Here is a 55114-nt window from a genome sequence, read left to right on the forward strand (position 1 = left end):
CCAGTCGCGCCCCGTCAGCTGGGATCCAACTGCCGATCTGAGCCATCAGCTGCAGAAGTCCGGTCTGGCGCAAGTAACAGCTCTTGCCGCTGGCGTTGGGCCCGGTCAGCACCACCAGGTCGCAGCCCTCCCCAAGGCTGACGTCGTTGGGCGTGAACGGTTCCTCCACCAGCAGTTGTTCCACCACGGGGTGGCGTCCCCCCTGGATCTCCAGGCAGCGGCTGTCGGGGACCAGTTGCGGTTTGCAGTACCTGGAGGTAGCGGCCACCTCCGCCAGCGACGCCAGGGCATCCAGTTCGGCCACCAGCCGGGCGGCGAAGCGAATTGGCCCGGCCTGCTCGCCTACGCGCTGACGCAGCTGGCAGAACAGCTCGTACTCCCGCTGGGCCGCCCGCGCTTTCAGCTGGAAGATCCGTCCCTCGCGGTTTTTCAGCTCGGGGGTGACAAAGCGTTCCTCGTTGGCCAGGGTCTGCCGGCGAATCCAGTGGTCCGGCACGTCCTTGGCTTTGGACTTACTGACGGAGAGGAAGTAGCCAAAGGTGCGGTGGTACTGGAGCTTGATGGTGCTGATCCCGCTGTTCAGCCGCTCCGACTGCTCCTGCTCGGCCAGCCAGGCGTCCTGGTCATCCAGTTGGTTGCGCAGGCCATCGAGTTGGCGGTCCACGCCGTCATGGATCAGTCCTCCCTCCGTAAGGGTCAACGGTGGGGTCTCCAGTAACTGGTGGCGCAGGTCAGCGGCGAGTGCGTCGAGCTCGTCCCACGGTCTCGCCAGGGCCACCAGCGGTGCACTTGTGACCGCGCTCAGCAAGCCAGCCAGGGCCGGCAGTCGCTCTAGACCATCCGCCAAGGCCACGAGATCACGCGCCGAAGCCGTTCCAGCTCCTGCCCGTCCGGCGAGCCGCTCGAGATCCCCCATGGGTCTGAGCAGCCGGCGCACCCCCAAGCGCAAGCTGCGGGCCTGGCTGCCGCTCACCAGTTCCCCAATGGCCTCTTGGCGGGAGCGGATCAGTTCCAGATCCACCAGGGGAGCCTCGATCCAGCGCCGCAGGCAACGGCCTCCCATGGCCGTCATCGTCCGGTCCAGGGCCCAGAGCAGGGACCCCTGCAGTCCACCGCCCAATTGGGTCTTGGTCAGCTCGAGGTTGCGGCGGGTGGCTGCATCGAGCACCAGCTGGTCGCCGGCAGTCCATGTCGTGGGCAGCTCGAGGGGAATCTCGCAGCCCGGTTGGGTATCGCTGAGGTAGCGCAACAGACCACCGGCAGCGCGCAGGGCCAAGGGTTGTTCCCCTAAGCCCAAGCCATCGACGCTGGCCAGCGCGAAGCGCCCCAGCACGGTGGCTTTCGACTCGTTCAGGGCGAAGGGGGTGCGGCTGAGGGGCGTCAGCTGCAGGGATGCAGGACACCAAGCAGGGCGTTCACTTCCGTCTTCAGGTGCTGGCCAGAGCACTTCAGCGGCGTCCACCTGCAGGAGTTCCTGGTGCAGTTGGTCACTCCCTTCCCGTTCAGTCACCCGGAATTCGCCCGTGCTCACATCGGCGATGGCCAGGCCCCAGCGCTGTTGCTCAGAGACCACCGCGCAGAGCCAGTTGTTGCGGCGGGCCGTGAGCATCCCCTCCTCCAGCACCGTGCCTGGGGTCAGCACCCGTGTGATTTCCCGTTTGAGCAGCGCTGGCTTTCCACCCGTTTTGCTGCGCTCTGCGGCCTCTTCCACCTGGTCGCAGAGGGCAACGCTGAAGCCGCGCCCGACGAGGTCGGCGCAGTAGCGCTCGGCGGCGTGATGGGGAATGCCGGCCATCGGCACCCGTCCGATTGCTTTGCCGCCCTCTTTTCCGGTCAGGGTTAGCTCCAGCAGGCGGGAGAGGGCAATGGCGTCTTCGAAAAAGCACTCGAAGAAGTCCCCGAGCCGGTAGAGCAGCACCCGCTCGGGATGCTCTGCCTTGAGTTCGACGTAGTGGCGCAGCATCGGTGTGAGCTGCTCGAGGTCCACCAGGCTGTGGTGGTGCCAGGCCGGCAGGTCGTCGTTGCTGCTCTCCTTCTGCTCGCACTCCTCAGTGACGGTGTCTTGTTCCTGAGCGGCGCTTTGCCGAACCCGCGGTCTGGACTGGGCATCCCGCTCGAGGGCCTCGTGATCCAGCTCGGAGTCGGCTTCTTTGGTTTGAATCGTTGCTGGCTCTGGCTCAAGCCCGAACAGCGAGCCCTGCAGCGCCAACTCGGTTTGGTCGGCCACAGGCAGGCTGTCTTCAACGCGGCCAGATCGTAGGCGCGCCACAACTTGTGAAGGAACCCTGGGGGCCTCCAACCTGCGTGGGAGGATTTGCCAACTGACAGGACGCCACCCCCAGTTCCATGACGATCCTCAACACCCTTTCAGTGCTGGCCCTGGTGGTGATGTCCTTCGCTCTGATCGTGGCGGTTCCCGTGCTGTACGCGAGCGATGACACCAGCGGCCGCTCCAACCGCCTGATCCTGCTCGGCAGCATCGCGTGGGTTGCTCTGGTTCTGGTCAACTGGGGCATGAGCTTCTTCGTCGCTTGATATCCGTCTGCTTAGGCTGAGCAGATCGCGAGCTCAGCTGACGTGACCGTTTTTGAAGGCCAGTTTTCCGGCGCGTCTGGATTGCGGGTTGCCGTTGTTGTTGCCCGCTTTAACGATTTAGTGACGGCCAAGCTGCTAAGCGGCTGCCTCGATTGCCTCTCCCGTCATGGGATTGATACCTCCGATAGCAGCGCCCAGTTGGATGTGGCCTGGGTTCCAGGCAGCTTTGAGATTCCTTTGGTGGCTCAGCGCCTGGCCCAATCCGGTCGCTACCAAGTGGTGATCACCCTGGGAGCTGTGATCCGCGGCGACACCCCCCACTTCGATGTGGTGGTCTCAGAGGTCAGCAAAGGTGTTGCGGCAGTTAGCCGCGACTCCGGCGTGCCGGTGATCTTTGGCGTCCTCACCACCGACACGATGCAGCAGGCCTTGGAGCGGGCGGGCATCAAGAGCAATTTGGGCTGGAGCTATGGCCTGCAAGCCATTGAGATGGGCAGCCTGATGGCCGCTTTGCCCAAGGCTTAGTTGTCCCGCCGCATCAGCCGTTGTCCCGCGACCTCTTCAAAGCCCAGCTGCCTGTAGAAGCCGGCGCTGTTGGTGGTCATCAGATAGACCCGCTCCACTCCCTTGAGCTGCGGAGAATTGGCCAGGGCCTCCACCAGTAGCCGGCCTAGACCCTTGCCTTGCAGGTCTTCAGGGATGACGACATCCCACAGAACGGCGCGATAGATCCCATCGCTTGTGGCGCGCCCAAAGCCCACAAGGCGTTTGCCTTGCCAGAGGCTGGCGACGGCTGCACTGCCCTGGAGCATGCGCTGCAGCTCATCAATGGAGCGGTTCTCTGCCCAGAAGGCGTGTTGGTTGAACAGCCGCTGCAGCTTGAACAGGCCGCGGGTCGGCCTCCAGCCCGGTCCCATGCCGAGCCAGCGCAGTCCTGGAGCACCCGGGGCATGCAGGATCAGCCTGGTCCCTTCCATGCCAACATCCTCCCAGCGGGCGGACAACCTTGGCTCAGGAGCGCAAGGGCATCATTCTCGCCGGTGGTTCGGGGACGCGGCTTCACCCGATTACCCAGGCGGTGAGCAAGCAGCTGCTGCCCGTCTACGACAAGCCGATGATCTATTACCCCCTCAGCACCTTGATGCTGGCGGGGATTCGTGAGGTCTTGGTGATCACCACCCCCCACGATCAAGCCGCATTCCAGCGCTTGCTTGGGGATGGCTCCGCCTGGGGCATGGAGATCTGTTATGCGGTGCAGCCCAGGCCCGACGGCTTAGCCCAGGCGTTTTTGATTGGTGAGGCGTTCCTGGCTGGTGCTCCGGCGGCCCTTGTTCTTGGGGACAACCTGTTCCACGGCCATGACCTGCTGTTTCAGCTGCGCAGCACCAACGCAACCGCCCAGGGAGCCACCGTCTTTGCCTATCCGGTCCGGGATCCAGAGCGCTACGGCGTCGTTGAGTTTTCCACCGGTGGCCAGGTCCTGAGCATTGAGGAGAAACCCGCCAAGCCCAAGTCCCGTTACGCGGTGACGGGCCTCTACTTCTATGACGACACCGTGGTGGAGCGCGCGAAGCAGGTGGTCCCCTCAGCGCGGGGTGAGCTTGAGATCACGGATCTCAACGGTCAGTACCTGCGGGATGGCCAGCTTCAGGTGGAACTCATGGGCCGTGGCATGGCATGGCTCGACACCGGCACCTGCGATTCACTCCACGAGGCCGGCAGCTACATCCGCACCCTGGAGCATCGCCAGGGGTTGAAGGTGGGCTGCCCCGAGGAGGTGGCCTGGCGCATGGGCTGGATCAGCGGCGATCAGCTCGCGGCCTTGGCTCAGCCCCTGTGCAAGAGCGGCTACGGCGAGTATCTACTGCAGCTGCTGGAGTTTGCCAATGCAGGCTGAGCGCCTAGCGACGGCGGCCGGAGTGCAGCTGTCCGGCCCTCTGTTGATCACCCCCCGGGTGTTCGGCGATGCCCGTGGCTTCTTCTACGAAAGCTGGAACCAGCTCAGCTTCAACGCTGTTCTGGAGGCGGATGGGCAGTCACCCGCTGACTTTGTTCAAGACAACCACTCCCGCTCCAGTCAGGGGGTTCTTCGCGGGCTGCACTTTCAAAAGGACCCCCATGGCCAAGGGAAGTTGGTGCGCTGCATCCAGGGCGAGATCTTCGATGTGGCCGTGGATTGCCGCCAGTCTTCCCCCACGTTTGGCCAGTGGGTTAGCGCTCGCCTGAGCAGCGAGAACCAACAGCAGCTCTGGGTGCCGGTGGGCTTTGCCCATGGCTTTTTGACCATGAGCTCCCAGGTGGAGGTGCTCTACAAGACAACCGATTTCTGGGATCGAGAGAGCGAGCGCTCCCTGCTCTGGAGTGACCCTGATCTCGCCATTGCCTGGCCCCAATCCACCGCGCCACTTTTGGCGGAGAAAGACGCGGCAGCACCCTCATGGCAGGTGCTGATCGCCGCAGGGGATGGCTTCCAGTGAAGGTTCTGTTGACGGGCGCAGCGGGCCAGTTGGGTCAGGCCTTGATGGCTGCGTGCCCAGAGGGGATTGAGCTGATCGCGTGTGGACGCCAGGAGCTGGATCTGGCGGACCAGGCCGCTTGCCGCCGCATCGCTCAAGCGCATCAACCCAACTGGGTGATCAACGCCGGTGCCTACACAGCCGTGGATCGGGCTGAGTCGGAACCAGAGCTTGCCCAGGCCGTCAATGCGCTGGCCCCAGCTGCCTTGGCTCAAGCCCAGGCGGATCACGGAGGCCGGTTGCTTCAGTTGAGCACCGACTTTGTCTTTAACGGTCAGCAGGGTTCCCCTTATTGCCCTGAGCAACCTGCAGAGCCCCTTGGGGTTTACGGCAGCACCAAGGCGGCGGGTGAGGCCGCTGTTCTGCAGCACTCCTGTGCCCGGGTGCTGCGCACCAGCTGGGTCTACGGCCCGGTGGGCAGCAACTTCTGCCGAACGATGCTGCGCCTGCTGGCCGAACGGGAGCAGTTGGGTGTGGTGGCCGATCAGGTGGGATGTCCGACGTCCACCCTGGGACTCGCCCAAGCCTGCTGGCGGGTTCTCGCCCTCGAAGACGGTGCTCCGCAGATCTTGCATTGGAGCGATGCCGGCGCGGCCAGTTGGTATGACTTCGCCGTTGCCATTGCTGAGCTCGGCGCGACACACGGCTTGCTCCCCCGGGTGGCCGAGGTGAAGCCGATACCGACCGCTGATTACTCCACCCCTGCCCGGCGCCCTGCCTATTCGTTGCTCGACTGCACGGCGACGCGCCAGGCCTTGTCCCTGCAGCCCCAGCACTGGCGAGCGGCCCTGGAGCAGGTGCTGCTGCGCATAGCCTCCAATCCAGCCCGCACATCAGCGTGATGACGGTTTCGCTTCCCAGCTCGATCCAGCGCGTGCTGGTGACCGGTGGGGCTGGGTTCATCGGTGGGGCGGTGGTGCGGCGCCTGTTGGCCGAGACCACCGTTCAGGTCTTCAATCTCGATAAGTGCGGCTACGCCAGCGATCTCACGGGTATTGAGCAGTTTGGCGAGACAGCAGCGCAGCGCCATCAGCTTTTGCAGGTGGACCTCAGTGACCCTGAGGCCACCGCCGCTGCCGTGCGTCAGGCCGATCCCGATCTGGTGATGCACCTGGCTGCTGAGAGCCACGTGGATCGCTCCATCGATGGCCCTGGCGTCTTTGTCAGCAGCAACGTGCTCGGCACCTTCAACCTGCTCCAGGCGGCCCGGGCCCACTTCGAGCAGTTGCCGGCGGATCGGGCGCAGGCTTTTCGCTTTCACCACATCAGCACCGATGAGGTGTTTGGTTCCCTGGGCGAACAGGGTCGTTTTTCAGAGACCACGCCCTATGACCCCCGTTCGCCCTACTCCGCCAGCAAGGCGGCCAGCGATCACCTGGTGAGCGCCTGGCACCACACCTATGGCTTGCCGGTGGTGCTGACCAACTGCTCCAACAACTTCGGCCCCTGGCAGTTCCCGGAGAAGTTGATCCCGGTGGTGATCCTCAAGGCCGTGGCCGGTGAGCCCATTCCCCTCTATGGCGACGGCGGGAATGTGCGCGATTGGTTGTACGTGGAGGACCACGTCGATGCGCTGTTGCTGGCGGCCACCCAGGGCCAGCCCGGCCGCAGCTACTGCGTGGGCGGTTATGGGGAGCGCACCAATAAGCAGGTGGTTGAGGCCATCTGCACCCTGCTGGATCAGCGCTTGCCCCAGGGGGCTCCCCACGCCCGTTTGATCACCCCTGTGACGGATCGCCCCGGCCATGACCGCCGTTATGCGATTGATCCCGGCCGCATTGAGCAGGAACTGGGCTGGACGCCTCGCCATCCCTTTGAACAGGGACTGGCTGCCACAGTGGATTGGTACCTCGATCACCTGGGCTGGTGCCAGGCGATGCGGCAGCGCTCCGGTTGGACGGGTGAGCGTCAGGGCCTCTCAGCGGGGCAGGGCCGTCACTCTCAGTAGGCTGCCCGGAGCTCAAATCGGCTCTCTCCATGCTCAAGCTGCTGCTGGGTGACCCCAATGCCCGCAAGCTGAAGCGCTACCAGCCGATTGTTTCCGACATCAATCTGCTCGAGGAGGAGGTCGCCCCCCTCTCCGACGACGAGCTGCGTGGCTTGACTTCTGAATTCCGGCAGAAGCTCAGCAGCCTCCAGGACGATTGCCTTCAGCGTGGCCTCAGCCGCGAAGCCACCCTCGAGCGTGAGCGAAAGCTGCTGGATGAGTTGTTGCCCCAGGCCTTCGCTGTGGTCCGCGAAGCCGGCAAACGCGTGCTCGGCATGCGCCACTTCGACGTGCAGCTCCTCGGCGGGATGATCCTGCACGACGGCCAGATCGCCGAGATGAAAACCGGCGAGGGCAAAACCCTCGTCTCTACGCTGCCCAGCTACCTCAACGCCTTAACGGGCCGCGGCGTTCATGTGGTGACCGTGAACGACTACCTGGCACGCCGAGACGCGGAGTGGATGGGCCAAGTCCACCGCTTCCTGGGTCTGTCGGTGGGTCTGATCCAACAGGATATGGATCCCTCCAGCCGGCGCCTGAACTACGGCTGTGACATCACCTACGCCACGAACTCTGAGCTGGGGTTCGACTACCTGCGCGACAACATGGCGAATGACATCGCCGAGGTGGTGCAGCGGGACTTCCACTACTGCGTCATCGACGAGGTGGATTCGATCCTGATCGATGAGGCGCGGACACCCTTGATCATTTCCGGTCAGGTGGAGCGTCCCCAGGAGAAGTACCAGAAGGCGTCTGAGGTGGCGGCCCAGTTGGTGCGCGCTGCAGAGATGGGTAAGGACGGCATCGACCCTGAGGGTGACTACGAGGTCGATGAGAAGCAGCGCAGCTGCACCTTGACCGATGAGGGCTACGCCAAAGCGGAGCAACTCCTGGGCGTGGCTGATCTGTTCGATCCCCAGGATCCTTGGGCGCATTACATCAACAACGCCCTCAAGGCCAAGGAGATGTTCATCAAGGACGTGAACTACATCGTTCGAGGTGATGACGCCGTGATTGTTGATGAGTTCACCGGCCGGGTGATGCCTGGGCGTCGTTGGAGCGATGGTCAGCATCAAGCGATTGAAGCCAAGGAAGGTCTGCCGATTCAGCCGGAGACCCAGACCCTCGCCTCGATCACCTACCAGAACTTCTTCCTGCTCTATCCCCGCTTGGCTGGCATGACCGGCACCGCCAAAACGGAAGAGGTGGAATTCGAGAAGACCTACAAACTCGAGGTCACGATCGTTCCTACCAACCGCACTCGGGCGCGTCAGGACTGGACCGACCAGGTCTACAAAAACGAAACGGCGAAGTGGCGGGCCGTGGCGCTCGAGACCGCCGAAGTGCACAAGCAGGGTCGGCCGGTGCTGGTGGGCACCACCAGCGTTGAGAAGTCGGAGCTGCTCAGCACCCTGCTCGCGGAGCAACAGATTCCCCACAACCTGCTGAACGCCAAGCCGGAGAACGTCGAGCGCGAGGCCGAAATCGTGGCCCAGGCCGGCCGCACTGGCGCTGTGACCATCGCCACGAACATGGCCGGCCGCGGCACCGACATCATCCTCGGCGGCAACGCCGACTACATGGCGCGCCTGAAGCTGCGCGAGGTCCTCCTGCCTCGATTGGTGCGCCCGGAAGACGGCCACAAGCCTCCGGTTCCCCTGCAGCGTGCAACGGAGGCCGCCCCTGGCTTTGGTGCTGCGTCAGCGACTGAATCAGCCAAGGCTCCCTCTGAAGCCAAGGCGATCGGCACCCTTTATCCCTGCACGCTCACGGATGGCACCGATCAGGCTCTCTCGGGTTTGGCCCACGATCTGGTCAAGGCCTGGGGAGATCGCCAGCTCAGCGTTCTGGAGCTTGAGGACCGCATCGCCCAAGCGGCAGAGAAGGCCCCGACGGAGGACGCCCAGATCCTGCAGCTGCGGGATTTGATCAAGCGTGTTCGCACTGAATTTGAGGTGGTGACTAAGTCGGAAGACTCGGTCGTGCGGGACGCCGGCGGTTTACATGTCATCGGCACCGAGCGCCATGAGTCCCGACGGGTTGATAACCAGCTGCGGGGCCGGGCCGGTCGTCAGGGCGACCCGGGGAGCACCCGCTTCTTCCTGTCCCTGGAGGACAACCTCCTGCGCATCTTTGGCGGCGACCGGGTCGCAGGGCTGATGAATGCCTTCCGCGTCGAGGAGGACATGCCAATCGAATCCGGCATGCTCACGCGTTCGCTTGAAGGGGCTCAGAAAAAGGTCGAGACCTACTACTACGACATCCGTAAGCAGGTCTTTGAGTACGACGAGGTGATGAACAACCAGCGCAAGGCCGTCTATGCCGAGCGCCGTCGTGTGCTCGAGGGACGGGAGCTCAAGGCGCAGGTGGTTGGTTACGGCGAGCGCACGATGCAGGACATCGTTGATGCTTACGTCAACCCTGATCTTCCGCCCGAGGAGTGGGATCTGGGCCGCTTGGTGGCCAAGGTCCAGGAGTTCGTCTATTTGCTGGAGGACCTCAAGCCTGAACAGCTCAGTGGACTCTCCGTTGATGAGCTCAAGGCCTTCCTGCAGGAGCAGCTACGCAACGCCTACGACATCAAAGAAGGTCAGGTGGAGCAGCAGCGTCCAGGATTGATGCGTGAGGCCGAGCGCTTCTTCATCCTTCAGCAGATTGATACCCTCTGGCGCGAACATCTCCAGGCGATGGATGCCCTGCGGGAGTCCGTTGGTCTGCGAGCCATCGGTCAAAAGGATCCGCTGATTGAGTACAAGAACGAGGGCTATGACATGTTCCTCGAGATGATGACTGGCATGCGCCGCAACGTCATCTATTCGATGTTCATGTTCCAGCCGGCGCCCTCGGGAGCAGAAGCCTCGGCTTAATTAATTGGTGGTTTCTGGGTTATCCCCCAGGAACTCCAGAATTTCGCGGTCCATGAGGTTCTGCGCGGCGGCAGCCCTGCAGGGCTCATCCAGGGGTTTGCCCTCTGCCAGGTTGCGGAGGCAGTCCTGCGTGCGGGTCAGCTCCGTCTCGAGCGCGTCGATGCGCTCCATCAGGTTGCGAATCACCCGAGCCTCGGCGTCGGGAAGGGCGGAGTGGGCCAGGGGGTTCACGCGAACCCCGCTCTGGTGGACGACCCGTCCAGGAACGCCGACCACGGTGCTGTCCGGGGCGACATCACGCAGCACCACTGAACCAGCGCCGATGCGCGTGTTGGCACCGACTTCAATGGCGCCGAGGACCTTGGCCCCCGCGCCGATGACGACGTTCTCCGCCAGGGTCGGGTGGCGTTTCCCATGGGCCTTACCGGTGCCTCCGAGGGTCACCCCCTGATAGAGCAGGCAGTTGTTGCCGACGACTGCCGTTTCGCCGATCACAACCCCCATGCCGTGGTCGATGAAGACCCCACGGCCAATCCGGGCACCGGGGTGAATTTCGATCCCGGTGAGCCAGCGTCCGACCTGGCTCAGCAGCCGAGCAGGCAGGGGTGCGACCCGCCAGAGCCGGTGACTGATCCGGTGCAAGGTCAGGGCATGCAGCCCCGGATAGCAGAACAGGATCTCGAACGTGCCACGCGCCGCTGGATCCCGTTCCTTGATGATCGCCAGGTCGGCTCGCAGCGCGTTCAGCATCGTTCCATCTTGCTGAGCAAGAGTTTGACCGAGGGGCCCTCGGTCATGCATGATCTCTAAGCCGGCGGTTGAGCCGCGGCGATTGCGGATGTAGCTCAGTGGTAGAGCATCTCCTTGCCAAGGAGAGGGTCGAGAGTTCGAATCTCTTCATCCGCTTGTGAAACAACAAAGCTGATTGTTCAGCTCATTGTTGCGAAATCAATTTCATTGCCTCTCCAGCCGAGTTCAGCTTGAGAGCAGCCCGATCTCTTTGCGTAGCTGGTCAATCGTTGCCGTCCCGAGGTAGCTCTGGGCGCAGTGCACCTGTGGCATACGCATCAGCTGAGAGCGGTTCTGGCGCAGGCTCTGCTCGACCAGCGGGAGGCTTGGGCGGTCGCAGAGCACATGGCTGGAGGCCCGCAGCAGGGCCAGCAGGCGACTGCTGACATCGGGGGTCGCGGTCATCAACAACAGTTCGTTGCCGCGCATGCTGTGCAGGATCACTTCTGCGGCCCGCAGGATGCCAGGGCTGATGCTGACCAGTCCCACGCAGCTGCCGGCTCGGAGGTCCTTCAGCAGGTCCAGCTCGTGGCGGAAGTCATTGAGATCCACGGGTACGGCCCGCACACCATGTCGTTTGGCGATCTCCTCCACGGGCTGGAGGAAGTAGCGGCTGGTGACCACCGTGCCGTTGCTGGAGTTCTCGAGCACCGCCTCCAGTTCCTCCATCGGAACGACCTCGACCGGGGCATCGAGGTGGGGGGTGAGCTCCTCGGAGATCAGCATTGAGGCGCCGATGTCCTCCCGCGGGGTGCTCACCAGCACCCGGGCGCCGCAGCGCAGCCGCCAGTCGATCTCACGGGTCAAGAGCTCCCGGGCCTGTTGCAGGGTGCAACCGGCGTTCAGCAGGCCATCCACGCTCTGCCTGACCTCGCGGTCGATGTCTGGGAGATGCCGTCCACGGGGACCCGGCGGTGGCTTGATTTCCCGTGGGTTCTGTTGATCCCGGACGTAGATACCCGAGCCGGCCATGGCCTCCACCACGCCGTCGTTTTCCAGCTGCCGGTAGACCTTGCTGATGGTGTTGCGATGCAGGCCGGTCTGCATCGCCAGTTGGCGCGTACTGGGTAGTCGATGGCCTGGCGGGAAGTGCCGCGCCGCAATCGCAAAGCAAATCTGGTTGTACAGCTGGCTCGAGGCCGGGATATCGCTGTCCTGCTGAATGTGGAACCGCACGCCCGAGTGGCACAAGCTGTTCGGGCCACCTTACGGACCTTTGTTCCCGGTGACAATTGCATTGTTGGCATAAAAGCCTGTGCCGGTTTCCAAGAGCGCGAATGCGATGACCACTGAGGCCAGCTGGGTTCAGATCCCTGTTCCAGCAGCAGCGGGTGTGACAGCCACGGTCATGCCGTGCTGGTGGGTGCTGCCTGAGCAGCCTCGCGGGGCGGTCTTGGTGCTGCCAGAGGTGTTTGGAGTGAACAGCTGGGTGCGCAGCGTGGCGGAGCGCTTGGCCCAGGAGGGTTACGCAGCCCTCGCCCTGAGCACCTTCTCGCGTTCTGCTCCCGATTTGGATGTGGGCTACGACGAGGCAGGTTTGGCCGCTGGCCGTGAGCATCGTGACCGTGTGACGGCCGAGCAGCTCCTGGCGGACGTCCAAGCCGCTGTCGATTGGATCCAGCAATCCCATCCCTCTTTAAGCCTGGGCTGCGTGGGCTTTTGCTTTGGCGGTCACCTGGCGATGCTGGCTGCGACGAACCCGGCGATCGCAGCCACCTGTGATTTCTATGGAGCTCGGGTTTCGTCCTTCAAGCCTGGCGCGATTGAGGACTCAACCCTGTCGGTCGTGCCTGAGGTTGCAGGGCGACTCTGGTGCTTCTGCGGTGATCAAGATCCCTTGATGCCCGCTGAGGAGTTGCAGGCCATTGATCAAGCCCTGCGCTCAGCGGATACCGAAGGGAGTCGCCACCGACTGGTTGTGGCAGCTGGGGCCGGTCACGGATACATGTGCCAGGCCAGAGCCGATTTCCATCCTGAGGCGGCTGCCTCGGGATGGAGTCAGATGTTGGAGCTCTTCGCTGAGGCGATCTAGCCTTCGGCCTTGGCTGCCGCCTGACGAGGGGTCTCGATTGTGCGCACCGCTTTGCTGGCAGCAGCCTCGGCCTCTTTCTCTTTGGCCAGGGGTGTTTTGCGCGGGCTGAGGAACATGATCATGTTCCGGCCCTCACGCTTGGGCTCCTGCTGAATCTCGGCTTTTTCTTCGAGATCCTTGGCCATGCGGCGCAGGAGCTGTTCGGCCAGGGCGGTGTGCTGGATCTCCCGTCCGCGGAAGATCACGGTGCACTTGACCTTGTCACCTGCTTTGAGGAAGCGAGAGGCCTGACCGAGCCGCACATCGTAGTCGTGCTGGTCAATCTTGTAGCGCATCTTGACCTCTTTAACTTCGGTCTGGTGCGACTTTTTCTTGGCTTCTTTGGCTTTCTTTTCTTGCTCGAATTTGAACTTGCCGTAGTCCATGATCCGGCAGACCGGTGGGTCAGCCTTCTCACTCACCAGGACCAGGTCCAGCTCACGGTCCTTCGCGACGTCGAGCGCTTCTTCCCTTGTGATCACTCCTAGCTGACTGCCGTCGGCATCGACCACCCGGAGCTGGGGGTAATTGATGCGGTCGTTGATGTTGGGGAGCTCCCGAACAGGAGCACGGCGGTCAAAACGAGGACGGGGTGGCATTCAGACGGGCGAGAGGACGGAAAAACAGTTGCTGTTCACCGTTCACCCTAGGACGTGCTCGATCGCCGACAAGGCCCGCTTCAAGGGATTGTCCTCTTGGCCTGGTGCATCCAGCCATAGGGGTTGATGCTGCCGGCGAAACCAGGTCTTTTGGCGCTTGGCGAACTGATGGGTGCGCTTGGTGGTCTGCTCAATGGCTTGCTCTTCAGTCAGCTCCCCCCGCAGTAGGGCTCCAGCTTCCGCATAGCCAATGGTGTCCAGTAGGGCGCAGCCCTGCCCATAACGCTCCAGAAGCCCTCGGGTCTCTGCCACCAAGCCATCGGTGTACAGCGCCCGACTGCGCTGGGCAATGCGTTGCCTGAGGTTGCTGGGGTTGAGACCCAGTTCCAGGACCCGCCAGGGGGGCGGATTGGAGCCCTGCTGTTGGCTCAGGGGGCGACCGGTGGCATAGAGCACCTCAAGGGCGCGCTGTGTGCGCACGGCGTCATTGGCCATGATCCGCCCAGCGGCGTCTGGATCGGCTTGGCGCAGAAGGGCGTAGCACTGGCTTTGGCCCAGTGCCTCTAGGTCCGCCCGCAATTGAGGTTGCGGAGGGACCGCTGGCGGAGTCATCCCTTGGGTGATGGCCTTGATGTACAGGCCGCTCCCGCCCACAAGGAAAGCAATTCCCCGCCGCTTGTGTTCCGCTTCGATCGCTTGATCGGCTTCCTGGCGGAACTCCTGAAGGTTGATCGGTTCGTCAGGCGCCCGCAGGTCCAGCAGCTCATGGCGAACGGTGGCCCGCTGCTCGGCAGTCGGTTTTGCGGTGCCGATCGTCATCTCTTTGTACAGCTGCCTGGAATCGACAGACAGGACTGCGAGATCCAGGGCCTGGGCGATCTCGATGGCCAGGGCGGTTTTGCCGCTGGCCGTTGGCCCCATCAAGGCGATGACGAGGGGCTGACTGGAGGGACTCATCAGCGCACTTTGCCGGTTGACAGCAAATGGAGGGGTGCCCCCCTTGCTGAAATCGCCCCTTAGCGAGCGCCACAAGCGTCTCTATTGCAACGGTGGTAGATTGCCCCTCAAAGGCTGGTCTTTGCTCGGCTTTTCGCCCTTGTCGAGCCTCCTGCGGGAGAGGTTCAGCTCCTGCAGGATTCCATGAGCGAAGCCACGAAAGTTCAGGCTGCCTACGGCGCCGAGCAGATCCAGGTCCTGGAGGGCTTGGAGCCGGTCCGTAAGCGCCCTGGCATGTACATCGGCTCGACTGGGCCGAGGGGCTTGCACCACCTGGTTTATGAGGTGGTCGACAACTCCGTCGACGAGGCCCTAGCGGGGCATTGCAACGAGATCCGGGTTGCGATCGAAGAGGACGGCAGCTGTTCCGTCAGTGATAACGGTCGGGGCATTCCGACTGATGTCCACCCGAAAACTGGCAAGAGTGCTCTCGAAACCGTTCTGACGGTGCTGCATGCCGGTGGCAAGTTTGGAGCTGGCGGCTACAAGGTTTCGGGTGGTCTCCACGGCGTTGGTGTGTCCGTGGTTAACGCTCTCTCTGAGTGGGTTGAGGTTGTTGTTTATCGCCAAGGCAAGGAACACCGGCAACGCTTTGAGCGGGGTGCGCCGATTGGCACCTTGGCGATTGAGCCCGCAGCGGATGCCAGCCGGACAGGCACCACGGTGCGTTTCAAGCCGGATCTTGAGATCTTCACTGTTGGGATCGAGTTTGACTACAACACCCTCTCAGCCCGCTTGAGGGAGCTGGCCTACCTCAATGGTGGGGTCAAGATTGTCTTTCGCGATGAGCGTCCTGCTGCGCGCAATGCAGAGGGTGAGGCTCACGAGGAGATTTATCACTACGAAGGTGGCATCAAGGAATACGTCGCCTACATGAATGCGGAGAAGGATGCTCTTCATCCCGACATTATCTACGTCAATTCAGAAAAAGACGGAGTACAAATCGAGGCTGCACTGCAATGGTGCGTCGATGCCTACTCCGACAACATCTTTGGCTTCGCCAACAACATCCGTACCGTTGATGGTGGCACTCACATTGAGGGTCTTAAGACGGTCCTGACGCGGACACTCAATACCTTCGCCAAAAAGCGCGGCAAGCGCAAGGAATCGGACTCCAACCTCGCCGGTGAAAACATCCGGGAGGGTTTGACCGCTGTGTTGTCGGTCAAGGTTCCCGAGCCGGAGTTTGAGGGCCAGACCAAGACCAAGCTTGGCAACACCGAGGTGCGCGGAATCGTCGACTCTCTGGTCGGTGAAGCCCTGGGCGAATACCTCGAGTTCAATCCTTCCGTGATTGACCTGATCCTCGAGAAGGCGATCCAGGCGTTCAATGCTGCTGAAGCGGCTCGACGCGCCCGTGAGCTGGTGCGCCGGAAGAGCGTCCTTGAAAGCTCAACCCTGCCGGGCAAGTTGGCCGATTGCTCGTCCCGCGACCCGGGTGAGTCCGAGATTTACATCGTTGAGGGTGACTCCGCAGGTGGCTCCGCCAAGCAAGGGCGGGATCGTCGTTTCCAGGCCATTCTTCCGCTGCGGGGAAAGATCCTCAACATCGAAAAAACCGACGACGCCAAGATCTACAAGAACACGGAGATTCAGGCGCTCATCACAGCCCTTGGTTTAGGTATCAAAGGCGAGGAATTTGATGACAAGAATCTCCGCTACCACCGCATCGTGATCATGACCGATGCCGACGTGGATGGCGCTCACATCCGCACCCTGCTGCTCACCTTCTTCTATCGCTACCAGAAGTCGCTGGTGGAAGGCGGCTACATCTATATCGCTTGTCCGCCGCTCTACAAGGTGGAGCGCGGCAAGAACCACACCTATTGCTACAACGAAGCTGACCTCAAAACCACGATCGAAGGCTTCGGCGAGAAGGCGAACTTCACGATCCAACGTTTCAAGGGTCTGGGCGAAATGATGCCCAAGCAGCTGTGGGAGACCACCATGGATCCCTCCACCCGCATGATGAAGCGCGTTGAGATCGCAGACGCCGCCGAAGCGGATCGCATCTTCACGATCCTGATGGGCGACAAGGTGGCGCCCCGCCGCGAGTTCATCGAAACCCACAGCGCCGAATTGGATCTGGCCCAGCTGGATATCTGATGGCGGCTCAGCCTTACGCCAGTTTGCGTTGGGGCGCCATCTTGGCTTTTGCCCTGTTTGCACCGGTGGCTCTTCCGGCCGGTGGTGGTGAGCGCCGGCAGGCGGAGATTCGGCGCCGCTGCGCCAGTGATCCCTTCTGGAGCACGACCAAGGGATGCCTGCAGGCCTCCCCAGAGCACCAGGCTCCTGTCTTGGCCCAGGTCCCTGTTGATTCTCCGATTGAGGTGTTGAGGACCTGGCGCAATCAGCGTGGGGAACGCTGGTTGCAGGTCAAGGTCGCGTCGCGGCGTGGCTGGATGGCGGCGGCCTAGGTCCGATGCGCGACGCCCTGTTGGTTGCGATCGGAGCCGTACCCGGAGCCTGGCTGCGCTTTCGCGTGGTCAATCACCTTGAGCCGATGCTTCCCCGAAAGCACTGGGGGACATTCACGGTGAATGTCATCGCTTGCTTTGCCTTAGGCCTGGTGGCTGCGTTGGTGAGCCGTTGCGGGCCGGATCAACGTCTTGGCTTGCTGCTCGCGACCGGGTTTTTGGGCAGCCTCAGCACCTTCTCCACCTTCAGCGTTGAATTGCTCCAGGGCCTCAGGGCCGGTCTGCCCAAGGAGGTGGCGCTGTTGGCCCTGGGTTCTGTCGTGGCTGGAGTCCTGGCGGTCTTGGCGGGGGTGGCGATTGGTGGCTGATCGTCAACTCCGCTTTGCTTTAAAGGAGCTGGCCTTGGTGGGCTGCGGTGCTGTGCCGGGGGCTTGGCTGCGCTGGCAGAGCGGCGTCCACCTGGGCCCTGTCCTTGGCGGCAGCGCTGTTTCCGATCTGCTGGTGAACCTGATCGGTTCGTTGATCCTTGGCTTCTTAGCGGGTCCGATGCCCCGGCGCCCCAGCGTGTTGCTGCTCTTCGGGATTGGTTTCTGTGGCTGCCTGACCACCTTCAGCAGCTGGATGCTGGATGTGGTCAAGCTGCTGCAAGCCGGTCAGCCCGTGCTTGGCCTCCTGCTGATCCTTTTGAGCCTGGTTTTGGGGGTGGCGTGTGCGGCGGCTGGTTTTCAGCTCAGCCGCCGCGTCTTCAACGCCTAGGCGAGGGCGGCTTCGATGGCGCCCTTGAGCTCAGCGGAGTCGGGCTCGACATTGCTCTTGAAGCGCTTGAGCACCGTGCCGTCCTTGCCGATCAGGAACTTCTCAAAGTTCCAGGCCACGGCACCGGCGGGCTCAGCTTGCGTGAGGGTGCTGAAGGGGGCCTCGCCGATGGCCACCTTGGCGTAGACGGGGAAGGTCACGCCGTAGGTGGTCGAGCAGAACTGCTTGATCTCATCCAGGCTCCCAGGCTCTTGGGCCCCGAAGTCGTTGCAGGGGAAAGCGATCACGCTGAAACCCTGGCTGCCATAGCTCTCTTGCAGGGCCTGCAGACCGGCGTACTGGCGGGTGAAACCGCAACGGCTGGCGACGTTGACGGCCAGCAGGACCTGACCATTGAGGTCGCCGAGGCGTTGCTGCTCGCCACTGCCGTTGGTCACCACAACATCGTTGACGCTGATGGCCATGGAATTGATCTGGGGGAGGCCGGACCCTAGCGGCCCTGCCCCATAAAATCGGCGTGTCGCAGCTGTGGGGCCATGGGTGAGGCGTCTACTGCAGCGATGAATCCAGAGGTGTTTATCCAGGAGCTGCGCGGGCTTCTTGAGGCAGGGAATTACGACGCGGTGAAGCTGCTGCTGCAGCCCGTGCAAGAGGTGGATATCGCCGAAGCGATTGGCGGGCTTCCCCGCACGCTTCAGGCTCTGGCCTTTCGGCTCCTGCCCAAGGACGAGGCGATCGCGGTTTACGAGTACCTCGAGCCCACGGTTCAGCAGACCCTGCTGGAGCGGTTGCGCTCCAGTGAGGTCCTGGAGCTGGTGGAAGAGATGTCCCCTGATGACCGGGTGGATCTGTTCGACGAGTTGCCGGCGAAGGTGGTCCGTCGCCTATTGGCGGAGCTCAGTCCTGCGGAGCGTCGGGTGACGGCCCAGCTCCTGGGTTACGAACCGGAGACGGCTGGTCGTCTGATGACGACTGAGTTCATCGACCTCAAGGAGTTCCACAGCGTTGCCCAGGCGCTCACGATCGTGCGCCGCCGGGCCCGGGACACCGAGACGATCTATGCCCTCTACGTGACGGATGCTTCACGCCATCTGACGGGGATCCTCTCGCTTAGAGACCTGGTGGTGGCGGATCCAGAGCAGCGGGTGGGCGACGTGATGACCCGTGAGGTGGTGAGCGTCGGAACCGACACCGATCAAGAGGAGGTGGCGCGGGTGATTCAGCGCTACGACTTCCTCGCGGTCCCGGTTGTTGACCGCGAGGAGCGGCTGGTGGGAATCGTCACCGTCGATGACGTGATCGACGTGATCCAGCAGGAGGCCACCCGGGACCTCTACGCCGCCGGTGCAGTGCAGGCCGGCGATGAGGACGACTATTTCCAGAGCAACCTGTTCAGCGTGGCCCGGCGCCGGGTGGTCTGGCTGTTGGTTCTGCTGATCGCCAACAGCGGCACCGCTGCAGTGATCGCTTCGATGGATGGAGTGCTCAAGCAGGTGGTGGTCCTGGCGGCCTTCATTCCCCTCTTGATTGGCACCGGGGGCAATGTCGGTGCGCAGAGCTCCACGGTGGTGATTCGCGGCCTGAGCACCCAGCGCATCCAAAGCCTGGGCCCTGCCTTGGCCATTGGCCGAGAAGCGATTGCTGGGGCCCTGCTGGGATTGTTGATGGTTCTGGTGGTGGTGCCCTGGACGGCCTATGTGAGCGGTGGCAACTGGCTCGTGGCCTCGGCGGCTGGGATCAGCCTGGTGGCGATCACCACCTTGGCCGCGACCGCTGGAGCGGCGTTGCCCCTGTTGTTCAACAGCCTCGGCTTGGATCCGGCTCTCATGTCGGCGCCGTTTATCGCCACAGCCACCGACGTGGCTGGGGTCTTCATCTACCTGCAGACCGCCAGTTGTTTGCTGACTCGGGCCTCTGGCTAAGGGATTTGGCTTCCTGAGAGTCGCTTTACACTTCTTCAGGGTAGGCTTTACATCAGTTCACGTTTCGAGCCGTGGTCGTCGCAATCGCTTCGAGCCGACCCGCTGCAGCGGACCGAGAAACCGCCTTGGCCGGTGGAACGGATCTGGTGCGCTCGTATCTGCGGGATATCGGCCGGGTGCCGCTGCTGACCCACGAGCAGGAGATCACCCTGGGCCGCCAGGTGCAGGAGCTGGTGGCGCTTGAGGAGTTGGAGCAGGAATTAGCGAGTCGTGAGGGTGTGGAGAAGCCCTCGCCTGCGGTGCTGGCCAAGGAAGCGGGTTTGACGCAGGTTCAGCTCAAGAAGCGACTGAGGAGCGGTCAGCGGGCCAAGGAGCGGATGGTGGCCGCCAACCTGCGGTTGGTGGTGAGCGTGGCCAAGAAGTACACCAAGCGGAACATGGAGCTCCTGGATCTGATCCAGGAGGGAACAATCGGCTTGGTGCGGGGCGTGGAGAAGTTCGACCCGACCCGGGGCTACAAGTTCAGTACCTATGCGTATTGGTGGATCCGCCAGGGGATCACGCGGGCGATCGCCGAGAAGAGCCGCACCATTCGGCTGCCGATCCACATCACTGAGACGCTGAACAAGCTCAAGAAGGGCCAGCGTGAGCTGAGCCAGGAGCTGGGCCGCACGCCGACGGTGACCGAGCTAGCGGAGTTTGTGGACCTGCCGGAGGATGAGGTGAAGGACCTTCTCTGCCGCGCCCGCCAGCCCGTGAGCTTGGAGACGAAGGTGGGCGACGGCGATGACACGGAGCTGTTGGATCTGTTGGCAGCCGATGGCACCCAGCCGTCAGAGCTGGTGGATGGGGAGTGCCTGCGGATGGACATGCGGGGTCTTTTGGACCAACTGCCGGACCTGCAGGGCCGCGTGCTGAAGATGCGCTACGCGATTCCATGCCGCGACGTCCCCGATCCTGATGAGCCGATGAGCCTCACCGGCATCGGCCGGGTCCTCGGCATCAGCCGTGACCGTGTTCGCAATCTTGAGCGTGATGGGTTGGCTGGTCTGCGTCGTTTGAGCCAGAACGTTCAGGCCTACGTTGCCGTTTGATCAAGAGCTCAGTACTTCGCTTCTGGATTGGTGGCTGGCCCATGGCCGTCACGCGATTCCTTGGAAGCTGACTGCTCAAGGACGGGTGCCAGCATTTACGGAGGTGCTGAACCCATACCCGATCTGGGTTGCGGAGGTGATGCTCCAGCAGACCCAGCTGCAGGTTGTTCTGCCCTATTGGACTCGCTGGATGGGGCGCTTCTCGACGGTTCAGGCCCTCGCGCAAGCCGATGAGCAGGAGGTCCTGTTGCTCTGGCAAGGCCTTGGCTACTACTCCCGTGCTCGCCGGCTGCATCAAGGGGCTCAGCAGTTCCTGAGGATCTACGGGCAAGGCCTTTCGGACGATGCGTTCGACCGATGGCCCCGTGACCTCGAGAGCTGGTTGACCTTGCCGGGAATTGGTCCGAGCACCGCTGGAAGCATCCTGTCGTCGGCCTTTGATCGGCCCTTTCCGATCCTTGATGGCAACGTCAAACGGGTGTTCTCGCGTTTAATCGCTAGCCCCATGCCGCCGGCCCGCAACAGCAAAGAGCTCTGGGCCCTAAGCGAGCAGCTGCTTTCAACAGAGCAGCCACGCAACTTCAACCAGGCCCTGATGGATCTAGGGGCCACGGTCTGCACCCCCAAGAACCCCAGCTGCCAGCAATGCCCCTGGAGCGAGCAGTGCGCTGCCTACGCTTCCGGCGATCCAGTGGCCTATCCCGTGAAAGAAGCCCCCCGCGAACTGCCCTTTCAGGTCATTGGCGTTGGCGTGGTCCTCAACGACGCGGGCGAGGTTCTGATTGATCAGCGCCTGAATGAAGGGTTGTTGGGTGGTCTCTGGGAATTCCCCGGCGGGAAGCAGGAACCGGGGGAGGCCATCGAGGTCACCATATGCCGCGAGCTGCAGGAAGAGCTGGCGATTGAGGTTCAGGTGGGAGAGGAGTTGATCAGCCTGGATCACGCCTACAGCCATAAGCGCCTGCGGTTTGTCGTTCACCTTTGCCATTGGCGCTCCGGTGAGCCCCAGCCCTTGGCCTCGCAGCAGGTGCGTTGGGTGAAGCCCCAGCAGCTCAATGAGTTCCCGTTCCCCGCTGCCAACGCGCGGATCATTGCCGCCTTGCTGGCGCGTCTGCACCCTGAGGAGGGAACCGCCGCGGCCTGATCGATGCAACCAGCCTCCAAGGTGATTTGTCTGGGCGAGGCCCTGGTCGATCGCCTGGGGCCCTTGGGGGGAGATCCAGCGACGGCAACAGCTGATCAATGTGACGACCGCTTGGGCGGGGCCCCGGCCAATGTCGCCTGCGCCCTGGCCCGTCTTGGCACCCCCTCGGCCTTTGTTGGACGGCTGGGGCGCGATTCGATCGGAGAGTCCTTTCAACAGTTAATGGCCAACCGTGGCGTGGAGCTGGCGGGTCTGCAGCGGGATGTCACGCGCCCCAGTCGTGTTGTCTTGGTGCGCCGCCACGCCGATGGCGAGCGGGTCTTCCAGGGATTTGCCGGCGACCAGGGCCAGGGGTTTTCGGATCAGGCCCTCGATCAAGCCGAGTTGGAGCAGGCCTGGCCGGCCTTGGCTGCCCAAGCCCAGTGGCTGCTGGTGGGCACCATTCCGATGGCCACAGCAGCGTCGGCGGCCAGTTTGCGTTGGGCCGTAAGTCAGGCCAAGGCAGCGGGGGTGCGGATTGCCTTGGACGTCAATTGGCGCCCCACGTTTTGGGATGTCAGCTCCGATCCAGCCTCCGGTCCGGATGCGGCAGCCCTCAACGTGATGCAACCCCTCATCGCTGCGGCGTCGCTGTTGAAGTTGGCCAAGGAAGAGGCGCTCTGGCTTTTTGGAAGCGCTGATCCGAGCGCCATCTCCGCGGGCTTGCCCCAAGCCCCTGATGTGGTGGTGACCGATGGCGGCAACCCTGTCCAGTGGTCTTTGGGCGGTGCGTCCGGGGTGCTCGAGGCCTTGGCGCCACCCCAGGTGGTGGACACCACCGGTGCCGGTGATGCCTTCAGTTCTGGTCTCTTGCATCAACTGGTGCAGGGGGCGATGCCCCCTGAGCAGATGCTTCGTTTTGCTGCGGCCTGTGGTGCTTTGGTCTGCGGCGGGGCGGGGGCGATTGACCCTCAACCCGATGCGGCTGCGGTGCAGCGGTTTCTGCAGCGTTAGCGCTGCAGCCTGGCCACCCGTCCGGCCTCGGGGTCGTTTGCGTCGAGCAGGTCTAGCTGTAGGGCCCAGGCGCCTTCTGGTTTGAAGCTCAGTCGCCCGGGCCACTCCACCGCCATCAAAGCGCCCAGTGCCTGGGCTTCCTCTTCTTCTTGGCAGAAGAGCTCATCGGCGGAGGCACTCTGCTCAAGGCGATAGAGGTCGAGATGGACCAAGGCGGCGGCCTGTCCTTGGTAGTGCTGCGCTAAGGCAAAGGTGGGGCTGGTGATGGGTTCATCGATCTCCAGAGCCAGGGCAATCCCTTGCACTAGCGAGGTTTTGCCAGCTCCTAAATCCCCCTCCAGCAACAGGATGGGCCTGGACTGCGGCAACGCGAGCCAGTCCAGGGCTAATTGACGGCCCAGGTTCTGGGTGGCTGCCGCATCCGCTAACTGCACGCTCAGTTGTTGCATTCCGATAGATTGCCTTTAAGCGAGCCCGAAGCCTCGGCGTCTCTGCAGATATTCCACACCTCTTGCCAAGCCACGGTCTGGGCTGGCGAGTGCATTCACCTCAAGAACATCAACCATGGTGGCCTCCCCCACTGCGCCTGCGCTGCAGAGCACCAGCACCTATGTAATCGCCGATCTGGGTCTGGCTGATTTCGGTCGCAAGGAGATCGAGATCGCTGAGACCGAGATGCCCGGTCTGGTGGCCCTGCGCAGCAAGTACGGCGCTGAGCAGCCGCTCAAGGGTGCCCGCATTGCGGGTTCCCTGCACATGACGATTCAGACCGCTGTTCTGATCGAAACCCTGGTGGCTCTTGGCGCCGAAGTGCGCTGGGCCAGCTGCAACATCTTCTCCACCCAGGACCACGCCGCTGCTGCGATCGCCGCTGCTGGTGTCCCGGTGTTCGCCTACAAGGGCGAGACCCTCGATGAGTACTGGGCCTTCACCCACCGCATCCTCGAGTGGGGCGACGGCGGTACCCCCAACATGATTCTCGATGACGGCGGTGATGCCACCGGCCTCGTGATCCTGGGCACCAAGGCCGAGAGTGATCCCTCCGTTCTGGACAACCCCAGCAACGAAGAGGAGACCGCCCTCTTCAACAGCATTCGCCAGAAACTGGCTGCCCAGCCCGGCTTCTATTCCCGGATCAAGGCCCAGATCCAGGGCGTGACCGAGGAGACCACTACCGGTGTGGCCCGTCTCTATCAACTGCAGAAGAGCGGCGAACTCCCCTTCCCTGCCATCAACGTCAACGACTCCGTCACCAAGAGCAAGTTCGACAACCTCTACGGCTGCCGCGAGTCCCTGGTGGACAGCATCAAGCGCGCCACCGACGTGATGGTGGCCGGCAAGGTCGCCCTGGTGCTCGGCTACGGCGATGTGGGCAAGGGATCTGCCCAATCCCTGCGTGGCCTTGGCGCCACCGTGATGATCGCTGAGATCGATCCGATCTGCGCCCTGCAGGCCGCCATGGAGGGCTACCGCGTCGTCCGTCTGGAGGACGTTGTGGCTGATGTCGACATCTTTGTCACCGCCACCGGCAACTTCCAGGTGATCCGCCACGAGCACCTGATCCAGATGAAGGATCAGGCGATCGTCTGCAACATCGGCCACTTCGATAACGAAATCGATGTCGCCTCGCTGAAGCAGTACACCTGGGAGAACATCAAGCCCCAGGTCGACCACATCACCCTGCCCAGCGGCAACAAGATCCTGTTGCTGGCCGAGGGTCGTCTGGTGAACCTGGGCTGCGCCACCGGCCACCCCAGCTTCGTCATGAGCAACTCCTTCACCAACCAGGTGCTTGCTCAGATCGAGCTCTTCACCAAGGGCGCTCAGTACGCCAAAGAGGTCTACGTGCTGCCCAAGCACCTCGATGAGATGGTCGCTCGCCTCCACCTCGAGAAGATCGGCGCCAAGCTCACCGAGCTGTCCGCCGAGCAGGCCGCCTACATCAACGTTCCCGTTGAGGGCCCCTACAAGCTCGAGCACTACCGCTACTGAGCCCAGAGACAACAAAGCCCCTCAGTGTTGAGGGGCTTCTCTTCCTGAAGCCCGGTCGATGCAAGACCGGGCTTTTTTGTGCTCGTGAACGCTCAGAACGGCACTTCTTCTTCGCTGGGCGCACCGCCACCGAAACCACCGCCGCCAAAGCCGTTGGCTTCAGCGTCACGTTTGGAGCCCAGCAGTTCCAGGCGGTCCACCCGAACCACGGGCTTGCTGCGCTCTTCGCCGCTGTTGCGGTCCGTCCAGCGGTCCAGCTTGAAGCTGCCGATGATTCCCAGCAGTGAGCCCTTACGGACGTAATCGGCGGCGACCTGAGCTTGCTTGCCCCAGATCTCCAGGTTGAACCAGTCGGGCTCGTCGTTAGTGCTGCGGCGGTTCACCGCGATGGTCAGGTTGGCCACCATGCTGCCGGACTCGAAGTAGCGCACTTCGGGATCGCGGCCAGCGCGGCCGACCAGGGTGACGGAATTGACGCCCATGGCGTTCTCCTGCGTTTGCGTTGGATCAATGATGCAGTCCCCGGGCGGGGAGCTTCGAGGTGAGAGTTCCACCCTTTGCCCCGGATGTGTCACCACCGCTGCAAAACCCGAGTGGCAGCTAGGTCTTTGAGGGTGTCAGATCGCAGGATCTACCTATGCTTTGAGGGAATGGGGAGACGTCTGTGTTCTTCAAGCGTTTCCAGCTGTCCCGCGACATCGGCATCGATCTAGGGACGGCGAACACCCTGATGTATGTCTCCGGTAAGGGCATCGTCCTACAGGAGCCCTCCGTGGTGGCGATCGACCTTGAGCGTGGTGTGCCCCTGGCGGTGGGGGATGAGGCGAAGCTGATGTTGGGCCGCACCCCTGGAAATATCCGTGCTGTGCGTCCCCTTCGCGACGGCGTCATTGCTGACTTCGACGCCGCTGAGCAGATGATCAAGACCTTTATTCAGAAAGGGAATGAGGGCCGCGGCATCGTCGCGCCCCGCTTGGTCATCGGCATCCCCAGCGGGGTGACCGGCGTGGAGCGCCGCGCGGTGCGAGAAGCGGGCTTGGCGGGCGCCCGCAATGTGCATTTGATTGAGGAGCCCGTGGCCGCGGCCATCGGCGCGGGCCTGCCGGTGACCGAACCCGTCGGCACGATGATTGTTGACATTGGCGGCGGCACTACGGAGGTGGCGGTGCTGTCCCTGGGGGGCACGGTGCTCAGCGAGTCGGTTCGGGTCGCCGGTGATGAGCTGAGCGATTCGATCAGCAACTACCTCAAAAAGGTCCACAACCTGGTGGTGGGGGAGCGCACCGCCGAGGAGATCAAGATCCGGATCGGTTCCGCCTTCCCCGACGACGCCTTCGACGAATCGACGATGGACGTTCGCGGGTTGCATTTGCTCTCGGGTCTGCCCCGCACGATTCCCGTGCGTGCCGGCGATATCCGCGAGGCGATGGCGGAGCCCCTGAACGTGATCGTGGAGGCGGTCAAGCGAACCCTGGAGCGCACGCCGCCGGAGTTGGCGGCCGACATCGTCGACCGGGGGATTGTGCTTGCGGGGGGTGGGGCCTTGGTCAGCGGCATCACCGATCTGATCAGCCACGAGACCGGAATCCTGGTGCACATCGCCGAGGATCCCTTGCTCTGCGTGGTCAACGGCTGCGGCCGCGTGATTGAGGACTACCAGCGCCTCGAGCGGGTGCTCGACACCCCTGACTTCAGCAAGTTGAACGCGTAATGGCCAGTCGACTCCTCCGGGTTCCTTTACTCCAGAAGCTGCTTCAGGCCTGGCCTTGGTGGTTGCTGCTGGCTGTCTTGGCTGGAGTGCGGCTCAGCAAGGGTGCGGGCGTCCTCGATGCCTACGCCCTGTTGAGTCGTCCGTTCTGGCCGGGCCAGGCCCAGTCCGAATGGCTCCGCTCCGCGCACCAGTTGGATCAGCAGACGCGGCTGCAGCAGCTGGAGAGCGACAACGCCCGCTTGCGGGGTCTTGTTGCCCTGGATCAAGCCAAAGGTGCACGGATCTCGGCTCCGGTGATCTCCCGCCAGGCCTCCGGTTGGTGGCAACAGCTGGAGTTGGGCAAGGGCAGCCTGCAGGGGGTGCGTGCCGGCTCTGCTGTTCTCGCCCCGGGTGGCCTGATTGGCCGGGTCGCCAGCGTCACCCCCACCACCGCCCGCGTCGCGCTGCTGACCAACAGCACGAGCCGCCTGGGGGTCTGGGTCCCGCGGGTCAAGCGCCATGGCCTGTTGATTGGGGGCGATACGCCGCGGCCGCGGCTCCAGTTCTTGGATAAGGACACGGGAGTTCGCCCCGGGGATGTGGTGACCACCTCCCCCGCCAGCACCTTGCTTCCCCCCAATCTCACGGTGGGTGTTGTCCAGAGCGTTGATGAGGAATTGGTCCCGGCCCCCGATGCCGTGGTTCAGCTGAGTGCACCGATCGACGCGGTCGATTGGGTGCAGTTGGTGTCCCGTTAGCGATGGCCGGTTTGCACCGCCATGGCCTCTGCGTGGCCTCTGCCCTCTCGGTCCCGGCGTTGACCTTGCTTTCCCCGGGCTGGTTAAGCCTCGATGGCATCTCCCCCAGTTGGGCGGTGCTCTGGCTGCTGCCCTGGGCCTTGGTGGATGGGCCCTGGTCCGGGGCGTATGCAGGCTTGGCCTTGGGCTTGCTGCTCGACGGCTTGCATGTCGGTCACGTCACCCAGCTCCCTGCTTTGGTGCTGTTGGGTTGGTGGTGGGGACGCCTGGGCCGGAGGGGTAGTCCGATTGAGCGCAGTTTCAACCTGGGGCTGCTGGCGGCCCTGGGCAGCCTGGTCCTAGGGGGCAGCTTCTTGCTGCAGTGGCAGTTCCAGGGTGTGTTGCCCGAGGGTGGCTTGCAGCTGCTGGCGGCTCAGGCTTTGATCACGGCCTTGCTGGCCCCCCTGGTTTGTTCGGTTTTGCTGCTGCGTTGGCGACAACTGCTCTCCGCACGGGGATGAAGACGCCCAAACGGTTGGCCTCGGGGCTGCTGGCGGCTGCGGCGCTCACGGGGGTGCTGGCGGCTTGCGCCCCCGCTCGGCGGCAGACCTCCGATCGCATTCCAATCCAGTTTTGGACTCTGGATCTGGCCCCCAAGTTCAACGACTACCTCAACGGAGTCATTGCCCGCTGGGAGCAGCAAAACCCGCGCTATGACGTGGTTTGGACTGATGTCCCCTGGGGATCTGTCGAGCGCAAGTTGCTGGCGGCAGTTTTTGCGCGCACGGCTCCCGATGTGGTGAATCTGAACCCGCTCTTCGCGGCCAACTTGGCCAGCAAAGGCGGCTTGCAGCCCCTCGAGCCCCTGTTGCCCCAGGGCGCTGCCGAGACCTATCTGCCGCGGATCTGGCAAGCGGGCCAAAGCGCCGCTCCCGATGGCCAGCCGCAGCAGTTCGCCATTCCTTGGTATCTGACGGCCCGGATCACCCTGGCCAACAGCCAGCTGCTGAGTCAGGCCGGCTATGACGCTCCGCCGCGCACCTGGGCCGAGGTGCCCGCCTACGCCGAAGCCGTGAAGCGCCGCACGGGTCGCTATGCCCTGTTTGTCACGGTTGTTCCGGAGGACTCCGCGGAGTTACTCGAGTCCCTGGTACAGATGGGGGTGACGCTGCTGGATCAGCGCCAGCGGGCGGCCTTCAACACGCCAGCGGGCCGCCGGGCCTTTGCCTTCTGGAGTGATCTCTATCGCCGCGGCTTGCTGCCCCGTGAGGTGGTCAGCCAGGGCTACCGGCGCGCGATTGAGCTCTACCAAAGCGGTGAGTTGGCCCAGGTGGGCAGCGGGGCGGAGTTCCTGCGCAGCATCCAGACGAATGCGCCCCAGGTGGCTGCGGCCACCCGTCCCTACCCCCCCCTGACCGGTGCCAATGGTGCTGCCAATGTGGCGGTCATGACCCTGGCGATTCCCCGCCAGAGCAAGGTGGCCGGGCCGGGGACCCGCTTCGCCCTGTTTCTGACCGATGCCACTAACCAGGCGCGTTTTGCCGAGCAGGCACGGGTGCTGCCCTCCTCCACCGGTGCCTTGCGGCAGGTGGAACAAGTCCTGGCGGATGAGCAACCGTCGACTCAGGCGGAGCAGCTGGTGCGGCAGGCCCGTTTGCTCTCAGCCCAAACCTTGAGTTCAGCCCGGGTGCTGGTGCCGGCGAGCCCAGGGGTTAAGCGGCTCCAGGCCATCGTCTACACCCAGCTGCAGCGGGCGATGTTGGGTCAGATCAGCAGTGATGCGGCCTTGGCTGAGGCGGAGCGTCAGTGGAACGCCTATGCCGCAGGACGCTGGCCCTAGGTCGACCTGGAGAAAACCTTAAGACTGGGGCTGCATAGCTCAGCTGGCCCGCAAAAGGCTATCGCCGAGAGAGGTCTGAGAGTTAACGTTGCGCTTCTTCACGCTGTGTAGTGCATGCCGCTCGACGAGCAGCAACGACAGAGTGATGCCTCTTCTGTCGAGGCTTCGTCAGAGCAGCGCGCCACCGTGATGGTGGTGGATGACGAGCCTGCCGTGCGTCGGGTGCTCGTCATGCGTCTCCAGCTGGCCGGCTATCAGGTGGTCTGCGCTGAAGACGGTGAGGAAGCGCTGGCCCTTTTCCACAAAGAGCAGCCCGACCTGGTGGTGCTCGACGTGATGCTCCCGAAGCTCGATGGCTTCGCGGTCTGCCGGCGCCTGCGGGCGGAGTCCTGCGTGCCGATCATTTTTCTCTCGGCCTTGGATGCCATCGCCGAGCGGGTCGCCGGCTTGGATCTGGGGGCGGACGACTATCTGCCGAAACCCTTCAGTCCTAAAGAGCTGGAGGCTCGGATCGCCACGATCCTGCGCCGCGTTGGCCGCGGTTCAGCCACCAACGAGCCCCGGGATGTACCCGCGGGTCAGGGTGTTCTGCGTGTCGGCGACCTGGTGGTGGACACCAACCGCCGTCAGGTCACCCGGGATGGTGAGCGCATCGGTTTGACCTACACCGAATTCAGCCTGCTGGAACTGCTGTTCCGTGAGCCTGGCCGGGTCGTTCCCCGCGCTGAGATCCTCGAGCAGCTTTGGGGCTATCCGCCCCGCCGTGCCGCCGATCTGCGGGTCGTGGATGTCTACGTGGCCCGTCTGCGCGGCAAGCTCGAGCCCGACCCGCGCAACCCCGAATTGATCCTGACCGTGCGCGGCACCGGTTACGCCTCCCAGCGCATGGGCGAGAACGCCCCGATGGCGGCCGCCAGCTGATCCTGCAGGATGGCCGAACGCTGATTGATTCGGTCCTTTGTCTGAGCTGCGCGAGACCCGCCTCGAGAAAGGCAAGGCCCTAGCGGAGTTGGGCCAGGGTCCTTATGCCCTGCGCTTTGAGCCCAGTCACCGCACCGCAGAGCTCCAGCAGGCCCATGCGGACTTGCCGAATGGCGAGGAGCGAGAGGTCTCCGTCTCCGTCGCGGGTCGGGTGATGACGCGCCGGGTGATGGGCAAGCTCGCCTTCTTCACCCTGGCGGATGAAACGGGCCCGATTCAGCTGTTCATTGAGAAGGCCACCCTCGGAGACGACTTCGGTCACCTCACTTCCTTGGTCGATGCCGGTGATCTGATTGGTGTCATGGGCAGCTTGCGCCGCACCGATCGCGGGGAGCTGTCGGTGAAGGTGAAGAGCTGGCAGATGCTCAGCAAGAGCCTGCAGCCCCTGCCGGACAAGTGGCATGGTCTGGCTGACGTGGAGAAGCGCTATCGCCAGCGCTATCTCGATCTGATCGTTTCCCCGGACACCCGGGAAACCTTCCGCCGCCGTGCGATTGCGGTCAGCTCGATCCGCCGTTGGCTCGATGAGCGGGGCTTCCTTGAGATCGAAACCCCCGTGCTCCAAAGCGTGCCCGGTGGTGCCGACGCCCGCCCCTTCGAAACCCATCACAACGCTCTGGATCTGCCGCTGACCCTGCGGATTGCCACCGAGCTGCACCTAAAGCGCTTGGTGGTGGGCGGCTTCGAGCGGGTCTATGAGCTGGGCCGGATTTTCCGCAACGAAGGCATCAGCACCCGGCACAACCCTGAGTTCACCTCGATTGAGGTGTATCAGGCCTACGCCGATTACAACGACATGATGGATCTCACGGAGCAGTTGATTGCTCACGTGTGCCAACAGGTCTGCGGCACGACCCGCATCAGCTATCAGGGCACGGAGATCGACCTCACGCCCCCCTGGCGCCGGGCGACGATGCACGAGCTGGTGCTCGATGCGACGGGGCTCGACTTCAGCAGCTTTGGCAGCCGGGCTGAGGCGGCGGCGGCGATGCAGGCCCAGGGTTTGGCGGTGCCGGAACTGGCGGACTCGGTGGGACGTCTTTTGGTGGAAGCCTTCGATCAGAAGGTCGAGAGCACCCTGATCCCGCCCACCTTTGTGATCGATTACCCGGTGGAGAACTCCCCGTTGGCACGGTCCCACCGCAGCAAGCCGGGTCTGGTGGAGCGCTTTGAGCTGTTCATCGTTGGCCGTGAAACCGCCAATGCGTTCAGTGAGTTGATCGATCCGGTCGATCAGCGCCAACGGCTGGAAGCGCAGATGGCCCGCAAGGCCGCCGGCGACGACGAAGCTCAGGAGGTGGACGAAGACTTCATCAATGCCCTGGAGGTGGGCATGCCCCCCACGGGCGGCCTCGGCATTGGCATCGACCGGCTGGTGATGCTGCTCACCGACAGCCCCTCGATCCGGGATGTCATCGCCTTCCCACTGCTGCGTCCTGAGGCGCGATCCGGCGCTGCGTCGCCTGCAATGGGATAATCGAACCTAGTAGGCAATCTCCCCCAGTCGGGGGCCCGAGATTCGATGAGTGGCGAACGCGTCGGCTTCCGCTTTAAGCATGCAGATGCTGTGGTGAAGCGCAATCCCCAGGGCCGCTCCCGCCGGGGCTGGGTGATGGAGCCGGTCGAGCAAACCACCAGCCGCGGCACCAAGATGCCCGCCTATCGGATCCGTTGGCGCGATAGCGAGCGCCCTGAGATCGTGCTGCAGCACATGCTGATTGCCGATCCTGACCCCACTCCGCCGCCCGAAGGCGTGAGCCTGGTTCCCCCCGAACCGAAGAAGTGATTTTGAAAGGCCCCGATTTAGGGGCCTTTTTTATGCCCAGCCCTTGAGGCGATAGAGCGCCAGGCCCAGGTGCTCCTTGAGGGCCACGCTGCTCAGATAGAGCGCCTCAGCACTGGGTAGCAGGTCCTGAACCAGTGATCCTGGGGTCGGGCTTCCCAAGCGTTGCCGTTCCGGCAGCAAGAAATCACAGGCCACTGGAATCACCTGTAGGCCGCTGCGCCGCTCAAAGGTCGCCAGAGAACGGGGCATGTGAAAGGCGCTGGTCACCAGGAGGACCTGGCTCCAGCCCCGTTGCTTGGCCAACTGGCCGATGTCGCGGGCTTCCTCGGCGGTGGTTTTGGAAAGGGGATTGGGCACGATGCGCTGGCTGGGGACCCCCAGTTCTTCAGCGAGGGCCTTGGCGGAGAAGGCTTCAGCGGGCGCGGGATCTGCTGCGGTGAAACTGATCTGAGCGCCGCTGGTCACCAGGGTGCCCGCCTTCTTTTGGCGCATCAGCCGCACTCCCGTCAGCAGACGATCGCCTCCTTCACTGACTTCCACGCCGCGCCTGGGCGGCAGGGCCGGCTTGAGGCCACCCCCCAACACGACGATGGCATCGGCGTTCGGGAGCGTCTTCGGTGTCAGCGCCACGGCACGCTCCTCTAAACCCCAGATCAATTGCCGACTGGTGATCGGCATGGCAAACAGCCAGACCATCGCGATGCCGCTGGCCCCAAGCGCACGGCTGAGTCTTGGCCGGCGTCTGCTGCCCAGGCCGGCGAGCTGGAGCAGCAGGCCCAGGCCCAAGGGATAGACCAGCAGCGGCAGCAGCTTGGAGAGCAGAAACCCCATCAGAGCCCCTGCCGCCGGCGTAGCTCTTCGAGGGCCTGCTCGGTTTCAAAGCGGGCCCAGGCCGCATCAAGGTTTTCGCTGGGACTGGCGGCGGGTCTTGGTTGGGCTTGGGCCGGGCGCTGCTGCAGTTCCTGACCAATGGCTTCGAGGCGCTGCCAGTGGCCCCGTCCCTGCTGCATCAGCCCATCGAGGTGATCCTGCGCCCGCTTCGCCAGGTCATGGGCACCAGCGGCTTGTGCCCGTTGCGTGCGTCCTTGCCATTGCTTGATCTCGGCTGCGAGTTCCAGCAGGGTCCGCCGCAGTTGGGCGGCCTCGCTCAGCAGCTCCTCCCGTAGCCGTGCGCTTTGCTCGGGGTGAGACCTCAGAAAGGCCTCGAGCTGCTGCTCGAGCTTGTCTTCGAGCTCATCCCACCAGGACCAGGAACTCACGCCGAGGGAGGACGGGTGATCAGCGGGGCTTCGATCTCCTCCTGCAGAGGGGTGATTGCCGCTTCCCGCGAGCGCAGCAGCAGTTGGGTGAGGCGGGCAATGGCGCCCTCTCCGAGGTTCTGGGTGGTCAGTTGCTCAAAGGCCTCGCCGTAGAGCTCCTCGAGTTGGGCAATCAGGTTTTCCCGCAGTTCCCGGGACGCTCGCCGCTGATCTTCCCTCGCCATCGCAGTTCCTTGAGGGCGTTCAGTCTGCCTGCTTCAGCAGGTGCAGCGACAGGTCGCCGCGGGGATCGCTCCAGCGGGCTTCGCTGCTCCAGCCGGCCCGGGCGGCGAGGGCCAGGAAGGCCTCGGGGCTGTACTTGTGGCTGGTTTCGGTGACGAGGGCTTCGCCCGCCGCAAAGTGCCAGCTGCGGCCGCAGGCCTGCACCGTTTGCTCCCGCTGGCTGATCAGGGCCATCTCGATGTGGCTGGCTTCAGGCACCCAGCGGGCCTGGTAGCGGAACTGCTTCAGGTCGAAATCGCAGTCCAGATCGCGGTTGAGCCGTTGCAGCAGGTTGAGCGCGAAGCGGGCAGAGATCCCTGCGGCGTCGTCGTAGGCCGCCTCTAGCCGTTCGGTGGCTTTCGGTTGATCGATGCCGATCAGCAGGGTTCCACGGGGACCGAGTAGCCGCCGAAATTGCCGCAAGAGCGCTTCGGCGGCAGCGGTGGTGAAGTTGCCGAGGGAGCTGCCTGGGAAGAACCCCAGGCGCCGTTGCGTCTTCAACAGGGGATGGCTCGGCAGCTGCTCCAGTTGGCTGTAGTCGCAGCAGATGCCCAACATCGGCACGCCGGGATGGTCCCCTTGCAGGCGCCGGCAGGCCGTGGCCAGATGCTCTGCACTGATGTCCAGGGCGACGTAAGCCGGCTGGTCCAACGCCTGCAGCAGTGGCCCCACCTTGCGGGCGCTGCCAGCTCCGAACTCCACCAGGGTGCCCTCGCCGAGGGCCGCGGCCATCGCCTGAGCCTGGTTTTCGAGCAGGGCTGTCTCGGTCTTGGTCAGGCTGTACTCGGGCTGCTGGCAAATCAGGTCGAACAGCCGCGATCCTTCGGCGTCGTAGAGAAACCAGGCCGGCAATTGCTTGGGGGTTTGGCTTAGGCCTTCGATCACCAGCTGGCGCATGTCCGCCGCCGCGGGATGGAGATCCAGCAGTTCCGGGACTCCGCTGCGTTGCAGGGTGCTGGTCATGGCTGCACTCCCCTCGCCAGTCGGATTCCGCTGGCCATCCAGCGGCTGTGGGGTGGATAGAAGTTGCGGTAGCTCAGACGCTCGTGTCCGGCCGGTGTCAAAAAGCAGCTGCCCCGCAGCACGAACTGTGAGCTCATGAATTTGCCGTTGTACTCACCAATGGCCCCAGCGGCAGGCGCAAAGCCGGGATAGGGCCGGTAGGGGCTCCCCGTCCACTGCCAGAGGCAGCCGAAGACCTGTGCCAGCTGGCCGCTGGTGGCCGCCAGCTCCCATTCGGCTTCCTCGGGCAAGCGGGCCCCGGCCCAGCGGGCGTAGGCATCGGCTTCAAACCAGCTGATGTGCCGCACTGGGGCATCGGGATGGCGCGGCCTGCGGCCCGCGAGGCTGAACTCCCATTCGCCCCGCCAGTAGCGCGGCGCCTGCCAGCCCCGGTCCTGCACCAGGGCCCAGCCTTCGCTCATCCAGAGGTCGGCGCGCTTGTAGCCCCCGTCGGCGATGAAGGCGGCGTACTCGGCATTGCTTACCAGCCGTTGGCTGATGGCAAAGGGCTCCAGCCAGACCCGGTGGCGGGGGGCTTCGTTGTCGAAGTGAAAGTGCCCCGAGGCCGGATCGAGGCCGATCTCCACCAGGCCTCCCTCGACGTTCCGCCAGCCCCCTGGCCCCGGGTTGGCCCAGCTGGCCTCGTAGTCCGCTTCGGGTTCGGCGGTCGCTTCAGGTTCCAGGGGATTGCGGCTGAAGCCATCCAGCAGATCCATCAGCAGCAGCTCCTGGTGCTGCTGCTCGTGCTGCAGCCCCAGTTCCACGAGTGCAGCCGGCAGGTGATCCAGCTCGGCCATCAGCGCAGCGGTGACACGTTGGCGCCAGGCCAGCACCTCAGCGATGGAAGGTCTGGTCAGGAGGCCACGCTCCGGTCTGGCGTGCCGTTCGCCCACCGACTCGTAGTAGCTGTTGAACAGGTAGCGCCAGCGGCTATCGGCGCAGTCGTAGCCCTCCAGCTGGCTCAGCAGGAACTCTTCAAAGAACCAGGTGGTGTGGGCGAGGTGCCACTTCGCTGGGCTCGCGTCGGGCATCCCCTGCAGGCAGAGGTCCTCCGGTTGCAAGCCCGCGATCAGTTGCTCGGTCGCCCGGCGGATTTCCTGCAGACGCGGCAAGACTGCGGCAGCTGAGGTCGTCACCATTCCGTCGGCTTCCGCTGAGCGGACCCTAGAAGCTCAACCTTGCTGCATCAACGCTTCTACGATCGCCGTAACGCAGAAATGGGCATGGGCGCCAGCACTCCGGGGATTGCATCCGGCTTCGTCGGTGCGGTGGGCCAGACCCCGCTCATTCGTCTGAATGCCCTCAGTGCTCTGACCGGTTGCGAGATCCTCGGCAAGGCCGAGTTCATGAACCCCGGTGGCTCCGTCAAGGACCGAGCAGCCCTTGGGATTTTGTTGGAGGCGGAAGAACAGGGTCTGCTCAAGCCCGGCGGCACCGTGGTGGAAGGGACGGCGGGCAACACCGGCATTGGCCTGACGCACCTCTGCAATGCCCGCGGATATCGGGCGGTGATCGTGATTCCCGAGACCCAATCGGCCGAAAAGATTGGCCTGTTGCGCAGCCTGGGGGCTGAGGTGCGCACGGTTCCGGCTGTGCCCTACAAGGACCCGAACAACTACGTCCGCCTCTCAGGCCGCATTGCCGAAGAGATTCCCGGCGCGGTTTGGGCGAATCAGTTCGACAACCTCGCCAACCGCCGCGCCCACTACAAGACCACTGGACCAGAGATCTGGGAGCAAACCGGCGGCCAGGTGGATGCATGGGTGGCGGCAACCGGCACCGGTGGCACCTATGCCGGCGTGGCGCTTTATCTCAAGGAGAAAAAGCCGCAGCTGCGCTGTGTTTTGGCTGATCCCCACGGCAGCGCCCTCTACAGCTGGGCCACCAGTGGCGAGCTCAGCAGCGAGGGCAACTCGATCACCGAGGGCATTGGCAACAGTCGCGTGACCGCGAACCTGGAGGGGGCTCCGGTGGATGACGCGGTCCGGATCCACGATCAGGACGCCCTTCAAACGATCTACGACCTGCTCTGGCAGGAGGGTCTGTTCCTCGGCGGCTCCGTCGGCATCAATGTGGCGGCGGCCGTCGAGACAGCACGTCGCATTGGGCCAGGACACACCATCGTCACGGTCCTCTGCGACAGCGGCGATCGCTATCGGTCACGGCTTTATGACGGTGAGTGGCTGAAGGGCAAAGGTCTGGAGCAACCTGAGCGCGCGGCCTGATCCACATTGGTGGAAGACGATCCGAGGTTGGAGCCAGGGGCGCTGATCGGCGGTCGCTATCGACTCGAGCGCTCCCTTGCGGAGAACCGCTGGCTGGCCAGTGATCAAGCGGCAGCCGATGCGTCGGTGCACCTTCTCCACCTGAGCGGGCTGAGCGATGAGCAGCGGGAGGAGTGGAGCAAGCGCTGGCTTCAGCTGCAGGGGGTCCTCCATCCCCAGCTGCCTCGCTGTGCCGATCTGATCAGCAGCGATGGGGAGCTCTGGCTGCCGCGCCCGTGGCAGGAGGGGGAGTCGTTTCAGGCCTTGCTGGAGGGTGGACAGACTTTCGACGTCCCAGAGGTCCTCGAGCTGTTGCGGCAGCTCTTGCCCCTGATGGCTTTGCTGCACAGCCATCGTCTCTCCTGCGGGGACTGGTCGCCATCCCAACTTCTGAGGCGATCGGCGGATGGGCTGCCCGTCCCCCTAGCCCTGGAGCAGCCAGCCCCATGGGATCCCCAGCGGGATTTGCTGGCTCTCGGCGAGTGCGCCCAAGCCTTGCTGGGTGCTCAGGCCGCGGCGGCCTTGACATCGATTGGGCCCCTGCAGGCCTTGAGTAGCGATCGGCCTGAGCTGCGTTTCCCTTCAGCGGCGGCTGCTCTGGCGGCTTTTCAACACTTCACTCCCGCCTTACCTGCTCCAATCCCGCTGGTTAAGCACTCCACCCCATCGCGGAGGCGCAAGCGGCAGCAGGAGCAGGACGCGGAAGGACGGCTTTGGCCGGTGGTGGTTGCGCTGGTGCTCGCTGCCTTGGTGGGGACCGCCTTGGGTTGGTTGGTCTTGAGCCGGGGCAAGGTCAGTAGCCCAATGGCGCTTCCCAGCTTTCGGCTCCGCTCGAGCTTGCCGGCGGCGGAGATCAATCAGCGGGAGCAGTTGCTCAATCGCCTGCGGGCCCTGCAGGTGGATCGCCGCTGGTTCCTGAAGTTGGTGGACGCCAGCTTTCTGGAGCGTGGTGGCCGGCTGCCATCGGATAGCCAGGCGGATGCACCCCTGCGCATGGTGTGGAGTGAACTGGCTGAGGATTGGCTGAGCCGCGTGGAGCAGTTACCGCTGCCCTTGCGGCCGCGCTTGGGCAATCTCACCGCCACCGATTGGAATCGCCGCCAGCAGAGCTTAGTGGCTCAGGGACTCAGCCCGGAGGTGGTCCAGAAGCTGGTCTCGGGGAGCGCGCTCAACCTGCTGAACGGGTCCCAGGCTGCCGAGATCCCCGCGGAGCCCTTTCGGCAGCTTTGGTATGCCGCTGCGGAACAAGCCCTGGGCAACCTGCAGATCGAGTTGATCGAGGGGAAGCGCAACAGCACCAAGACCGTCTCTGCTTGGGTGCCGGCTGGGGGCGCCCGGGTGTTCCCGATTCAGGTTCCGCCTGGCAGTCGCTTGGTCCTTGGCGTGAGGGGATCGGCGCTGATGCAGATGAGCGTTTTTGCCGCCGATGGACAGCTCCTGGAGGCGCGGGGACCTCTGCGGGTGGTGAGCCTGGGGGAGGTCAAGCGCTCCCCGGTTCAGGTCCTGATCAGCAACGACGGCTTGTCCTCGGCGAACTTGACGCTCTCCTTGCGGGTTGACCCGAATCAGTAACGGGCGATCGCTTTCTTGGCGTCCTTGATGTCCTGCTTGCGCCGCTCCTCCTGACGCTTGTCATGGAGCTTGCGGCCCTTGCCGAGGCCGATGGTGGCTTTGATCCAGGAGCCCTTGAGGTGGATGTTGAGGGGGATCAGGGTGAGGCCCTTCTGATCGACGGCGATGCGCAGTTTGTCGATCTCTCTGCGGTGGGCCAGCAGCCGGCGGGTCCGGAGGGGCTCGTGGTTGAAGTAGGCGCCGGCGTGGGTGTGGGGGGAGATGTGGACGTTGTGCAGTTGCAGCTGTCCCTTGCGGATCAGGCAGAAGCCATCCCGCAGGTTGACCTGCCCAGCTCGGATGGACTTGACCTCGGTGCCCATCAGCTCGACCCCGCATTCGAGGGTTTCGAGGATTTCGTACTGGTGCCGCGCAAAGCGGTTGTCCGCCAGCAATTTGTTGGCGGCGTCCCGAAGGGCCTTGGCGTTCTTTTTGCCCCCGCCCTTAGCCATGGCGCCGCGATCTCAATCCAGTGACCCTAGGGATGGATCCGCTGGCCGGTGGTCGTCCGCTGCCGATACCCTCGGGCGATGGCCATCGTTTCTTCGGGATCAACAGCGCCGCGTCAGCCGGCCCCGAGGTTGGTGGATCCTGCCGTCAGTGAGCAAGAGAAGCCGCTCCAGCGCGAGGATTCCCTCAGGCCCAAGCAGTTAGCCGATTACATCGGCCAAAGTGAGCTCAAGCAGGTTCTCGGAATCGCGATTGAGGCCACCCGCGCCCGCGACGAAGCCCTGGATCACGTGCTGCTCTACGGCCCTCCGGGTCTGGGCAAGACCACCATGGCGATGGTCCTGGCCGAGGAGTTGGGGGTGCGGTGCCGCATCACCAGTGCGCCTGCCCTCGAGCGTCCCCGCGACATCGTTGGCTTGCTGGTGAATCTCCAGCCGCGGGAGCTGCTGTTCATCGATGAGATTCACCGCCTGACGCGGGTCGCCGAAGAACTGCTTTACCCGGCGATGGAGGACTTTCGCCTGGACCTCACGGTCGGCAAGGGAACGACGGCCCGGACCCGCACGATTCCCTTGGCCCCTTTCACCTTGGTGGGTGCGACGACGCGGGCGGGTTCCTTGAGTTCACCCCTGCGGGATCGCTTCGGTTTGATCCAGCGGCTGGAGTTCTACGGACTGGAGGATCTGCAGGCGATCGTGCAGCGGGCGGCCGGTTTGCTGCAACTTGACTTGGCGGAAGAAGCGGCCCTCGAGGTGGCGCGCCGTTGCCGGGGCACCCCGCGCATTGCCAACCGCCTGCTTCGGCGGGTGCGCGATGTGGCCTCCGTCGGCGGCCATGCGCGGGTGAGCGCTGAGCTGGTGCAGCAGGCCTTGAGCCTGCACCGGGTGGATGGCCGCGGCTTGGATGCCAGCGACCGGCGGCTGCTGGATCTGCTCCACAGCGGTTTTGGCGGTGGCCCGGTGGGCCTCGACACCCTCGCGGCCGGACTGGGCGAAGACCCCGTCACCCTCGAATCAGTTGTGGAACCGTTTCTGCTGCAGCAGGGGCTGCTGCAACGCACCCCCCGCGGTCGGGTGATCACCCAGGCGGGCATTGATCACCTGCAGGATCAGGCGGCATGACAGCGCTTTTCGCCGTTTTGCTGGCGGTGCAGCTGAGCCTGCCCCAACTGTTTGACCAGGCCCTGACGGCGAGTCGTGAGGGGGCGTTCCCCCAGGCCTTGGATCTTTGGAACCAGGTCCTGGAGCTGGCTCCGGAGGACGCTGCGGCTTGGAGTAATCGAGGCAATGTCCAGCTGGCCCTGGGTGACCCCGAAGCGGCGATTGCCGACCAGTCCAAGGCGATGGAGCTGGATCCGAGCAACGCCGATCCCCATCTCAACCGAGGCACCGCTGAAGAAGCCCTGAAGCAGTGGGATGCCGCAGAGGCCGATTACCGCTGGATCCTCGAGCGTGGCGCCGATGCTTCTGCGCTCTACAACCTCGGCAATGTGCAGGGCTCCAAGGGGGACTGGCGGCAAGCCCGCGGCAGCTTTGATCAGGCGGCCGAGACCCGTCCAGGTTTTGCGATGGCCCGCTCCAGTACGGCCCTAGCGGATTTTCAGCTGGGGGATCTGGACCTGGCCGAAAAGGAGTTGCGCAGCATCATTCGCCGCTACCCCCTTTTCGCCGACGCCAGGGCTGCTTTGACGGCGGTGCTTTGGCGGAAGGGTGAGTCCGGCGAAGCCGAGAGCCATTGGGCTTCGGCTGCGGGCTTGGATCCGCGTTACCGCCAGCCAGAATGGCTCCTAGAGATTCGGCGCTGGCCGCCGGTTCCGGTCCAAGCCCTGTCGGACTTTTTGGCCTTGAGCAGCTGATGCCCGATCTGCTCTCCCGCGACCAGCTCAAGGCGGAGGTCAAGGCCGCCCAGCAGGAGCTTCTGGCGATTCGCAGGCATCTGCATGCCCATCCGGAACTCAGCGGCAATGAGCATCAGACCGCTGCTTTGGTGGCCGGCGAGCTGCGCAAGCTGGGATGGCGTGTCCAAGAAGGGGTGGGCCGCACGGGGGTGCTGGCGGAACTGGGTCCGAGCGGTGGCCCCGTGGTGGCCCTGCGGGTGGATATGGATGCGTTGCCGGTGGAGGAGCGAACGGGCCTGCCCTATGCCTCGTTGAACCAGGGCCTGATGCATGCCTGCGGCCATGACATCCACACCACCGTGGGATTGGGCGTGGCTCGAATCCTGGCGCCCTTGGCCGAGGAGCTGGGCGGCACGGTTCGCTTGCTGTTTCAACCGGCGGAGGAGACTGCCCAAGGGGCGGCCTGGATGGTGGCCGATGGGGCGATGCAGGGTGTGGATGCCCTGTTTGGCGTGCATGTCTTCCCCAGTCTTTCGGTCGGAACGATCGGGGTGCGCAGCGGCAGCCTGACCGCCGCCGCCGGTGAACTGGAGGTGGAGGTCTTGGGTGAGGGTGGCCACGGGGCGCGGCCCCACCAGAGCACCGATGCCATCTGGATCGCGGCTCGGGTGGTGAGTGGTTTGCAGGAGGCGATCAGCCGACGCTTGGACGCGTTGCACCCCGTGGTGGTCAGCTTCGGCCGGATTGAAGGGGGTAAAGCCTTCAACGTGATTGCCGATCACGTCCGGTTGCTTGGAACCGTCCGTTGCCTGGATTTGGAGTTGCATTCCCAGCTGCCGGGCTGGATTGAGGAGACCGTGCAGGCCATCTGCAAGGGCTATGGCGGGGAGGCCCGGGTGAGCTACCGCTGCATCTCCCCGCCGGTCCATAACGACCCCGAACTCACGCAGCTTTTGGCCGATGAGGCGGTGGAACTGCTGGGCCGGCCGCAAGTGGAGTGGCTCGAGCAGCCGTCCCTGGGCGCTGAGGACTTTGCGGAGCTGCAGCGCGACACCCCCAGCACGATGTTCCGTTTGGGTGTGGCTGGGCCGAAGGGCTGCACACCCCTGCACAGCAATACCTTTGCGGCCGATGAGGCCGCGGTCGGGGTGGGCGTTGAGGTGCTCAGCGCCAGCTTGCTGCGTTGGCTGGAGCGAGCCGGCTCATGATCCGCAATTTGCTGGCCTGCTCCACACTGTTGCTGGTGCTGATTGGCCTGGCGGGGGTGCTGCTGCGCCAGGGGCCGGATCGCCTGCAGGCCCTACCGGCCCTTTTGATTGGTTTGGCCCTCTTGGTCCAGAGCACCTGGAGCTGGCGCCGCCGCCGTCGGGCGATCCTGCAGACCCTGCGGGACCAGCAGTAGAGGCAGAGTGTGCCGATGAACTTCGACGACCTGCGCGAGGCCATCGCCTCCGATAACCCCGGCAAGGCCCGTCCTGCCCTGGCCAGCCTGGTCAATGCCAGTGCCCAGGAGGCCGAGCCGCTGCTGCTGCTGGGTCTCGAGCAGAGCGACATGATCATGCGGCAACTGAGCTGCTCGGGCCTGGGGCACAAGCCCACGGCGGCGGGTTGGGAGCCTCTCGTTCGCACGCTGAAGCACGACCCTGAGATGGCCGTGCGCGCCGAAGCGGCCAATGCGCTGGTGAGCCATGGGATTGATCGGGCCTGGCCGCTGCTGTTGGAGTCCTTCCAGTCCGAGAGCGAGTGGCTCATCCACTGCAGCATCCTCTCGGCAGTCGCTGAGCACCCAGAGATTGCCCCTGAGCAGTTGCTCGAGTTGGCGCGCCTGGCGGTGGCCGAGGCCGATGGCACGGTCCGGGTGGGCGGCACCGAAATTTTGGGTCGTCTCGTACGTGAAGGCAGCAGCGAGGCCCGAGAGGTTCTGCAGGGCCTGCAGCAGGACAGTGATCACCGCGTGGTTGCGGCAGCCTTGAACGGGCTGCAGTCTCAGACTTGCTAGGTTTTGGCAGTCACTAGGGGTGCCTCCCGTTGCGGGGGCTGAGATCACACCCTCCGAACCTGATCCGGGTCATGCCGGCGCAGGGAAGTGAGAAGAGACACTCAGGTTGCGCCCCCGCCCAACGCCATAGCGGTTATGCGTAGCGCCTGGATCGAAAAGCGCAAAGGTCAAGCCAACGTCTCCCAGATGCACTACGCCCGTCAGGGCGTGGTGACTGAGGAAATGGCCTATGTGGCGAAGCGGGAAAACCTGCCCGAGTCGCTAGTCATGGAAGAGGTGGCCCGTGGCCGGATGATCATCCCGGCCAACATCAACCACGCCAACTTGGAGCCGATGGCGATCGGCATCGCCTCCAAGTGCAAGGTGAACGCCAACATCGGCGCCTCCCCCAATGCTTCCGATGCCTCTGAAGAGGTGAAGAAGCTTGAGCTGGCCGTGAAGTATGGCGCTGACACCGTGATGGATCTTTCCACCGGTGGCGTGAACCTCGATGAGGTGCGTACGGCGATCATCAACGCTTCGCCGGTGCCCATCGGCACGGTGCCCGTGTATCAGGCCCTCGAGAGCGTCCATGGCTCGATCGAGCGTCTCTCGGAAGACGACTTCCTGCACATCATCGAGAAGCACTGCCAGCAGGGCGTCGACTACCAGACGATCCACGCCGGTCTGCTGATTGAGCACCTGCCCAAGGTCAAGGGCCGCCTGACCGGGATCGTCAGCCGTGGCGGCGGGATCCTGGCCCAGTGGATGCTGTATCACCACAAGCAGAACCCCCTCTACACGCGCTTCGACGACATCTGCGAGATCTTCAAGCGCTACGACTGCACCTTCTCCTTGGGCGATTCCCTGCGTCCGGGTTGTCAGCACGACGCCTCTGATGCCGCTCAGTTGGCTGAGCTGAAGACTCTGGGCGAGCTGACCCGTCGCGCCTGGAAGCATGACGTTCAGGTGATGGTCGAAGGTCCTGGTCACGTGCCGTTGGACCAGATCGAGTTCAACGTCAAAAAGCAGATGGAGGAGTGCAATGAGGCACCCTTCTATGTGCTCGGTCCTCTGGTCACCGACATCGCCCCCGGTTACGACCACATCACCTCAGCCATCGGAGCGGCCATGGCCGGCTGGCATGGCACGGCGATGCTCTGCTATGTCACCCCCAAGGAGCACCTGGGTCTGCCCAATGCAGAGGACGTGCGTGAAGGCCTGATCGCCTACAAGATCGCCGCCCACGCCGCCGACATCGCCCGTCACCGCCCCGGTGCTCGTGATCGTGACGACGAGCTGAGCCGCGCCCGCTACGCCTTCGACTGGAACAAGCAGTTCGAACTGTCCTTGGATCCCGAACGGGCCCGTGAGTATCACGACGAAACCCTGCCGGCTGATATCTACAAGCAGGCTGAGTTCTGCTCGATGTGTGGACCCAAGCACTGCCCGATGCAGACCAAGATCACGGAAGAGGATCTAGAGGGGCTTGAGAGAGTCCTTGCTGAACAGCAGAGCAATAGTGAAGTCGCTGCTGTTTAATTCCACGCTTCTTGTTTGAGTTCAGGACCCGTGCGAAAGCCCGGGTTTTTTATTGCTGATTCATCAGGTTGTGTGGGCACAAAAAAGCCCCGCCATCGGCGGGGCTTTGAGTGGAATCAATGATTCTTGCCTAATCAGCCCAGGGCCTTGGCTTGGGCAACCACGTTGTCGACGGTGAAGCCGAACTTCTCCATCAGCAGCGGGCCGGGAGCGGAAGCACCGAAGCGGTCGATGGAGACGGTGTCGCCTTCGAAGCCGGTGTACTTGTGCCAGCCGAAGCTGCTGGACGCCTCGACCACCAGGCGCTTGCGGCAGGCTGCGGGAAGCACGCTCTCGCGGTAGGCGGCGTCCTGCTCTTCGAACAGGTCCACGCAGGGCATGGACACCACGCGGACGTTCTTGCCTTCGGCGCGCAGCTGGGCAGCGGCCTGGACGCAGAGGTCGAGCTCGGTGCCGGTGCCGATCAGGATCAGATCGGGGGTGCCGTTGCTGTCCTCAAGGATGTAGCCACCCTTGGCCACGTGGTCGGCGTTGGAGTTGGCCTGGTTGGCCATTGCCTGACGGCTGAGGAACAGCACGGTGGGGCGGTGACGGTTGGCCACGGCGACCTTGTAAGCACCGCTGGTTTCGTTGCCGTCGCCGGGGCGGATCACCAGCATGTTCGGGATCGAACGCAGGCTGGCCAGGGTCTCGATCGGCTGGTGGGTGGGGCCGTCTTCACCCAGACCGATGGAGTCGTGGGTCAGGACATAGATCACGCCCAGTTCGCTCAGGGCGGACAGGCGCATGGCGCCCACCATGTAGCCCGCGAAGACGCAGAAGGTGCCGCCGTAGGGAACCAGGCCACTGCCGTGATAGGCGAGGCCGTTGAGGATGGCGCCCATGGCGTGCTCGCGCACACCGAAGTGCAGGTAGCGGTTGCCCTCGGCACCCTTCTGGAAACCGGCCTCACCCTTGATGTCGGTGAGGTTGGAGTGGGTCAGGTCAGCCGAACCACCGATCAGCTCGGGCAGGTTGGGGCCGATGGCATTCAGACAGTTGTAGGAATGCATCCGGGTGGCCACACCCTTGTCGTCAGGGGTGTAGCTGGGGAGGTTTGCATCCCAGCCCTCGGGCAGTTCACCACGCAGCTGACGCTCGAACTGAGCGGCTTCGGTGGGGTACTTGCTGCGGTAGTCAGCCAGGGTTGCGTTCCAGGCGGCCTCAGCGGCGGCGCCACGCTCGATGGCCTTGCGCCACTGGTCGTAGGACTCCTGAGGAACTTCGAATTCGCCGTAGTTCCAACCCAGGTTCTGGCGGGTTGCGGCGGCTTCATCAGCACCCAGAGCGGCGCCGTGAACACCGGCGGTGTTGGCCTTGTTGGGGGAGCCGTAGCCGATGGTGGTGGTCACCTTGATCATCGAAGGACGATCGGTGACGGCCTTGGCCTCTTCAATTGCCTTGGCGATGGCGCCCAGGTCGGTGTTGCCGTCCTGAACGTGGATGGTGTGCCAGCCGTAGGCCTCGTAGCGCTTCAGCACATCCTCGGTGAAGGAAACGTTTGTGTTTCCGTCGATGGTGATGTGGTTGTCGTCGTACAGGGCGATCAGTTTGCCCAGACCCAGGTGACCGGCCAGGGACGCAGCTTCACCGCTGACACCTTCTTGGTGGCAGCCGTCGCCCATGATCACGTAGGTGGTGTGATCAACGAGCGTGCAGTCGGGCTTGTTGAACTTGGCCGCCAGGTGTGCTTCGGCCATGGCCAGGCCGACAGCGTTGGCGATGCCCTGACCCAGGGGACCGGTGGTGACTTCGACGCCGGCGGTCTCGAAGGTCTCGGGGTGACCAGGGGTCTTGGAGCCCCACTGGCGGAATTGCTTGATGTCCTCGATCGTGACCGAGTCGTAGCCGCTCAGGTGCAGCAGCGCGTACAGCAGCATGCAGCCGTGGCCGGCCGAGAGCACAAAGCGGTCACGGTTGAACCACTTGGGGTTCTTGGGGTTGTGCTTAAGGAACTTGTCCCACAGGGTGTAGGCCATGGGAGCGCAACCCATGGGCAGTCCGGGGTGGCCGGAGTTGCTCTTGTTGATCGCGTCGACGGCCAGGAAGCGGATGCTGTTGACGCAGAGCGTGTCGACAGAAGCGGGAGCGACGACCATGGGTTACGGGTAAGGGTAAGGGTGTACGGGCGGGGGAGACCGCGGGCTAGGTGAACCGGCGGAACGCCAGGCAAACGTTGTGGCCGCCGAACCCAAAGGAATTCGAAAGCACCACGTTCAGTTTGTGTTCCCGGGCCTGATTGGGAACGACATCCAGATCACAGGCCGGATCCGGATTTTGGTAATTGATCGTAGGCGGCACCACGTTGTGGCCAATCGCCAGGACCCCGGCAACGGCTTCAATGCCGCCGCTGCCGCCCAGCAGGTGACCGGTCATCGACTTGGTCGAGCTCACGGGAATCTGCTTGGCCCGATCCCCGAGCGCAGACTTGATCGCCGAGGACTCGTTGGAGTCATTGGCCGGGGTGCTGGTGCCGTGGGCGTTGACGTAGTCGACCGCATCGGCCTCGATGCGTGCGTCTTGAAGAGCCAGGCGCATGGCCTCAGCCCCGCCCACGCCACCGGGGGTTGGTGAGGTGATGTGGTGTGCATCACAGGTCATGCCGTAGCCAACCACCTCAGCGAGGATCTCGGCTCCGCGGGCCTGGGCGTGCTCGAGGCTCTCAAGAACCAGCACGCCTGCGCCCTCGCCGATCACAAAGCCATCACGCTCGGCATCGAAGGGCCGGCTGGCGGTTGCCGGATCGTCGTTGCGGAATGACAAAGCCTTGGCGCTGGCGAAGCCAGCCACTCCCAATGGGGTAATGGCGGATTCGGCGCCACCGCAGACCATCGCGTCGGCTTGCCCCAGCTGGATCAACCGGAAGGCATCACCGATGGCATTGGAGCCGGCGGCGCAGGCCGTAGCCACAGCACTGCTGGGGCCCTTGGCACCAATGGCGATTGCCGTCAGGCCAGTGGCCATGTTCGGGATCATCATCGGAACGGTGAAAGGGCTCACCCGAGATGGACCCTTGTCTGCCAGCACGTGGGCCTGGGTCTCCATCATCAGAAGACCGCCCACGCCAGAACCGATCGCGGTTCCGATCCGATGGGCGTTGCTGTCGTCGATGGTCAGACCTGCATGGGACACAGCCTGCTTGGCGGCAACCACCCCGAACTGGCAAAACCGATCCCAGCGCTTGCTTTCTTTGGGCTCGATGTAGGCGGAGGGATCGAAATCCTTCACCTCAGCCGCAAAGCGGCAGGCATGGGCAGACGCGTCAAACAAGGTGATCGGCGCAACCCCGTTACGACCGCTACTCAGTCCTTCCCAGTAGGAAATGACGTCATTACCAATTGGTGTGACCGCGCCAAGGCCGGTGACGACGACGCGGCGGAGACCCTCCACCATCAATTCCTTCCTCAGGCCTGCTTGTCCAGGATGTATTTGACGGCGTCGCCAACGGTGGCGATGCCTTCAGCGGCTTCGTCGGGAATCTCGATATCGAAGGCCTCTTCCAGGGCCATCACGAGTTCAACGGTGTCGAGCGAGTCAGCGCCCAGATCGTTCTGGAAGTTGGATTCGGGCTTGACCTCGCCGGCATCAACGCTCAGCTGCTCAACAACGATCGAGCGGACTTTCTCGAAGATCGCTTCCTGGGACATGGCCGGAGTGTCGGACGCCGCATCCTACGGGTATGTGTGCCAGGCACCCCCCGTATGAACAAGGATGACGGCCAGGGAGGCCTGTGGCTTGGATGCTGATTGCCATGGGTACCTTGGGCGTCGCGTCCACAGACGACATGTCCCACGCCGTCAAGATTTACGACACCTGCATCGGCTGCACCCAGTGCGTTCGGGCATGTCCTCTCGATGTTCTCGAGATGGTGCCCTGGGATGGCTGCAAGGCCGGTCAGATCGCCTCGTCTCCCCGCACCGAAGACTGCGTCGGTTGCAAGCGCTGTGAGACCGCTTGCCCCACCGACTTCCTCTCCATTCGCGTCTATCTCGGCGACGAAACCACCCGCTCCATGGGCCTGGCTTACTGAGCCCAGCTCCCATAAGCTCAAGCCCGGCCCAGCCGGGCTTTTTTATTGGTTCCAGGCGCTATGTGCGGCATCGTTGCGGTGATTGGTTCGCGCGAGGCGGCACCGCTCCTCTTGGAGGGTCTGCGTCAGCTCGAATACCGGGGCTATGACTCCGCGGGAATCGCCACGGTGGCGGACGAGTCCGGCTTGGCCTGTCTGCGCGCTGAAGGCAAGCTCGCCAACCTCACGGCTCGTTTTGAGGCGCAGGGGGCCCAGGGGCAGTGCGGCATTGGCCACACCCGTTGGGCGACCCACGGCAAGCCGGAAGAACGCAATGCCCACCCCCACCTCGATGGTCCTCGTCGTCTGGCCGTGGTGCAGAACGGGATCATCGAGAACTACAGAAGCCTGCGTGAGGAGCTCCAGGCCAAGGGTGTGGTCTTCCGCTCGGACACGGACACCGAGGTCATTCCCCATCTGCTGAGCCAAGAGCTCGATCGGTTGGAGGCCCTGGGCCACGCCGCCTCTCCCCAGCTCCTGCTTGAGGCCGTGCAAGCGGTTTTGCCGCGGCTGCATGGGGCCTACGCCTTGGCCGTGGTTTGGGCTGCGCTCCCGGGTGCCCTGGTGGTGGCCCGCAAAGCAGCGCCTTTGCTGATTGGCCTGGGGGAAGGGGAATTCCTCTGCGCCAGTGATACCCCGGCTCTGGCTGGTTTTACGCGAACGATCCTGCCGATGGAAGACGGGGAGGTGGCGCTGCTCACCCCCCTCGGAATCGAGCTCTATGACGAGGCCGGAGCGCGGGTGCAGCGGGCTCCCACCCTCCTGAGCGGCACGGATCACGTGGCGGACAAGCGCAGCTTCCGTCACTTCATGCTCAAGGAAATCCATGAGCAGCCCGAGACCGCCGCCCTTTGGGTTGCTCGACATCTCCCCGATGCATCCGCGCGGGTGGCCTTGCCGCTCGATGAGAGCGTGTTTGAAGGGATTGAGCGCATCCAGGTTCTCGCCTGCGGCACCAGCCGCCATGCCGCCTTGGTGGGGGCCTATCTCCTGGAGCAGCTGGCCGGGATTCCGACCAGCGTGTTCTATGCCAGCGAATTCCGCTACGCCCCGCCACCGCTGGCGCCGAACACCCTCACCATCGGTGTGACCCAATCGGGTGAAACGGCAGACACCTTGGCTGCTCTCGCGATGGAGCAGGAGCGGCGCCGAGCCGTTGCCGATCCGGCCTTCGCCCCCCGTCTGCTGGGGATCACGAACCGCCCTGAAAGCTCCCTGGGCCGGATGGTTGATCAGATCCTCGACATCGGTGCCGGCATCGAGGTGGGTGTTGCAGCTACCAAGACCTTCCTGGGTCAGTTGTTGGCGTTCTACGGCTTGGCCATTGCCTTTGCCGAAAGGCGCTCTGGCCGACCTGGAGTTCTCGGCGCCGAAGCCCTGCAGCAGCTGATGGCTGGTCTGCGGGATCTTCCCCAGCAATTGCGCAGCTTGGTGGATGACCACGACGGTCGCTGCGAGCAGATGGCTCACCTGTTCGCGGATACCCAGGACGTGATCTTCCTGGGCCGGGGCATCAACTACCCGATTGCCCTTGAGGGGGCGCTGAAGCTCAAGGAGATCAGCTACATCCATGCCGAGGGCTACCCCGCCGGCGAGATGAAGCACGGCCCGATCGCCCTGCTGGATGCCCGGGTGCCCGTGGTCTCGATCGCCGTGCCAGGCACGGTGTTCGACAAGGTGCTTAGCAATGCCCAAGAGGCCAAGGCCCGCGATGCCCAATTGGTGGGCGTTGCCCCCAATTGCCCGGATGCCGAGCTGTTCGACACCCTGTTGCCGGTGCCGGAGGTGGATGAGTTGCTCAGCCCGCTGCTGACGGTCGTGCCGATGCAGCTGCTGAGCTATCACATCGCAGCCCACCGGGGGCTGGATGTCGATCAGCCCCGCAATCTCGCCAAGAGCGTGACGGTCGAGTAGCCCCTCAGGCGCTGCGCCCGTAGAGGTCCTCGAAGCGGACGATGTCGTCTTCGCTCAGATAGGGGCCGCTCTGGACTTCGATCATCTCGACCGGGATCTTGCCTGGGTTCGAGAGTCGGTGCTTGCAGCCCAGGGGGATGTAGGTGCTTTGGTTTTCGCCCACCAGCTCTTCAACGCCATCTTTCTCGACGACGGCAGTGCCTTGCACCACGATCCAGTGCTCAGCCCGGTGGTGGTGCATCTGCAGTGAGAGCGAAGCCCCAGGGTTCACGCTGATGCGCTTGACCTGCCAGCGATCGCCCTCGGTGATGCCGTCGTAGGCACCCCAGGGCCGGTAGATCTTGCGGTGGGCCTTGCTCTCCGGCGCTCCGCTTTGCTCCAGCAGGCCGACGATGCTTTTGACGTTCTGGGCCTGATCCCGTTTGGCGACCAGCACCACGTCATTGGTTTCCACCACCACAAGGTCTTCCACGCCCAGACCCACCACCAGGCGGTGCTCGCTGCGCAGGTAGCAGTTGCGGCTGTTTTCGCTGATGACCCGGCCCCGCAGCACGTTGCCCTGCTCGTCTTGATCAGCGGTTTCCCAGAGGGCACTCCAGCTGCCGACATCGCTCCAGCCCGCCTGCAGCGGCAGCACCGCGCCTCGGTCGGTTCGCTCCATTACGGCCACGTCGATGGCGACGTTGGGGCACTGGGCAAAGGCGTCCTTCTCGAGGCGTTGGAAGTTCAGGTCTGAGCCGCCTTGGGCGAGGGCACTCCGGCAGGCCTGGACCACCTCGGGAGCGAGTCGTTCCAGTTCCGCCAGGATCACGCTGGCCTTGAACAGGAACATGCCGCTGTTCCAGGTGAAGCGGCCGGTCGCCAGGAATCCTTCGGCGGTGGCGCGGTCGGGTTTCTCCACAAACCGGGCGATCGGCACGGGGCTGCCCGCATCCCCCAGCGGTTGAGCGGCTTCGATGTAGCCGTAGCCGGTCTCGGGGGCGGTGGGCACGATCCCAAAGGTCACCAGTTGGCCCGCCTCAGCGGCCTCAACACCGGCTTGCACCGTCTGGCGGAAGGCGGCTCCTTCTCGAATCACGTGGTCGGCTGCGAGCACCAGCAGCAGTGGGTCATCGCCTGCGGCCATGGCCTGCAGGGCGGCGATCGCCACGGCTGGGGCGGTGTTTCGGCCCACGGGCTCCAGCAGGATCGCTGAGGGATCCACGCCGATCTGGCGCATCTGCTCGGCGACGATGAAGCGGTGGTCTTCGTTGCAGATCAGCAGCGGAGGCTGGAGGTTGGCGATGCCCTCAAGTCGCTGCTGGGTTTGCTGCAGCAGGGTTTCTTCCCCTTGGCCCGCCAGGGCCCAGTACTGCTTGGGGTAACTGGCCCTCGATAGGGGCCACAGGCGGGTTCCAGTACCGCCACACAAAATCACTGGAACCAGGGCCGCCATGGAGTGCACTCCTCTTGCACACCATTTCAAACCAAGCCCGCCCGCTTTGCCCGCTGGCTTGGTGCTGGTTCAGCTTTGTCCGTCCCCTGGGCTGGGGTCGGCCAACTCCAGTAATCCAGGCGGGGGGGTGATGCCAATCCACCCCTCTTCGAGTTCCACCCGGGGAACAATCGAGTCGACAAAGGGGATCCAGAGGGGCTGTTTTTTGCCGCTGAGTTGGACCTCGAGCAGGTCGTTGCCGGCATGGAGCAGGTCTTGGACTTGGCCGATGGGTGTGCCCGACTCCAGCAGCCGCACCTCCAGTCCCACCAGATCCAGCAGGTGAAATTCGCCTTTGGACAGTGTTGGGCGCTGATCGCTCGGCACCAAGAGCTCCTGGCCCACGCAGGCCTCGGCGCTGCTTCGGTCGTCAATGCCCTCGATGCGGATCACAAAGAGCTCTTTGCCTGGGAGCCGGCGCCCTGAGAGCAGCTTGATTTCCTGGGGTTCTGGCGTGGGTCCCCGCTTCTGGGCCGGTGCGCGCAGCCAGCGGGGGCCGGCTTGGGTGAAGCGTTCGGGGAAATCGCTGAGGGGATTGACCCGCAGTTCACCGCGCAGTCCCTGGGCGGCAACGATCTTGCCGACCACCAGCAGCTCGGGTTGTTGCTCCATCAGCCCAAGGGCCACACCTCAGCCTCGATAATGGTCGGGCGACTGGGCCCTCCTATGGCTGATTCCCTGCCGATCCTGCCTGGCTCCACTGTGGTGGTGCGCGATGGGCGCTCCATCTACAACGGTTACCAAGGTTTCGTTCAGCGCATCAGCGGCAGCAACGCAGCCGTGCTGTTTGAAGGCGGCAACTGGGACAAGCTCGTCACCATGCCCCTCAAGATTCTTGAGCAGGCATGAGCTTCTCTAGGGACACCCGAGCTGCCTCCTGTTCGGCCTGCCGGCGCGAGCGTCCCCAGCCCTCACCGAGGGTCGTCTTCCCCAGGCTCACCTGACAGTGAAATCGCCGGGGATCGGCGTGGACTTGGCTGACCTCTTGGCAGCGGTAATCCGGTAGGCCTCGTTTTTGGCCCTGGCTCCATTCCTGCAGGGCTGATTTCCAGTTGTGCAGGTGGGGATCGGCTTCAAAGGCCTTGGCTGTGGTTTGCCAGTGGGGGGTAAGCCAGAGCAGTACAGGCGTGAGGTCCCCCCAAAGGCGATAGAGCGCGCCGATGCAGGCCTCACAGGCTTCGGCCCTGAGGGTCTCGCGCGCGCTGGCGTCTCCTGCGGCCGTTGGGCCGATGCGCAAAACAGCGTCGATGTCCACCGCTTGGCCGAGTTCCCCCAGCCAGCGGTCACTGACCAGTTGGGCCCGCAGCGCTGAGCTTTGTCCGACGCTCAGGTTCGGATAGTGCTGCTCGAGGAATTCCGAGGCCGCCAGACGCAGGACGGCGTCGCCAAGAAATTCCAGTTTTTCGTGGTTGACGCTGAGCCCTGCGGAGGTGTGAGTGAGGGCCTCATCCAGCCGCTCCAGGTCCATCTCCGCGGGGGCTGTCAGGCCCAGGCCTTGCAGGAACTGCAGCAGTTGGGCGTGGCGCTCAGCGTTCATTGGGGTGAAAGCAGGACGTAAGCCGGGAAATGTTTTCCTTCCCGGAATCACCCGTTTCGTTGACATTAACACGGGCACCTGGGGATACGGTTGGCTGATAAGCCGGTTTGCTCGGAACCCTGTCTCCGCCTGGCGGGACACTGATGCTCCCCATATCTTCGCGTGGCATAATTGATTTGTGGTTATTGAATCCCGAAGGGCTGGCGCTGCTGCGAGGTGCTGGCCCTTTTTGCTGTCTGGGGATACTGCGAATAGCCCCAAACCATTCGAGTCAGCGAGAATTACTAAATCTGCGAGGCTTCGAGTCGTTGCAGTGAAATCTCAACAGCACATGCACGGAGGAACTCAGGCATGCTCTGTTCGGACGGTTTTGCCATCTCAAACAACCCCTGAAGGGTGTCATTGATGCGGACAGAGTGAAGCTTCGCCCGCCCTTCTCCGTACCGGCTACGACCCTTAGCGAGACGCAGGGACAAGTCAGTACAAGGGTTCTGGACGGTTTCAGTGATTTGAGCAGCTGGCGCCATCAAGAAAATTCGTTGGACGTCCTAAATCTTAGCGATATCACTCAGCACGCCTAATTCATGACAACCAAATGGGCAATGTCTCGGCTAGTGGAGACAATTATCTGATTTTGATTACACCGTATCCCTATTGCTGAAGAGGGTCGGGACATCTGGGATATCCGGCTGGTTGACATATGCCTGATTACGTGTTCAGGATGAGTGTCGAGCGGGATATCCCGTTTGTCATGCACAACAGGACTCACGTATGAATAGCTGCGTAACCGCATCTCAGAAGGTTCTGAGGCTCTGTTGGTGCCATGCCTCCATCGACCAACTCATCAGTGACAGCCCGGACTGCCCGCCTGAGAAGTCCCGTCAGGTCTGAGAAACCAACTCGCACGGTCGTGATTTACGACGCCCGCAACATCCGGCGGGACTAACCGAAAAATTCAACAGTGCTACTTGTACCACGACGACAGGAGGGGAGTAGCAACTGGTAGACAAGGGATAAGAACACAGCAGGACTATGCACTAACTGCATTGGCGCAAAGCAGATTTGGCAAGCACCTGAGAATGCGAAACTGGTATAATCTCCTCAGCCTTCGAGCAGGATTAAATAATGAAAGATTCTTCAACCAATTTGCCAATATGTAATCGTCTGAAAGACCTTCTATTTGTTTTCTCTGCTAATGGTTTTATTCTAACTTTCCTAATTTCTATCGCGCTATGGTTGGTTGCAGTAATGGCTCGACATGGTAAACAGACAGGATACGACCACATAGCGCTTGAAACGGTTGACTCTTGCAAATCTACCGCTCACGCAAAACTCTCTGTTGAGCAAGCGCAATTTCTTGGTAAAAATACTGACGAACTGGATCAATATTGTAAGTCACGCGCCATGCTAGATAAAGCGTGGATAAACAGTAGGACGTACTGGGATTATCATTATTACTCGCACGGGGAAGTGCACACGCCAGAAATTAACTTTAATGGTGTCGAGAGCTTTAACTCAAGAGCCGCTCCGTGTGCACAAAATTCTAAATATGGAAAATCATATAACATATGGATATTCGGTGGTTCCACGATGCAAAACATGGAGACCTCTGATAACAATACTATCGCAAGCTCATTATGCAAAGAATTGCAAAAAACCAACAACGTTCATATATTAAACTTGGGTGTTGGTGGCTTTTTGTCGGAGATGGAAATAGTAAAGTTTAATAACCTATATAAGCTAAAGTTACAAGACCAAGCATCGCTACCAGATATTGTAATATTTTATGATGGTTATAACGACTCTCAAAGGTTAGCAGTAGGTGCAAGCTGGGCGGGATTACCACCAGGGGTTTCTTCTCGGTTGGCAAGCGGATACTCGACGGAGCGACCGATCAACCGCACTTTCTACTGGGCAATACGGGCCTTCAATGATTATTTTAAGGAGCTTTCAGGGGGGAAAAAGAATGTCGTCAATGATGCCTTATTTAATATGGTTGCCAAGATGGAAGATGGTTTTACTTCAACAAATACAGCAATCAACATAAAAGCAAATATCGATGCGACAGCAGGAGGAGTTTTGCTAAGTAGTGCAGCATATATACATGATCAAAGGGTTTTAGCTGGCATTTGCCGTGGGCTAGATATTGTTTGTATTGTCGCTCT

57 protein-coding genes, 1 tRNA gene and 1 riboswitch (2 of these 59 cut by a window edge) are annotated in these 55114 nt (G+C 63.2%); of the genes, 37 read left to right on the top strand and 21 right to left on the bottom strand.

The window, feature by feature from the left end; translation table 11 throughout:
* Positions 1 to 2233 carry the 5' portion of a DNA mismatch repair protein MutS gene (mutS, locus tag LY254_RS07900; protein WP_371820538.1) on the bottom strand. Its footprint begins 488 nt before the window's first position, so only the first 2233 of its 2721 coding nucleotides appear in the window; the start codon lies at positions 2231 to 2233; its stop codon lies off the left edge, out of view.
* 113 nt (positions 2234 to 2346) lie between these two features.
* Between mutS and psbZ the strand changes: the two genes are divergently transcribed.
* Positions 2347 to 2535: a photosystem II reaction center protein PsbZ gene (psbZ, locus tag LY254_RS07905; protein WP_010314175.1), complete on the top strand. Its 189-nt coding sequence runs from the start codon at positions 2347 to 2349 to the stop codon at positions 2533 to 2535.
* A 42-nt stretch (positions 2536 to 2577) separates the two neighbouring features.
* Entirely contained in the window at positions 2578 to 3060 is a 483-nt protein-coding gene (gene ribH, locus LY254_RS07910) for a 6,7-dimethyl-8-ribityllumazine synthase (RefSeq protein ID WP_247476524.1), read from the top strand.
* Here the strand turns inward: ribH and LY254_RS07915 are convergent.
* Complete coding sequence (locus LY254_RS07915; protein WP_247479815.1) at positions 3057 to 3512, bottom strand: GNAT family N-acetyltransferase; 456 nt, start codon at positions 3510 to 3512, stop codon at positions 3057 to 3059. The two genes, ribH and LY254_RS07915, sit on opposite strands and share 4 nt — an antisense overlap.
* Before the next feature lie 29 nt (positions 3513 to 3541).
* On the opposite strand from LY254_RS07915, the gene rfbA reads away from it, so the two are divergent.
* The 5 genes from rfbA to secA are packed head-to-tail and all read left to right on the top strand — an operon-like array spanning position 3542 to position 9905.
* Positions 3542 to 4432 (top strand): glucose-1-phosphate thymidylyltransferase RfbA, encoded by an 891-nt coding sequence (gene rfbA / locus LY254_RS07920; protein WP_247476525.1) that lies wholly within the window; start codon positions 3542 to 3544, stop codon positions 4430 to 4432.
* Entirely contained in the window at positions 4422 to 5012 is a 591-nt protein-coding gene (gene rfbC / locus LY254_RS07925) for a dTDP-4-dehydrorhamnose 3,5-epimerase (protein WP_247476526.1), read from the top strand. The genes rfbA and rfbC overlap by 11 nt, the downstream gene beginning before the upstream one ends.
* A complete protein-coding gene (gene rfbD, locus LY254_RS07930; RefSeq protein ID WP_247476527.1) occupies positions 5009 to 5893 on the top strand; it encodes a dTDP-4-dehydrorhamnose reductase in 885 nt (294 codons plus the stop codon). The genes rfbC and rfbD overlap by 4 nt, the downstream gene beginning before the upstream one ends.
* The gene (gene rfbB, locus LY254_RS07935) at positions 5893 to 6999 is read left to right on the top strand and encodes a dTDP-glucose 4,6-dehydratase (RefSeq protein WP_247476528.1); all 1107 of its coding nucleotides are present in this window, start codon (positions 5893 to 5895) and stop codon (positions 6997 to 6999) included. Before rfbD ends, rfbB begins: the two co-directional genes overlap by 1 nt.
* Positions 7000 to 7028: 29 nt before the next feature.
* Positions 7029 to 9905 (top strand): preprotein translocase subunit SecA, encoded by a 2877-nt coding sequence (secA, locus tag LY254_RS07940; RefSeq protein ID WP_247476529.1) that lies wholly within the window; start codon positions 7029 to 7031, stop codon positions 9903 to 9905.
* Here the strand turns inward: secA and cysE are convergent, their stop codons facing one another.
* Positions 9906 to 10655, bottom strand: a complete 750-nt coding sequence (gene cysE, locus LY254_RS07945) for a serine O-acetyltransferase (protein WP_247476530.1) — start codon at positions 10653 to 10655, stop codon at positions 9906 to 9908.
* 84 nt (positions 10656 to 10739) lie between these two features.
* On the opposite strand from cysE, the gene LY254_RS07950 reads away from it, so the two are divergent.
* Positions 10740 to 10811 (top strand) — tRNA-Gly (locus LY254_RS07950).
* 69 nt (positions 10812 to 10880) lie between these two features.
* Here the strand turns inward: LY254_RS07950 and LY254_RS07955 are convergent.
* Positions 10881 to 11870 (bottom strand): GntR family transcriptional regulator, encoded by a 990-nt coding sequence (locus LY254_RS07955; RefSeq protein WP_247476531.1) that lies wholly within the window; start codon positions 11868 to 11870, stop codon positions 10881 to 10883.
* A gap of 106 nt (positions 11871 to 11976) precedes the next feature.
* Here LY254_RS07955 and LY254_RS07960 point away from each other — a divergent pair, with 106 nt between their 5' ends.
* Complete coding sequence (locus LY254_RS07960; protein ID WP_247476532.1) at positions 11977 to 12726, top strand: dienelactone hydrolase family protein; 750 nt, start codon at positions 11977 to 11979, stop codon at positions 12724 to 12726.
* Here the strand turns inward: LY254_RS07960 and infC are convergent.
* Together infC and miaA are read right to left on the bottom strand one after the other, a co-directional pair.
* Positions 12723 to 13364 carry a translation initiation factor IF-3 gene (infC, locus tag LY254_RS07965; RefSeq protein ID WP_010314200.1) on the bottom strand — a complete coding sequence of 214 codons (642 nt, stop codon included), beginning with the start codon at positions 13362 to 13364 and terminating at the stop codon, positions 12723 to 12725. The genes LY254_RS07960 and infC overlap by 4 nt on opposite strands.
* A gap of 42 nt (positions 13365 to 13406) precedes the next feature.
* Positions 13407 to 14321 carry a tRNA (adenosine(37)-N6)-dimethylallyltransferase MiaA gene (miaA, locus tag LY254_RS07970; protein ID WP_247476533.1) on the bottom strand — a complete coding sequence of 305 codons (915 nt, stop codon included), beginning with the start codon at positions 14319 to 14321 and terminating at the stop codon, positions 13407 to 13409.
* 183 nt (positions 14322 to 14504) lie between these two features.
* On the opposite strand from miaA, the gene gyrB reads away from it, so the two are divergent.
* Genes gyrB through LY254_RS07990 form a run of 4 tightly spaced genes read left to right on the top strand, consistent with a single transcriptional unit; the run spans position 14505 to position 17533 of the window.
* Positions 14505 to 16466: a DNA topoisomerase (ATP-hydrolyzing) subunit B gene (gene gyrB / locus LY254_RS07975; protein WP_247476534.1), complete on the top strand. Its 1962-nt coding sequence runs from the start codon at positions 14505 to 14507 to the stop codon at positions 16464 to 16466.
* On the top strand, positions 16466 to 16777 hold the full coding sequence (locus tag LY254_RS07980) for an SH3 domain-containing protein (RefSeq protein ID WP_247476535.1): 312 nt from the start codon (positions 16466 to 16468) through the stop codon (positions 16775 to 16777). Before gyrB ends, LY254_RS07980 begins: the two co-directional genes overlap by 1 nt.
* A gap of 5 nt (positions 16778 to 16782) precedes the next feature.
* A complete protein-coding gene (locus tag LY254_RS07985; RefSeq protein ID WP_247476536.1) occupies positions 16783 to 17145 on the top strand; it encodes a CrcB family protein in 363 nt (120 codons plus the stop codon).
* Positions 17135 to 17533 carry a CrcB family protein gene (locus LY254_RS07990; RefSeq protein ID WP_247476537.1) on the top strand — a complete coding sequence of 133 codons (399 nt, stop codon included), beginning with the start codon at positions 17135 to 17137 and terminating at the stop codon, positions 17531 to 17533. The genes LY254_RS07985 and LY254_RS07990 overlap by 11 nt, the downstream gene beginning before the upstream one ends.
* Here the strand turns inward: LY254_RS07990 and LY254_RS07995 are convergent.
* Complete coding sequence (locus LY254_RS07995; RefSeq protein WP_247476539.1) at positions 17530 to 17997, bottom strand: glutathione peroxidase; 468 nt, start codon at positions 17995 to 17997, stop codon at positions 17530 to 17532. The genes LY254_RS07990 and LY254_RS07995 overlap by 4 nt on opposite strands.
* A gap of 72 nt (positions 17998 to 18069) precedes the next feature.
* Between LY254_RS07995 and mgtE the strand changes: the two genes are divergently transcribed.
* The 4 genes from mgtE to LY254_RS08015 all read left to right on the top strand — a co-directional run bounded on the left by mgtE (position 18070) and on the right by LY254_RS08015 (position 22686).
* Complete coding sequence (gene mgtE / locus LY254_RS08000; RefSeq protein WP_247476540.1) at positions 18070 to 19455, top strand: magnesium transporter; 1386 nt, start codon at positions 18070 to 18072, stop codon at positions 19453 to 19455.
* 83 nt (positions 19456 to 19538) lie between these two features.
* Complete coding sequence (locus LY254_RS08005) at positions 19539 to 20549, top strand: RpoD/SigA family RNA polymerase sigma factor (protein ID WP_305852553.1); 1011 nt, start codon at positions 19539 to 19541, stop codon at positions 20547 to 20549.
* Positions 20539 to 21693 carry an A/G-specific adenine glycosylase gene (gene mutY / locus LY254_RS08010; protein WP_371820442.1) on the top strand — a complete coding sequence of 385 codons (1155 nt, stop codon included), beginning with the start codon at positions 20539 to 20541 and terminating at the stop codon, positions 21691 to 21693. Before LY254_RS08005 ends, mutY begins: the two co-directional genes overlap by 11 nt.
* Before the next feature lie 3 nt (positions 21694 to 21696).
* Complete coding sequence (locus tag LY254_RS08015; RefSeq protein ID WP_247476542.1) at positions 21697 to 22686, top strand: carbohydrate kinase; 990 nt, start codon at positions 21697 to 21699, stop codon at positions 22684 to 22686.
* On the opposite strand, the gene tsaE is transcribed toward LY254_RS08015, so the two are convergent.
* A complete protein-coding gene (gene tsaE, locus LY254_RS08020) occupies positions 22683 to 23135 on the bottom strand; it encodes a tRNA (adenosine(37)-N6)-threonylcarbamoyltransferase complex ATPase subunit type 1 TsaE (RefSeq protein WP_247476544.1) in 453 nt (150 codons plus the stop codon). The genes LY254_RS08015 and tsaE overlap by 4 nt on opposite strands.
* 115 nt (positions 23136 to 23250) lie before the next feature.
* Between tsaE and ahcY the strand changes: the two genes are divergently transcribed.
* A complete protein-coding gene (ahcY, locus tag LY254_RS08025; protein ID WP_247476546.1) occupies positions 23251 to 24678 on the top strand; it encodes an adenosylhomocysteinase in 1428 nt (475 codons plus the stop codon).
* Positions 24679 to 24770: 92 nt separating this feature from the next.
* Here the strand turns inward: ahcY and LY254_RS08030 are convergent, their stop codons facing one another.
* Entirely contained in the window at positions 24771 to 25160 is a 390-nt protein-coding gene (locus LY254_RS08030; protein WP_247476547.1) for a single-stranded DNA-binding protein, read from the bottom strand.
* 182 nt (positions 25161 to 25342) lie between these two features.
* Here LY254_RS08030 and LY254_RS08035 point away from each other — a divergent pair, with 182 nt between their 5' ends.
* The 7 genes from LY254_RS08035 to LY254_RS08065 all read left to right on the top strand — a co-directional run bounded on the left by LY254_RS08035 (position 25343) and on the right by LY254_RS08065 (position 31712).
* Positions 25343 to 26389 (top strand): rod shape-determining protein, encoded by a 1047-nt coding sequence (locus LY254_RS08035; protein ID WP_305852541.1) that lies wholly within the window; start codon positions 25343 to 25345, stop codon positions 26387 to 26389.
* On the top strand, positions 26389 to 27126 hold the full coding sequence (gene mreC, locus LY254_RS08040) for a rod shape-determining protein MreC (protein WP_247476548.1): 738 nt from the start codon (positions 26389 to 26391) through the stop codon (positions 27124 to 27126). The genes LY254_RS08035 and mreC overlap by 1 nt, the downstream gene beginning before the upstream one ends.
* A 2-nt stretch (positions 27127 to 27128) precedes the next feature.
* Positions 27129 to 27626, top strand: coding sequence for a rod shape-determining protein MreD (gene mreD / locus LY254_RS08045; protein WP_247476549.1), 498 nt, complete (start codon positions 27129 to 27131; stop codon positions 27624 to 27626).
* Positions 27623 to 28945, top strand: a complete 1323-nt coding sequence (locus LY254_RS08050) for an extracellular solute-binding protein (protein ID WP_247476550.1) — start codon at positions 27623 to 27625, stop codon at positions 28943 to 28945. The genes mreD and LY254_RS08050 overlap by 4 nt, the downstream gene beginning before the upstream one ends.
* Positions 28946 to 29059: 114 nt before the next feature.
* Positions 29060 to 29866 carry a response regulator transcription factor RpaB gene (gene rpaB, locus LY254_RS08055; protein WP_010314257.1) on the top strand — a complete coding sequence of 269 codons (807 nt, stop codon included), beginning with the start codon at positions 29060 to 29062 and terminating at the stop codon, positions 29864 to 29866.
* A 37-nt stretch (positions 29867 to 29903) separates the two neighbouring features.
* A complete protein-coding gene (gene lysS, locus LY254_RS08060; RefSeq protein WP_247476551.1) occupies positions 29904 to 31403 on the top strand; it encodes a lysine--tRNA ligase in 1500 nt (499 codons plus the stop codon).
* A 45-nt stretch (positions 31404 to 31448) separates the two neighbouring features.
* A complete protein-coding gene (locus tag LY254_RS08065; RefSeq protein ID WP_010314125.1) occupies positions 31449 to 31712 on the top strand; it encodes a hypothetical protein in 264 nt (87 codons plus the stop codon).
* A 30-nt stretch (positions 31713 to 31742) separates the two neighbouring features.
* Here LY254_RS08065 and LY254_RS08070 read toward each other — a convergent pair whose 3' ends face one another.
* The 5 genes from LY254_RS08070 to egtB are packed head-to-tail and all read right to left on the bottom strand — an operon-like array spanning position 31743 to position 35373.
* A complete protein-coding gene (locus LY254_RS08070) occupies positions 31743 to 32543 on the bottom strand; it encodes a YdcF family protein (protein ID WP_247476552.1) in 801 nt (266 codons plus the stop codon).
* Positions 32543 to 32971 (bottom strand): hercynine metabolism protein, encoded by a 429-nt coding sequence (locus LY254_RS08075; protein WP_247476553.1) that lies wholly within the window; start codon positions 32969 to 32971, stop codon positions 32543 to 32545. The genes LY254_RS08070 and LY254_RS08075 overlap by 1 nt, the downstream gene beginning before the upstream one ends.
* Positions 32968 to 33195, bottom strand: a complete 228-nt coding sequence (locus LY254_RS08080; RefSeq protein ID WP_247476554.1) for a hercynine metabolism small protein — start codon at positions 33193 to 33195, stop codon at positions 32968 to 32970. Before LY254_RS08080 ends, LY254_RS08075 begins: the two co-directional genes overlap by 4 nt.
* A 19-nt stretch (positions 33196 to 33214) precedes the next feature.
* On the bottom strand, positions 33215 to 34195 hold the full coding sequence (gene egtD / locus LY254_RS08085) for an L-histidine N(alpha)-methyltransferase (protein WP_247476555.1): 981 nt from the start codon (positions 34193 to 34195) through the stop codon (positions 33215 to 33217).
* A complete protein-coding gene (gene egtB / locus LY254_RS08090; protein ID WP_247476556.1) occupies positions 34192 to 35373 on the bottom strand; it encodes an ergothioneine biosynthesis protein EgtB in 1182 nt (393 codons plus the stop codon). Before egtB ends, egtD begins: the two co-directional genes overlap by 4 nt.
* 84 nt (positions 35374 to 35457) lie before the next feature.
* On the opposite strand from egtB, the gene LY254_RS08095 reads away from it, so the two are divergent.
* Positions 35458 to 36459 (top strand): cysteine synthase A, encoded by a 1002-nt coding sequence (locus LY254_RS08095; RefSeq protein WP_371820444.1) that lies wholly within the window; start codon positions 35458 to 35460, stop codon positions 36457 to 36459.
* 9 nt (positions 36460 to 36468) lie between these two features.
* Positions 36469 to 38070, top strand: a complete 1602-nt coding sequence (locus LY254_RS08100; RefSeq protein ID WP_247476557.1) for a serine/threonine protein kinase — start codon at positions 36469 to 36471, stop codon at positions 38068 to 38070.
* Here LY254_RS08100 and smpB read toward each other — a convergent pair.
* Entirely contained in the window at positions 38064 to 38561 is a 498-nt protein-coding gene (gene smpB, locus LY254_RS08105; protein WP_247476558.1) for an SsrA-binding protein SmpB, read from the bottom strand. The two genes, LY254_RS08100 and smpB, sit on opposite strands and share 7 nt — an antisense overlap.
* Before the next feature lie 78 nt (positions 38562 to 38639).
* Between smpB and ruvB the strand changes: the two genes are divergently transcribed.
* The 6 genes from ruvB (at position 38640) to thiC (ending at position 43916) form a co-directional block, all read left to right on the top strand.
* Positions 38640 to 39680 (top strand): Holliday junction branch migration DNA helicase RuvB, encoded by a 1041-nt coding sequence (gene ruvB / locus LY254_RS08110; protein WP_247476559.1) that lies wholly within the window; start codon positions 38640 to 38642, stop codon positions 39678 to 39680.
* The gene (locus LY254_RS08115; RefSeq protein ID WP_247476560.1) at positions 39677 to 40414 is read left to right on the top strand and encodes a tetratricopeptide repeat protein; all 738 of its coding nucleotides are present in this window, start codon (positions 39677 to 39679) and stop codon (positions 40412 to 40414) included. Before ruvB ends, LY254_RS08115 begins: the two co-directional genes overlap by 4 nt.
* Positions 40414 to 41604: an amidohydrolase gene (locus tag LY254_RS08120; RefSeq protein ID WP_247476561.1), complete on the top strand. Its 1191-nt coding sequence runs from the start codon at positions 40414 to 40416 to the stop codon at positions 41602 to 41604. Before LY254_RS08115 ends, LY254_RS08120 begins: the two co-directional genes overlap by 1 nt.
* Complete coding sequence (locus LY254_RS08125) at positions 41601 to 41798, top strand: DUF3188 domain-containing protein (RefSeq protein WP_247476562.1); 198 nt, start codon at positions 41601 to 41603, stop codon at positions 41796 to 41798. The genes LY254_RS08120 and LY254_RS08125 overlap by 4 nt, the downstream gene beginning before the upstream one ends.
* Positions 41799 to 41813: 15 nt before the next feature.
* On the top strand, positions 41814 to 42395 hold the full coding sequence (locus LY254_RS08130; protein WP_247476563.1) for a HEAT repeat domain-containing protein: 582 nt from the start codon (positions 41814 to 41816) through the stop codon (positions 42393 to 42395).
* Between the two features lie 5 nt (positions 42396 to 42400).
* Positions 42401 to 42498, top strand: a riboswitch (TPP riboswitch).
* Positions 42499 to 42530: 32 nt separating this feature from the next.
* Entirely contained in the window at positions 42531 to 43916 is a 1386-nt protein-coding gene (gene thiC / locus LY254_RS08135) for a phosphomethylpyrimidine synthase ThiC (protein WP_247476564.1), read from the top strand.
* 134 nt (positions 43917 to 44050) lie between these two features.
* Here thiC and tkt read toward each other — a convergent pair whose 3' ends face one another.
* From tkt to acpP, 3 genes are read right to left on the bottom strand one after another with little or no spacing between them, the layout of a single operon-like run.
* Positions 44051 to 46054, bottom strand: coding sequence for a transketolase (gene tkt / locus LY254_RS08140; RefSeq protein ID WP_247476565.1), 2004 nt, complete (start codon positions 46052 to 46054; stop codon positions 44051 to 44053).
* A 46-nt stretch (positions 46055 to 46100) separates the two neighbouring features.
* Positions 46101 to 47348, bottom strand: a complete 1248-nt coding sequence (fabF, locus tag LY254_RS08145; protein ID WP_247476566.1) for a beta-ketoacyl-ACP synthase II — start codon at positions 47346 to 47348, stop codon at positions 46101 to 46103.
* A gap of 11 nt (positions 47349 to 47359) precedes the next feature.
* Positions 47360 to 47602, bottom strand: coding sequence for an acyl carrier protein (gene acpP, locus LY254_RS08150; protein ID WP_010314088.1), 243 nt, complete (start codon positions 47600 to 47602; stop codon positions 47360 to 47362).
* 137 nt (positions 47603 to 47739) lie between these two features.
* Between acpP and psaC the strand changes: the two genes are divergently transcribed.
* Complete coding sequence (gene psaC, locus LY254_RS08155) at positions 47740 to 47985, top strand: photosystem I iron-sulfur center protein PsaC (protein ID WP_006850103.1); 246 nt, start codon at positions 47740 to 47742, stop codon at positions 47983 to 47985.
* Positions 47986 to 48045: 60 nt separating this feature from the next.
* Positions 48046 to 49938 carry a glutamine--fructose-6-phosphate transaminase (isomerizing) gene (gene glmS / locus LY254_RS08160; protein WP_247479827.1) on the top strand — a complete coding sequence of 631 codons (1893 nt, stop codon included), beginning with the start codon at positions 48046 to 48048 and terminating at the stop codon, positions 49936 to 49938.
* A gap of 4 nt (positions 49939 to 49942) precedes the next feature.
* Here the strand turns inward: glmS and LY254_RS08165 are convergent, their stop codons facing one another.
* The gene (locus LY254_RS08165) at positions 49943 to 51373 is read right to left on the bottom strand and encodes a mannose-1-phosphate guanylyltransferase/mannose-6-phosphate isomerase (protein ID WP_247476567.1); all 1431 of its coding nucleotides are present in this window, start codon (positions 51371 to 51373) and stop codon (positions 49943 to 49945) included.
* Positions 51374 to 51442: 69 nt separating this feature from the next.
* Positions 51443 to 52024: a ribosome maturation factor RimM gene (rimM, locus tag LY254_RS08170; RefSeq protein ID WP_247476568.1), complete on the bottom strand. Its 582-nt coding sequence runs from the start codon at positions 52022 to 52024 to the stop codon at positions 51443 to 51445.
* 54 nt (positions 52025 to 52078) lie between these two features.
* Here rimM and LY254_RS08175 point away from each other — a divergent pair, with 54 nt between their 5' ends.
* The gene (locus LY254_RS08175) at positions 52079 to 52261 is read left to right on the top strand and encodes an NAD(P)H dehydrogenase subunit NdhS (RefSeq protein ID WP_010314017.1); all 183 of its coding nucleotides are present in this window, start codon (positions 52079 to 52081) and stop codon (positions 52259 to 52261) included.
* On the opposite strand, the gene rnc is transcribed toward LY254_RS08175, so the two are convergent.
* A complete protein-coding gene (gene rnc / locus LY254_RS08180) occupies positions 52239 to 52949 on the bottom strand; it encodes a ribonuclease III (RefSeq protein ID WP_247476569.1) in 711 nt (236 codons plus the stop codon). The genes LY254_RS08175 and rnc overlap by 23 nt on opposite strands.
* A gap of 1125 nt (positions 52950 to 54074) precedes the next feature.
* Between rnc and LY254_RS08185 the strand changes: the two genes are divergently transcribed.
* On the top strand, positions 54075 to 55114 hold the 5' portion of the coding sequence (locus LY254_RS08185; RefSeq protein ID WP_247476570.1) for a hypothetical protein. The gene runs 304 nt beyond the window's last position; only the first 1040 of its 1344 coding nucleotides appear in the window; the start codon lies at positions 54075 to 54077; its stop codon lies off the right edge, out of view.

Source organism: Synechococcus sp. NB0720_010, assembly GCF_023078835.1.
Classification (GTDB): domain Bacteria; phylum Cyanobacteriota; class Cyanobacteriia; order PCC-6307; family Cyanobiaceae; genus Vulcanococcus.

Bases quoted from the DNA above. Each gene is read 5' to 3' on its own strand.
- fabF (WP_247476566.1), bottom strand. From the start codon at position 47,348: ATGGTGGAGGGTCTCCGCCGCGTCGTCGTCACCGGCCTTGGCGCGGTC.
- LY254_RS08130 (WP_247476563.1), top strand. From the start codon at position 41,814: ATGAACTTCGACGACCTGCGCGAGGCCATCGCCTCCGATAACCCCGGC.
- psaC (WP_006850103.1), top strand. From the start codon at position 47,740: ATGTCCCACGCCGTCAAGATTTACGACACCTGCATCGGCTGCACCCAG.
- rfbC (WP_247476526.1), top strand. From the start codon at position 4,422: ATGCAGGCTGAGCGCCTAGCGACGGCGGCCGGAGTGCAGCTGTCCGGC.
- LY254_RS08175 (WP_010314017.1), top strand. From the start codon at position 52,079: ATGGCTGATTCCCTGCCGATCCTGCCTGGCTCCACTGTGGTGGTGCGC.
- tkt (WP_247476565.1), bottom strand. From the start codon at position 46,054: ATGGTCGTCGCTCCCGCTTCTGTCGACACGCTCTGCGTCAACAGCATC.
- miaA (WP_247476533.1), bottom strand. From the start codon at position 14,321: ATGAGTCCCTCCAGTCAGCCCCTCGTCATCGCCTTGATGGGGCCAACG.
- rfbB (WP_247476528.1), top strand. From the start codon at position 5,893: ATGACGGTTTCGCTTCCCAGCTCGATCCAGCGCGTGCTGGTGACCGGT.
- psbZ (WP_010314175.1), top strand. From the start codon at position 2,347: ATGACGATCCTCAACACCCTTTCAGTGCTGGCCCTGGTGGTGATGTCC.
- LY254_RS08165 (WP_247476567.1), bottom strand. From the start codon at position 51,373: ATGGCGGCCCTGGTTCCAGTGATTTTGTGTGGCGGTACTGGAACCCGC.
- mgtE (WP_247476540.1), top strand. From the start codon at position 18,070: ATGGGTGAGGCGTCTACTGCAGCGATGAATCCAGAGGTGTTTATCCAG.
- LY254_RS08070 (WP_247476552.1), bottom strand. From the start codon at position 32,543: ATGGGGTTTCTGCTCTCCAAGCTGCTGCCGCTGCTGGTCTATCCCTTG.
- LY254_RS08065 (WP_010314125.1), top strand. From the start codon at position 31,449: ATGAGTGGCGAACGCGTCGGCTTCCGCTTTAAGCATGCAGATGCTGTG.
- LY254_RS07995 (WP_247476539.1), bottom strand. From the start codon at position 17,997: ATGGCCATCAGCGTCAACGATGTTGTGGTGACCAACGGCAGTGGCGAG.
- ruvB (WP_247476559.1), top strand. From the start codon at position 38,640: ATGGCCATCGTTTCTTCGGGATCAACAGCGCCGCGTCAGCCGGCCCCG.
- LY254_RS07960 (WP_247476532.1), top strand. From the start codon at position 11,977: ATGACCACTGAGGCCAGCTGGGTTCAGATCCCTGTTCCAGCAGCAGCG.
- ahcY (WP_247476546.1), top strand. From the start codon at position 23,251: ATGGTGGCCTCCCCCACTGCGCCTGCGCTGCAGAGCACCAGCACCTAT.
- thiC (WP_247476564.1), top strand. From the start codon at position 42,531: ATGCGTAGCGCCTGGATCGAAAAGCGCAAAGGTCAAGCCAACGTCTCC.
- LY254_RS08050 (WP_247476550.1), top strand. From the start codon at position 27,623: ATGAAGACGCCCAAACGGTTGGCCTCGGGGCTGCTGGCGGCTGCGGCG.
- tsaE (WP_247476544.1), bottom strand. From the start codon at position 23,135: ATGCAACAACTGAGCGTGCAGTTAGCGGATGCGGCAGCCACCCAGAAC.
- cysE (WP_247476530.1), bottom strand. From the start codon at position 10,655: ATGCTGAACGCGCTGCGAGCCGACCTGGCGATCATCAAGGAACGGGAT.
- acpP (WP_010314088.1), bottom strand. From the start codon at position 47,602: ATGTCCCAGGAAGCGATCTTCGAGAAAGTCCGCTCGATCGTTGTTGAG.
- mreC (WP_247476548.1), top strand. From the start codon at position 26,389: ATGGCCAGTCGACTCCTCCGGGTTCCTTTACTCCAGAAGCTGCTTCAG.
- LY254_RS08030 (WP_247476547.1), bottom strand. From the start codon at position 25,160: ATGGGCGTCAATTCCGTCACCCTGGTCGGCCGCGCTGGCCGCGATCCC.
- LY254_RS08120 (WP_247476561.1), top strand. From the start codon at position 40,414: ATGCCCGATCTGCTCTCCCGCGACCAGCTCAAGGCGGAGGTCAAGGCC.
- secA (WP_247476529.1), top strand. From the start codon at position 7,029: ATGCTCAAGCTGCTGCTGGGTGACCCCAATGCCCGCAAGCTGAAGCGC.
- egtD (WP_247476555.1), bottom strand. From the start codon at position 34,195: ATGACCAGCACCCTGCAACGCAGCGGAGTCCCGGAACTGCTGGATCTC.
- LY254_RS08125 (WP_247476562.1), top strand. From the start codon at position 41,601: ATGATCCGCAATTTGCTGGCCTGCTCCACACTGTTGCTGGTGCTGATT.
- mreD (WP_247476549.1), top strand. From the start codon at position 27,129: ATGGCCGGTTTGCACCGCCATGGCCTCTGCGTGGCCTCTGCCCTCTCG.
- gyrB (WP_247476534.1), top strand. From the start codon at position 14,505: ATGAGCGAAGCCACGAAAGTTCAGGCTGCCTACGGCGCCGAGCAGATC.
- LY254_RS07980 (WP_247476535.1), top strand. From the start codon at position 16,466: ATGGCGGCTCAGCCTTACGCCAGTTTGCGTTGGGGCGCCATCTTGGCT.
- LY254_RS07915 (WP_247479815.1), bottom strand. From the start codon at position 3,512: ATGGAAGGGACCAGGCTGATCCTGCATGCCCCGGGTGCTCCAGGACTG.
- rimM (WP_247476568.1), bottom strand. From the start codon at position 52,024: ATGGAGCAACAACCCGAGCTGCTGGTGGTCGGCAAGATCGTTGCCGCC.
- LY254_RS08080 (WP_247476554.1), bottom strand. From the start codon at position 33,195: ATGGCGAGGGAAGATCAGCGGCGAGCGTCCCGGGAACTGCGGGAAAAC.
- infC (WP_010314200.1), bottom strand. From the start codon at position 13,364: ATGCCACCCCGTCCTCGTTTTGACCGCCGTGCTCCTGTTCGGGAGCTC.
- LY254_RS08115 (WP_247476560.1), top strand. From the start codon at position 39,677: ATGACAGCGCTTTTCGCCGTTTTGCTGGCGGTGCAGCTGAGCCTGCCC.
- rpaB (WP_010314257.1), top strand. From the start codon at position 29,060: ATGCCGCTCGACGAGCAGCAACGACAGAGTGATGCCTCTTCTGTCGAG.
- glmS (WP_247479827.1), top strand. From the start codon at position 48,046: ATGTGCGGCATCGTTGCGGTGATTGGTTCGCGCGAGGCGGCACCGCTC.
- LY254_RS08015 (WP_247476542.1), top strand. From the start codon at position 21,697: ATGCAACCAGCCTCCAAGGTGATTTGTCTGGGCGAGGCCCTGGTCGAT.
- LY254_RS08095 (WP_371820444.1), top strand. From the start codon at position 35,458: ATGGGCGCCAGCACTCCGGGGATTGCATCCGGCTTCGTCGGTGCGGTG.
- LY254_RS07985 (WP_247476536.1), top strand. From the start codon at position 16,783: ATGCGCGACGCCCTGTTGGTTGCGATCGGAGCCGTACCCGGAGCCTGG.
- egtB (WP_247476556.1), bottom strand. From the start codon at position 35,373: ATGGTGACGACCTCAGCTGCCGCAGTCTTGCCGCGTCTGCAGGAAATC.
- smpB (WP_247476558.1), bottom strand. From the start codon at position 38,561: ATGGCTAAGGGCGGGGGCAAAAAGAACGCCAAGGCCCTTCGGGACGCC.
- rnc (WP_247476569.1), bottom strand. From the start codon at position 52,949: ATGAACGCTGAGCGCCACGCCCAACTGCTGCAGTTCCTGCAAGGCCTG.